50 protein-coding genes, 1 pseudogene and 1 riboswitch (2 of these 52 running past the window's edge) are annotated in these 57671 nt (G+C 35.7%); of the genes and pseudogenes, 36 read left to right on the top strand and 15 right to left on the bottom strand.

What is annotated here, in order from left to right:
* From BN1058_RS01585 to BN1058_RS01610, 6 genes are all read left to right on the top strand, one after another.
* Positions 1-562, top strand: partial view of a PspA/IM30 family protein gene (locus tag BN1058_RS01585; RefSeq protein ID WP_090851896.1) — the 3' portion only. 68 nt of this gene lie to the left of the window's left edge; only the last 562 of its 630 coding nucleotides appear in the window; its start codon lies beyond the left edge, outside the window; its stop codon occupies positions 560-562.
* Between the two features lie 97 nt (positions 563-659).
* Positions 660-1376 carry a cell wall-active antibiotics response protein LiaF gene (gene liaF / locus BN1058_RS01590; RefSeq protein WP_090851899.1) on the top strand — a complete coding sequence of 239 codons (717 nt, stop codon included), beginning with the start codon at positions 660-662 and terminating at the stop codon, positions 1374-1376.
* Positions 1373-2425, top strand: coding sequence for a sensor histidine kinase (locus tag BN1058_RS01595; protein ID WP_090851902.1), 1053 nt, complete (start codon positions 1373-1375; stop codon positions 2423-2425). Before liaF ends, BN1058_RS01595 begins: the two co-directional genes overlap by 4 nt.
* Positions 2418-3056, top strand: a complete 639-nt coding sequence (locus tag BN1058_RS01600) for a response regulator (RefSeq protein WP_090851906.1) — start codon at positions 2418-2420, stop codon at positions 3054-3056. The genes BN1058_RS01595 and BN1058_RS01600 overlap by 8 nt, the downstream gene beginning before the upstream one ends.
* A 2-nt stretch (positions 3057-3058) precedes the next feature.
* Positions 3059-3631 (top strand): DUF1700 domain-containing protein, encoded by a 573-nt coding sequence (locus BN1058_RS01605; protein WP_090851909.1) that lies wholly within the window; start codon positions 3059-3061, stop codon positions 3629-3631.
* Between the two features lie 5 nt (positions 3632-3636).
* Positions 3637-4488: a DUF4097 family beta strand repeat-containing protein gene (locus BN1058_RS01610; RefSeq protein WP_090851912.1), complete on the top strand. Its 852-nt coding sequence runs from the start codon at positions 3637-3639 to the stop codon at positions 4486-4488.
* A 441-nt stretch (positions 4489-4929) separates the two neighbouring features.
* On the opposite strand, the gene BN1058_RS01615 is transcribed toward BN1058_RS01610, so the two are convergent.
* From BN1058_RS01615 to BN1058_RS01625, 3 genes are all read right to left on the bottom strand, one after another.
* A complete protein-coding gene (locus tag BN1058_RS01615) occupies positions 4930-5523 on the bottom strand; it encodes a YpmS family protein (RefSeq protein ID WP_255306945.1) in 594 nt (197 codons plus the stop codon).
* Between the two features lie 43 nt (positions 5524-5566).
* Entirely contained in the window at positions 5567-6493 is a 927-nt protein-coding gene (locus tag BN1058_RS01620) for an SGNH/GDSL hydrolase family protein (RefSeq protein WP_090851916.1), read from the bottom strand.
* Positions 6494-6713: 220 nt separating this feature from the next.
* Entirely contained in the window at positions 6714-8363 is a 1650-nt protein-coding gene (locus BN1058_RS01625) for an O-acetylhomoserine aminocarboxypropyltransferase/cysteine synthase family protein (RefSeq protein ID WP_090851919.1), read from the bottom strand.
* Between the two features lie 107 nt (positions 8364-8470).
* A riboswitch (SAM riboswitch) is annotated at positions 8471-8577 on the bottom strand.
* A 227-nt stretch (positions 8578-8804) separates the two neighbouring features.
* On the opposite strand from BN1058_RS01625, the gene BN1058_RS01630 reads away from it, so the two are divergent.
* Positions 8805-9269 (top strand): Hsp20/alpha crystallin family protein, encoded by a 465-nt coding sequence (locus tag BN1058_RS01630; protein WP_176694414.1) that lies wholly within the window; start codon positions 8805-8807, stop codon positions 9267-9269.
* A 68-nt stretch (positions 9270-9337) separates the two neighbouring features.
* On the opposite strand, the pseudogene BN1058_RS01635 reads toward BN1058_RS01630, so the two are convergent.
* Positions 9338-9583 (bottom strand): annotated as a pseudogene (locus tag BN1058_RS01635) (EamA family transporter); the annotation flags it as partial.
* A gap of 268 nt (positions 9584-9851) precedes the next feature.
* Between BN1058_RS01635 and cls (BN1058_RS01640) the strand changes: the two are divergent.
* From cls (BN1058_RS01640) to BN1058_RS01655, 4 genes are all read left to right on the top strand, one after another.
* Positions 9852-11291 carry a cardiolipin synthase gene (gene cls, locus BN1058_RS01640; protein ID WP_090851925.1) on the top strand — a complete coding sequence of 480 codons (1440 nt, stop codon included), beginning with the start codon at positions 9852-9854 and terminating at the stop codon, positions 11289-11291.
* A 19-nt stretch (positions 11292-11310) separates the two neighbouring features.
* On the top strand, positions 11311-11841 hold the full coding sequence (locus BN1058_RS01645) for an acyl-CoA thioesterase (protein WP_090851928.1): 531 nt from the start codon (positions 11311-11313) through the stop codon (positions 11839-11841).
* 133 nt (positions 11842-11974) lie between these two features.
* Positions 11975-13861 carry an ABC-F family ATP-binding cassette domain-containing protein gene (locus BN1058_RS01650; protein WP_090851931.1) on the top strand — a complete coding sequence of 629 codons (1887 nt, stop codon included), beginning with the start codon at positions 11975-11977 and terminating at the stop codon, positions 13859-13861.
* A gap of 85 nt (positions 13862-13946) precedes the next feature.
* Complete coding sequence (locus BN1058_RS01655) at positions 13947-15176, top strand: aminopeptidase (RefSeq protein WP_090851935.1); 1230 nt, start codon at positions 13947-13949, stop codon at positions 15174-15176.
* A gap of 252 nt (positions 15177-15428) precedes the next feature.
* Here BN1058_RS01655 and recQ read toward each other — a convergent pair whose 3' ends face one another.
* A complete protein-coding gene (recQ, locus tag BN1058_RS01660; protein WP_090851938.1) occupies positions 15429-17525 on the bottom strand; it encodes a DNA helicase RecQ in 2097 nt (698 codons plus the stop codon).
* A 188-nt stretch (positions 17526-17713) separates the two neighbouring features.
* Here recQ and BN1058_RS01665 point away from each other — a divergent pair, with 188 nt between their 5' ends.
* The 4 genes from BN1058_RS01665 to BN1058_RS01680 all read left to right on the top strand — a co-directional run bounded on the left by BN1058_RS01665 (position 17714) and on the right by BN1058_RS01680 (position 23110).
* A complete protein-coding gene (locus tag BN1058_RS01665; RefSeq protein WP_090851941.1) occupies positions 17714-19567 on the top strand; it encodes a cation:proton antiporter in 1854 nt (617 codons plus the stop codon).
* 499 nt (positions 19568-20066) lie between these two features.
* The gene (locus BN1058_RS01670) at positions 20067-20633 is read left to right on the top strand and encodes a TRAP transporter small permease (protein WP_090851944.1); all 567 of its coding nucleotides are present in this window, start codon (positions 20067-20069) and stop codon (positions 20631-20633) included.
* Positions 20634-20712: 79 nt separating this feature from the next.
* Positions 20713-21993, top strand: coding sequence for a TRAP transporter large permease (locus tag BN1058_RS01675; protein WP_090851947.1), 1281 nt, complete (start codon positions 20713-20715; stop codon positions 21991-21993).
* 76 nt (positions 21994-22069) lie between these two features.
* On the top strand, positions 22070-23110 hold the full coding sequence (locus tag BN1058_RS01680; RefSeq protein WP_369688248.1) for a DctP family TRAP transporter solute-binding subunit: 1041 nt from the start codon (positions 22070-22072) through the stop codon (positions 23108-23110).
* A gap of 163 nt (positions 23111-23273) precedes the next feature.
* Here the strand turns inward: BN1058_RS01680 and BN1058_RS01685 are convergent, their stop codons facing one another.
* A complete protein-coding gene (locus BN1058_RS01685) occupies positions 23274-24356 on the bottom strand; it encodes an AI-2E family transporter (protein WP_090851953.1) in 1083 nt (360 codons plus the stop codon).
* 453 nt (positions 24357-24809) lie between these two features.
* Between BN1058_RS01685 and BN1058_RS01690 the strand changes: the two genes are divergently transcribed.
* From BN1058_RS01690 to BN1058_RS01700, 3 genes are all read left to right on the top strand, one after another.
* Complete coding sequence (locus BN1058_RS01690; RefSeq protein WP_090851956.1) at positions 24810-25577, top strand: TerC family protein; 768 nt, start codon at positions 24810-24812, stop codon at positions 25575-25577.
* Positions 25578-25731: 154 nt separating this feature from the next.
* Entirely contained in the window at positions 25732-26178 is a 447-nt protein-coding gene (locus BN1058_RS01695; protein WP_090851959.1) for an OsmC family protein, read from the top strand.
* Positions 26179-26363: 185 nt separating this feature from the next.
* The gene (locus BN1058_RS01700) at positions 26364-27758 is read left to right on the top strand and encodes an L-cystine transporter (RefSeq protein ID WP_090851962.1); all 1395 of its coding nucleotides are present in this window, start codon (positions 26364-26366) and stop codon (positions 27756-27758) included.
* 59 nt (positions 27759-27817) lie between these two features.
* On the opposite strand, the gene BN1058_RS01705 is transcribed toward BN1058_RS01700, so the two are convergent.
* Positions 27818-30889 (bottom strand): efflux RND transporter permease subunit, encoded by a 3072-nt coding sequence (locus BN1058_RS01705; protein ID WP_090851965.1) that lies wholly within the window; start codon positions 30887-30889, stop codon positions 27818-27820.
* Positions 30890-31032: 143 nt separating this feature from the next.
* Here BN1058_RS01705 and BN1058_RS01710 point away from each other — a divergent pair, with 143 nt between their 5' ends.
* Positions 31033-32283, top strand: a complete 1251-nt coding sequence (locus BN1058_RS01710; RefSeq protein ID WP_090851968.1) for an aminopeptidase — start codon at positions 31033-31035, stop codon at positions 32281-32283.
* A gap of 219 nt (positions 32284-32502) precedes the next feature.
* Entirely contained in the window at positions 32503-33519 is a 1017-nt protein-coding gene (locus BN1058_RS01715; RefSeq protein WP_090851972.1) for an acyltransferase family protein, read from the top strand.
* A 52-nt stretch (positions 33520-33571) separates the two neighbouring features.
* Here BN1058_RS01715 and BN1058_RS01720 read toward each other — a convergent pair whose 3' ends face one another.
* Positions 33572-34441 (bottom strand): fructosamine kinase family protein, encoded by an 870-nt coding sequence (locus BN1058_RS01720; RefSeq protein ID WP_255306946.1) that lies wholly within the window; start codon positions 34439-34441, stop codon positions 33572-33574.
* A 228-nt stretch (positions 34442-34669) separates the two neighbouring features.
* Here BN1058_RS01720 and BN1058_RS01725 point away from each other — a divergent pair, with 228 nt between their 5' ends.
* Positions 34670-34969, top strand: coding sequence for a YwdI family protein (locus BN1058_RS01725; protein ID WP_090851975.1), 300 nt, complete (start codon positions 34670-34672; stop codon positions 34967-34969).
* Positions 34970-34996: 27 nt separating this feature from the next.
* Positions 34997-35365 carry a DUF423 domain-containing protein gene (locus BN1058_RS01730; RefSeq protein ID WP_090851978.1) on the top strand — a complete coding sequence of 123 codons (369 nt, stop codon included), beginning with the start codon at positions 34997-34999 and terminating at the stop codon, positions 35363-35365.
* Here BN1058_RS01730 and BN1058_RS01735 read toward each other — a convergent pair.
* The 4 genes from BN1058_RS01735 to hemQ all read right to left on the bottom strand — a co-directional run bounded on the left by BN1058_RS01735 (position 35358) and on the right by hemQ (position 37529).
* The gene (locus BN1058_RS01735; RefSeq protein WP_090851981.1) at positions 35358-35606 is read right to left on the bottom strand and encodes a hypothetical protein; all 249 of its coding nucleotides are present in this window, start codon (positions 35604-35606) and stop codon (positions 35358-35360) included. The two genes, BN1058_RS01730 and BN1058_RS01735, sit on opposite strands and share 8 nt — an antisense overlap.
* Before the next feature lie 65 nt (positions 35607-35671).
* Positions 35672-36157: a spore coat protein GerQ gene (gene gerQ / locus BN1058_RS01740; RefSeq protein ID WP_255306947.1), complete on the bottom strand. Its 486-nt coding sequence runs from the start codon at positions 36155-36157 to the stop codon at positions 35672-35674.
* 18 nt (positions 36158-36175) lie between these two features.
* Complete coding sequence (locus BN1058_RS01745; protein ID WP_090855883.1) at positions 36176-36595, bottom strand: cell wall hydrolase; 420 nt, start codon at positions 36593-36595, stop codon at positions 36176-36178.
* A 187-nt stretch (positions 36596-36782) separates the two neighbouring features.
* Positions 36783-37529: a hydrogen peroxide-dependent heme synthase gene (gene hemQ / locus BN1058_RS01750; RefSeq protein ID WP_090851984.1), complete on the bottom strand. Its 747-nt coding sequence runs from the start codon at positions 37527-37529 to the stop codon at positions 36783-36785.
* A gap of 367 nt (positions 37530-37896) precedes the next feature.
* Between hemQ and pta the strand changes: the two genes are divergently transcribed.
* Positions 37897-38868 (top strand): phosphate acetyltransferase, encoded by a 972-nt coding sequence (gene pta, locus BN1058_RS01755; protein WP_090851988.1) that lies wholly within the window; start codon positions 37897-37899, stop codon positions 38866-38868.
* A 381-nt stretch (positions 38869-39249) separates the two neighbouring features.
* A complete protein-coding gene (menC, locus tag BN1058_RS01760) occupies positions 39250-40374 on the top strand; it encodes an o-succinylbenzoate synthase (protein ID WP_369688239.1) in 1125 nt (374 codons plus the stop codon).
* A gap of 10 nt (positions 40375-40384) precedes the next feature.
* On the opposite strand, the gene BN1058_RS01765 is transcribed toward menC, so the two are convergent.
* Complete coding sequence (locus BN1058_RS01765) at positions 40385-41227, bottom strand: lipoate--protein ligase family protein (RefSeq protein ID WP_090851991.1); 843 nt, start codon at positions 41225-41227, stop codon at positions 40385-40387.
* A 158-nt stretch (positions 41228-41385) separates the two neighbouring features.
* Here BN1058_RS01765 and BN1058_RS01770 point away from each other — a divergent pair, with 158 nt between their 5' ends.
* The 4 genes from BN1058_RS01770 to BN1058_RS01785 all read left to right on the top strand — a co-directional run bounded on the left by BN1058_RS01770 (position 41386) and on the right by BN1058_RS01785 (position 45903).
* A complete protein-coding gene (locus tag BN1058_RS01770) occupies positions 41386-42690 on the top strand; it encodes an HD domain-containing protein (RefSeq protein WP_090851994.1) in 1305 nt (434 codons plus the stop codon).
* Positions 42691-42726: 36 nt separating this feature from the next.
* Positions 42727-43218, top strand: a complete 492-nt coding sequence (locus tag BN1058_RS01775) for a YwgA family protein (RefSeq protein ID WP_090851997.1) — start codon at positions 42727-42729, stop codon at positions 43216-43218.
* A gap of 47 nt (positions 43219-43265) precedes the next feature.
* The gene (locus BN1058_RS01780; protein ID WP_176694416.1) at positions 43266-45275 is read left to right on the top strand and encodes an ABC transporter permease subunit; all 2010 of its coding nucleotides are present in this window, start codon (positions 43266-43268) and stop codon (positions 45273-45275) included.
* A gap of 118 nt (positions 45276-45393) precedes the next feature.
* On the top strand, positions 45394-45903 hold the full coding sequence (locus BN1058_RS01785; protein WP_090852002.1) for a YwhD family protein: 510 nt from the start codon (positions 45394-45396) through the stop codon (positions 45901-45903).
* An 86-nt stretch (positions 45904-45989) separates the two neighbouring features.
* Here BN1058_RS01785 and BN1058_RS01790 read toward each other — a convergent pair whose 3' ends face one another.
* Positions 45990-47981, bottom strand: coding sequence for a transglycosylase domain-containing protein (locus tag BN1058_RS01790; protein WP_090852005.1), 1992 nt, complete (start codon positions 47979-47981; stop codon positions 45990-45992).
* A gap of 192 nt (positions 47982-48173) precedes the next feature.
* Here BN1058_RS01790 and speE point away from each other — a divergent pair, with 192 nt between their 5' ends.
* From speE to BN1058_RS01815, 5 genes are all read left to right on the top strand, one after another.
* The gene (gene speE, locus BN1058_RS01795) at positions 48174-49010 is read left to right on the top strand and encodes a polyamine aminopropyltransferase (protein WP_090852007.1); all 837 of its coding nucleotides are present in this window, start codon (positions 48174-48176) and stop codon (positions 49008-49010) included.
* A gap of 1 nt (position 49011) precedes the next feature.
* Positions 49012-49884, top strand: a complete 873-nt coding sequence (gene speB, locus BN1058_RS01800; RefSeq protein WP_090852010.1) for an agmatinase — start codon at positions 49012-49014, stop codon at positions 49882-49884.
* 246 nt (positions 49885-50130) lie between these two features.
* On the top strand, positions 50131-50568 hold the full coding sequence (locus tag BN1058_RS01805; protein ID WP_090852013.1) for a YwiB family protein: 438 nt from the start codon (positions 50131-50133) through the stop codon (positions 50566-50568).
* Complete coding sequence (gene argS / locus BN1058_RS01810; protein WP_090852016.1) at positions 50565-52235, top strand: arginine--tRNA ligase; 1671 nt, start codon at positions 50565-50567, stop codon at positions 52233-52235. The genes BN1058_RS01805 and argS overlap by 4 nt, the downstream gene beginning before the upstream one ends.
* A 171-nt stretch (positions 52236-52406) precedes the next feature.
* On the top strand, positions 52407-53189 hold the full coding sequence (locus BN1058_RS01815) for a GNAT family N-acetyltransferase (RefSeq protein WP_090852018.1): 783 nt from the start codon (positions 52407-52409) through the stop codon (positions 53187-53189).
* Between the two features lie 2 nt (positions 53190-53191).
* On the opposite strand, the gene cls (BN1058_RS01820) is transcribed toward BN1058_RS01815, so the two are convergent.
* A complete protein-coding gene (gene cls, locus BN1058_RS01820; protein ID WP_176694417.1) occupies positions 53192-54376 on the bottom strand; it encodes a cardiolipin synthase in 1185 nt (394 codons plus the stop codon).
* Positions 54377-54581: 205 nt separating this feature from the next.
* Here cls (BN1058_RS01820) and BN1058_RS01825 point away from each other — a divergent pair, with 205 nt between their 5' ends.
* The 3 genes from BN1058_RS01825 to BN1058_RS01835 form a co-directional block, all read left to right on the top strand.
* Positions 54582-55172 carry a P-loop nucleotide/nucleoside kinase family protein gene (locus BN1058_RS01825; RefSeq protein WP_090852025.1) on the top strand — a complete coding sequence of 197 codons (591 nt, stop codon included), beginning with the start codon at positions 54582-54584 and terminating at the stop codon, positions 55170-55172.
* Positions 55173-55311: 139 nt separating this feature from the next.
* Positions 55312-55848 carry a DNA-directed RNA polymerase subunit delta gene (rpoE, locus tag BN1058_RS01830; RefSeq protein ID WP_090852027.1) on the top strand — a complete coding sequence of 179 codons (537 nt, stop codon included), beginning with the start codon at positions 55312-55314 and terminating at the stop codon, positions 55846-55848.
* 277 nt (positions 55849-56125) lie between these two features.
* On the top strand, positions 56126-57671 hold the 5' portion of the coding sequence (locus tag BN1058_RS01835) for a CTP synthase (RefSeq protein WP_090852030.1). 56 nt of this gene lie beyond the right edge of the window; the window shows 1546 of its 1602 coding nt (coding positions 1-1546); its start codon is at positions 56126-56128; its stop codon lies beyond the right edge, outside the window.

Consider the following 57671-nt stretch of genomic DNA (forward strand, 5'->3'; position numbering starts at 1 on the left):
AGAAGAGAAGCACCCAATGTCACATCTCAACCAATATATTCGAAAAGCAGAAGAAGAGGTAAAGCGGCTAAAAAAATTGATTGAGAGGCAATATGCAATTAAGCAAGAATACCAAAATGAATGGCAAAAAGCGCAATCGATGGTTGGAAAAAGAAAATCGCAACAAGCATTAGCTGAAGAGATGGGAGAAGAAGAATTAAAGCATGAAGCGGCAGAAGAATTGGAAAGATATCAAAGAAGAGCAGATCAACTAGCAGAAATGCTTAAGCAGAATAGCCAACAGCTTGATCAAGTGGAAACGAAATATGTACAAATGAAGCACAAGTTAAAAGACTTATATGTCAAACGTTTGGAATTAAAAGGGAGAGAAAATATAGCCCGCGTTCATAAAGGGATGAATAAGGTGCTTTATACCGAGTTAGTAGAAAAAAGCGAGTCGAAGTTTCAAGAGGTAGAAAACTATATTAAACGTTTAGAACAACAGGTGACATCAGATTATCGACTGCATACATTAGATGCAAGGTTTGCTGAATTAGAAAAAAAGGTTTCTACTTCTAAATAAGTTCATGGTACGCTATAACTAGAAGGATTAGGTATCGAAGTTCACTTTGATCCCTAATCCAACTAAATTGTGTATCATAAGAAATTGAGGGAAGCCCATGTTTAATTTGAAGAATATGCATGTGATGGATTATGTATTACTAAGCATTATTATTTTTTTAATCTTTGAAGCAATCTTCGTTCATACGGAATCATTGATCTGGATGGTTATTTGGCTTGTCATTATCTATCTGGCGCGTCAGCATTATTATCGTCCTTCGGGTCGAATGTTTTTTTGGATTGGTGTGATTGCGTTTGGAATTACTGTGATTAATACCATTACTTTTCAGATTGTACTATTTGCCGCACTAGTTATGTTCGTTTTACATTGGTATCAAAAAAATCAACGCACGAATTATCATCAAGTTCAATTCCCAATAGATCCACAGTTGAAACAAAAGAAAGTCTTATTTACAAACAAATGGTTTGGTAGACAACAAACACAAGGCCCGGCTTATGAATGGAATGATATTAACATGCAAGCGATTGCTGGTGAAACAATCATTGATTTAACTTACACTGTGTTACCAAAAGGAGAACCACTTATTATTGCCCGTCATCTTTTTGGCACAGTAAAAATTATTGTTCCATTTGATGTAGAAGTGTCGATTCACCACTCTGTACTTTTTGGAGCAGTAGATATTTTAAATCACCGTGATGAGGCTATTACAAATCGGGTGATTCACTTACAAACAGAGGCATATCAAGAAGCAAACCAGAAGGTGAAAATAGTCACATCAATGATTGCTGGAAAAATTGAGGTGACTCGTGAATGAAGACGATGATTACCCGTTCGATCATTATGGGAATGTTTCTTTCTGTTTTATTGGCCATTTTATTACTTATTATTTTTTTTCTGACTTTTCCGATCCAAAATTGGTTGGAGATTTGGGAGTACACATTTTGGAAAATTCCGTTTATACTATTTGTTTTATTAATTAGTTTGATTTTTGGCGCAAGTGTTGGCTTCATGATCGGTGTGTTTGGAAAAAATCAATTAGAAGCAATTGAAAAAGGAATAAATGATTTAGAAGGGGCAAACACAGATGTGATGATCAGATATGATGGCCCACTAGAAGATGTTGACCATATCATGACACGTATAAAAAAGGTGCAATTATATATTCAAGAACAAACGAAACGAACACAAAAATTAATCAGTGAGAGAGTAGAAAATCAACAAGAAAAAATCGAGGAAGTGATTACGCAAGAGAGAAACCGCTTAGCAAGGGAATTACATGACTCGGTTAGTCAGGAACTTTTTGCAGCCTCTATGCTTGTCTCTGCTATTAATGAAATGTCTATTTCAAAAACGGAAGAACTAAGAAACCCATTGCAACAGGTAGAGGCCATGATTCAACAAGCACAATTAGAAATGCGTGCATTACTGTTACATTTGAGACCAATCGCTTTAAAGGATAATTCTTTAAAGGAAGGTATGGATCAACTATTACAAGAGCTCGATCAAAAGATTCCCATGGAAATGCATTGGCAAGTGGAAGATGTATCTTTGAGCTCAGGGGTGGAAGACCATTTGTTTCGAATGCTACAGGAATCTGTATCGAACACATTACGACATGCGAAAGCTACAGTGATTGATATACTATTAATTAAACGTGAAAATGCTGTTATTTTACGTGTGTTAGATGATGGTATTGGTTTTAATGTAGAAGAAAAACAATCTAGCTCATACGGTTTAGCTAATATTTCAGAACGAGCAGCAGAAATTGGTGGTAAACTGCGTATCGTTAGTGTGCCAAATAAAGGAACACGAATAGAAGTAAGAGTTCCGATTATGGAAGTAGAAGGTGATGGAAATGATTAAGGTATTATTTGTAGATGATCATGAAATGGTGCGAATTGGTGTAAGTGCATACCTAGCTACACAGTCAGATATTGAGGTGATAGCAGAAGCTGATAATGGAAAAAAAGCTGTAGAGCTTGCACTTGAGCTTAGACCAGATGTGATCTTAATGGATATTGTCATGGATGAAATGGATGGTATTCAAGCCACAAAAGAAATTATTAAAGCATGGCCAGAAGCGAAAATCCTGATGGTTACCAGCTTTATTGATGATGATAAAGTCTATCCAGCCTTAGAAGCTGGAGCTACTAGTTATGTATTGAAAACCTCTAAAGCTAGTGAAATTGCAAAAGCAATTCGCAACACAAAGCGAGGGGAATCAGTCTTTGAAGCTGAGGTGACGAATAAAGTATTAACAAGGATGCGCACACAGAGAGAAACGGAACGCCATGATACATTAACAGCACGTGAACGAGAAATTTTACTTTTAATTGCTCAGGGGAAAACAAACCAAGAGATTGCGGATCAACTATTTATTGCACTGAAAACCACCAAAGTGCACGTCAGTAATATTCTAAGTAAATTAGATGTGCAAGACAGAACACAAGCAGCAATCTATGCCTATCAACATAAATTGATAGAGGGGGAATAGTCGTGGATAAGAAAAGTTTTATGAATGAATTAGCCTATCATTTAAGAGAATTATCAAGCCATGACCGGAATGATATTTTACAAGATTATGAAGATCAGTTTAAGATCGCTGAGATAGAAGGGAAAGATGAACAGTCCATTATTCTGGAACTTGGCACACCACGTGTAATCGCACAAAAACGATTGGCTGATCTTAATATTAGCCATTTTGATCAGGAAAATAGGTATCCTGCCGAACCTTCTTCAAACCCATCACGTAGTCCAATACGCTCGTTTGTTTTTGCACTTATTCTTATTGTATTTAATATAGTAATTGTACTCGGTCCAGCTGTGGCTCTAGTTGCTGTATGGATTAGTGTATGGGCAGTAGCAATGGCTTTTTCTTTGTCACCAATTGGATGGGTACTTTCCCTATTCTGGCGTCCTATATCGTCGATACTACCAGAGTTTTTTATTGTACTTACCCTGACCAGTATAGGAGTTTTACTTGCTATTGTTATGATTTATGTAACCAAAATATTATTTTTCGCCGTTAAAGGCTACTTAAAATGGAATATAGATGTTATTAGGGGGTGAATCAATTGAAAAAAATCGCAGGAATTGCACTTATAACAGGTTTGATTGGTTTAATTGGTATATTTATTTTTAGAAATGAGATTTTCTCTTATGATAATGGGGAGCAATTAATGGAGTTTACTGATTTTGATAAAGCGTCTATTAATCAATTAGATATTAATGTGGATGTGGTTGACCTTCAGATTGAGAAAAGTCCAGATCAATCGATACACGTTTCATTAACTGGACATGTGAGTAGACATTTAAAAGAACAAATGGATTATCAAGTTTATCAGGAAAATAATAAATTATTTATTAAATTAGATCAACGCAATAAGCCTTGGTTTTCCTTTCCGATACTCCCTTTTGGTGATAGCATGCAGTTGGATTTAGTGTTACAAGTACCAGACAAGCATTTTGAAAAGCTAACATTAGATTCAAACGTCGCAGACCTCTCGATAACCTATGGTGATTTTTCATCCATTAATATAACAAGTGATATAGGCGATATAGAAATGAAAAATACGAAGACAGCTCAAGTCGATGTAGAAACAAATATAGGTGATATTACTATCTATGATGGAATTGGTAGGTGGGATGTTGTTAGTGATGTAGGAGAAATATCACTTGAATTGTTGGAATGGAAGAAAGATATCATGATTCAATCCGATATTGGTGATATCGAAGTCTTTATTCAACAGATGCCTAAAGCGTTTCAAATGAATTTAGCCAGTGATGTAGGGGATGTTCATACAACAGGCGTAAGACAAGGCCGGACCCAAAATGAAAATGGAAATCTTTATATAGAAGTGGGAACAGATGGACCATTGATGGATGTTAGAAGTGATATAGGAGAAGTTGAAGTAGTAAGTGACTAAAGGTCTAAGCAAGAACTTATTTAGGTGTCTTAAAAGTATAAAAATCTAACCATAGCTCCAGCGACGGAAATACACTACTAGATGGATCTTTGGTTTGTGCTGTTCCTCAAGGATTCTCTGTGTATTTCCTTCGCCTGTATTCACCTTTTTGTATTAAAGACAGTTTATTGTTTAGGTAATAATATTTTTCTATTCAATAAGCAGAAGGTTGGATGACTCATTAAACACTTTAGCGCTCAACAAGCGAAGGCAACAAATGGACGACACTCTAGCAGGAAGCACGGGCTGAAGATCAAGTTATTCAAGCGGTCTTTGCTTGAATAACTTAGCTGAAGCCGTGCCTGCAGAAAGGGAGTCCCTTTGTTTCCGTAGCGAGATTCGAACCCTTCGTATCATGTTTTAAGGACCGAGCCACTTTTTGTCTAGTTTTTCTTAGACCACTTAAAAACCTAATGTTTCATTAGGAACTTTAATACGAAATGATAATTGATTATTTTCTAAATCAAATTGTTGAATCCGAACATTAAAGTTACTCTTTATATCCATCTGCGTTACAGCGACATGAATTTGTTCATTTTTAGGGTCAATCACAACCCAATCGGGGAGATCTACTTGTTTATTTACGTATTCTAAAATCTTATTTTTTGGTAGTAATAATAGGCCTAAGGACATCTCTTTCTGCTGTAAAATTAGATCTCCATTTTTTTGTACAATTGGTTCCATACGAATAGAAACGGGAATATCCGTATTAAACGCTCGAACCGAACCATGAAACTGTACGTCTTCTTCAAACTGAACGGTGTATTTTCCCTTTGTATCATGTAACGCTTTATCTAAATACGTATTGACCAATTGACTCAAATTTTGTTTACTTGAACGCACGGTGAACGCTGCTCCAGCCTTTTCCTCTGTCACTTGCTCAGGTATAGTTGGTGTATCTGCTGTAGGAGAAAAGAGTAAGATAAATAATAAAATAACAATAAATAAATTTATACTTAATAAACCAATAAATAACCTTTTCCAATTGCGTTGCATCGTTTGCCTCATTGTCTATATTTAACACCTTTCTAATTCTAAGTTATTCTTGTGTAATGGCATTTTGATGTTCTGTTTCTTCTTGTGCAGTCTCAATAGTAGGCCGGATATAAGTAAGGACACGCTCTCCAATCAATGTATAGCCCGTTGTATTAGGATGAAAATTGTCATCCGCTAATAAATCAACATCTCTAAGTTGAAAGAGATCATTTGTAGGAATGTAATGCAATTGAGGATGATTTAGGGTGAGTTGTCTCCCTGTTTGGTTCCAGTTATTAAGTATATTATCCAATTCCTCAATATCCTCAAAGTAACCTTCAAATGGATTGAAAAATCCAATTAAATAAATATCTGCTTCAGGACTGAGCGCTAACATCTTATCAAAAATTTTTTGTAGACGTTGTTTGTAAGCTTTTCTTTCTTGCTCGAATGGCTCTTCTTGGAGATTCATAAAATTTGTTTTAACGACTTTCATGATGTCATTTGCACCAATAGTAAGTAAAATCATATCGGCTTTTTTAATAGAGGCTTGAATTTTATCTTCTTCTAATCTTTTTAGCAACTGATCAGATCGATTTCCGCGCTTCCCATAATTTTCAATAGTGACTGCGTGTTCGTTATCAGACAGATTATCCTCAATTACACCAACATACCCACCATTGTTTGACAAGTCACCAACACCTTGAGTTAGTGAATCACCAATAGCCACAATTTTGTAATTGTTACGGACGAACAAACTAATCGTACTTTCTACAGCATTTTTTAGACTAGATGAAAAGTTATTTTCTTCCTGCGTCATTTCTTCATCTTTTTCTTGTACTTGTTCAATCACTTCTTCGATATTTTCTTCCGATTCAATAGTTGCTGTTTCATTTGATTGATCGCTTTTAAACCAAAAAAATAGAACAGTAATTATGCATAAAGTGAGTGTTACACCACCAAAAATGATCCAATTCTTTTTTCTATTCATTATGCTCACACCTATTTTTAAAAAATCAATGTTGGCCTATTCCCGTTTGCTTTATTGTATAAACTAGTGATGTAGAATCATGTGTAAATTAGCTTCATTATTTTATTATATGGTAGTGATTAATCATTTAGCAATAGTTAGGTCTATTTCCGTTCACATAAAAAAGCAGACATACCTAAGTAAGATATGTCTGTTTGATATAACGATGTCAGTAGAGTAATCAATGATTACGGCGAATATGATCAGCTTCTATAAATGGGCAACGATTTTCAATGATAGATGTATTATCACTGGTTGAGATCGTGGAAGCTTTTCTAAACCAAACAACAGAAGTGTCAGTAGGAATTTCTTTAATGGAACTACCTTCTGGTACATATAATACATCTATTGGTTGATCATTTTCAGATAAAGGTACGAGTTGGTAACCTAACTGTTGTAGTTTTGTTAGTTCCTCATCACCTTCAATTTGTCCAGCAACTACAATATTTTTCAATCGCAAACCAGCTTCTTCTCTAGCAAATGGTGAGGTGAATGCCCAGCGGATAATGTCATCTTCCGTAAGTTGAATAGTTGGTTCTGTATTCGTTGCCTTTGCTATTGCTTGATCTAAATCTTGTAAGATATCATCAATCGATTCCAAGCCAACAGAAAGGCGGATTAATTCTTCCGTAACGCCACTTGTTTTCAATTCTTCTTCGTTTAATTGTTGGTGTGTTGTTGATGCAGGGTGAATAATAAGTGATTTTGCATCCCCAACGTTAGCAACATGAGACCAAAGTTGAATGTTATCAATCACTTTTCTACCAGTATCTCGCCCTCCTTTAATGCCAAAGGTAATGACAGAACCATATGTTCCTGAAAGATATTTATGAGCCAATTCATGTGAAGGGTGTGACGCCAACCCTGGATAACTAACCCATTCTACTTGAGGGTGTGCTTCTAAATATGCCGCTACTTTTTTAGTATTTTCCGTGTGTTTATTAATACGTAAGTTTAATGTTTCTAGCCCTTGCAAGAAGTAAAATGCATTTTGAGGGCTTAAAGCAGGACCAATGTCGCGTAATAATTGTACACGTAATTTGATCGCAAATGCTGGTGGTCCAATATCTATACCAAAACGTATCCCATTGTAACTTTGATCAGGTTCTGTGAATCCTGGGAATTTGTCTTGGTTCCAGTTAAAACGTCCACCATCAACGACAACACCACCTATTGTAGTCCCATGTCCACCAATCCATTTTGTTGCAGAATGAACAACAATGTCAGCCCCCCAAGTAATTGGCTTGCAACCATAGGGACTAGCGAATGTATTATCAATAATTAATGGAAGGTTATTTTCATGAGCGACAGCGGCTACGGCTTCAATATCAAATACATTTAATGATGGATTAGTAATGATTTCACCAAAAATTGCTTTCGTTTTATCTGTAATTGCGGCACGGAAGTTTTCTGGATCTGTTCCATCAACAAATTTCACATGGATACCATATTTCGGTAACGTGTTTGAAAATAAATTATACGTCCCACCATACAAATTGCTATCTGTAATAATTTCGTCACCAGCTTGTGCAAGATTCAATATCGCTAATGTAATAGCAGAAGCACCTGATGCGGTTGCTACAGCAGCAACACCATCTTCAAGTAAAGCAATTCGCTGTTCAAAAGCATCTACTGTAGGATTCATGATTCTGGAGTAAATATTCCCTGGTTCAGCTAAAGCAAATAAGTTTTGAGCATGTTCTGTATCACGAAATACATAGGATGTTGTTTGATAGATTGGTACTGCTCGTGATCCAGTTGTAGGATCTACTTGCTGCCCACCATGTAATAAAGTTGTTTCTGTTCCTTGTGTCTGAAAACGTTTTGTCATTTTGAATACCTCCTAAAAATGAAATGGAACATACTCTTATGGAGCTAGGGAAGAAGAAATAAAAAAACCTCTTCTGTTAAGAAGAGGGCAATACGTGCGATTTCCTCCTCTTATCTATCAGGTATAACACCTGTAGGATTTGGCACCTTTTCAATAAAAATTGATGGTTGCCGGGCTTCGTTGGGCCTATTCCCTCTGCCACTCTTGATAAGAGATATGTACATGTTAGTAAGGATTATAAGTGAATAAATGAATGAAGTCAATAGACTTTTTTGAAAAGTCTGGCTTTTTCGTTAATTTTTTTATAAAAATGTTGAGAAAGTTTTTTATCGCGTCTTAACAGCGTAAAATTAGCTGCGAATGAGAGATCATTTTTTAATAGCAAATGAAAAATCTGTGCATATATTAACGATAGATAAGAAAAGGGAAGGTGAAAAACAGATGGATGAGCATGAGAAACGATCAGAGTTAGTAGAGGCAGGGCAGGACTTCGTTCGGAAAATGGATGAATTATTTTATAATCGGCCAAAGAATAACATTTTGAATGCGATCGATTCTTTTTTTCAGCAAAGCGGCTTACCATCACGCTTGGCTATTGATGTATTTGAGACAGAAACAGAGTGGGTTGCACAAGTGGACTTACCAGGTGTAAAAAAAGAAAATATTCATGTTGATATTATCGGAGATCGTTTGAAAATAATGGTAGATTATAATGAGGAAACAAATAAGAGCAATGAAAATAAAGATTACTATCATAGAGAAAGAAAACATCAACATGCAGAACGAATGGTGCAACTCCCTTATGTAGTAGATAAAAAAACAACAAAAGCGTCATTTCGAAACGGTGTGTTAGAAGTACGTGGACCTAAAAAAAAGAAGCCAAACAATTATCTCGAAATTGATTAGGGCGGATATTAGGACATGAAAGGTGGAGGGTGGATTCTCCACCTTTCATTAATGGTATTGCAGGAATTCTATCGCACCATTACTTGTCTTCTTAAACGGTGCAACAAAACGAAACGTACGGTCGTATAAATCGCTAGTGCGGTCCAAATACATACAAAAGCAATCATATGCGCAGATGTAAAAACCTCTTGATAGAGAAATACACCAATAAGAAGCATGAAAGTCGGAGCAATATATTGTAGAAATCCTACCATAGATAGCGAAATGCGTTTTGCACCAATAGCAAAAAGTAATAAGGGTACAGCTGTTATTGGCAAGAACCCCCAAAGTATATAAGCGAATGTGGCAGAAAATATGCCATTTTTGGTATGTGTTCCCCCCATGTTATCCCTCCTAACGATACCTGTTAGTTTACCTGTGCCGATAATGAAATACAATAACAAAATGATATCTAAAAAAATAGAGAACCTCTCTATAGGGCCTCGATTAAAAACAACGCAAAAATTGTTGAGTCTTAAAAGTAAAGATAAATTGACCACAATGGTATAATGAGATAACGGGAAGGAGAAAGGAGGAGTTACATTGGATGTAACTACAGTCACCTTATGGTTTATTCTTGTTTTTAATATGTTTTTGGCATTTGCCATTGTTTTCTTAGAACGTAAAAACGCAACCTCTACATGGGCGTGGCTTATGGTTCTTTTGTTCATTCCAGTGATTGGCTTTTTTCTTTATTTAATCTTTGGAAGAAAATTAAGTAATAAGAAAATGTTTATCTGGGATAACAAAAGTAGGCTCGGTGTACAACAAGCAGTAAAAGTACAATTAGAGTTACTAGAAGAGGGAAGTTTTCCAATTCCGGAAAATATGAAGGGGTATGAAGATTTATTTTATCTCCATCTTCGAAATGATGATGCGATTTTCACACATGATAATGAAGTGGAGATATTTACAGATGGAAAAAAGAAGTTTGATGCGCTTATTGCTGATATGGAACAAGCAACAGATCACATTCACCTTATCTATTATATTGTTCGAAATGATACATTAGGTGAACGCATTGCAGATACATTAATTCGAAAAGCACGAGAAGGGGTACAAGTACGTTTTTTATACGATGATATGGGCTCGAGGGGACTTAAGCAAAAATATATTAGAAGATTAAAAGACGCAGGAGTAGAAGTTGAATCTTTCTTTCCGCCACTTATCCCAAAAGTTAATTTTAAGATCAATCATCGAAATCATCGTAAATTAGCCATCATTGACGGTAAAATTGGATATATTGGTGGATTTAATATTGGAGATGAATACTTAGGTGCTAGTAAAAAGTTTGGTTATTGGCGCGACACCCATTTAAGGATTGTTGGTGAGTCAGTACGTAATATGCAAACGCGCTATATTCTAGATTGGAATCAAGCATCACACCATGATATTTTATATGAGGAAAGATATTTTAAATCAGAACCTAGAGGGAATGTTGGAATACAAATTGTTTCTAGTGGACCTGATTCTGAATGGGAACAAATTAAAAATGGCTATATAAAAATGATCATGGAAGCAAAAGAATTTGTATACATTCAAACACCCTATTTTATCCCAGATGAAAGCTTAGCTGATGCAATTCGTATTGCTGTGTTATCTGGTGTGGATGTGCGAATTATGATTCCGAATAAACCGGATCATCCGTTTGTCTATTGGGCAACCTATTCTTATATCGGTGAGCTACTAAAAGCAGGAGCTAAAATCTATATATATCAACGTGGTTTCTTACATGCAAAGACCATTGTCGTTGATGGAAAAATCGCATCAGTTGGTACAGCAAATATAGATGTTCGTAGCTTCCGTTTGAATTTTGAAGTGAATGCTTTTCTATATAGTGAAGAAATAGCAATACAACTAGTGAATGAATATCACAAAGATATCGCTTACTCATCAGAGCTCACACTTTCGTTATATCAAAAACGATCGTTATGGATTCGCTTTAAAGAATCTGTTTCTAGATTAATATCACCAATTCTTTAGAACGAAAAGAGGAATAAATATGGAATCAAAACCTTCTGTTGCATCATTAAGTGTAAAAAATTCTCATGTGCTACCTTCAGATACGAATGGACACGGGACATTATTTGGCGGACAATTAATGGCATATATTGATGATGTTGCAGCAATTAGTGCGACACGCCATGCGAGAAGGCTTGTTGTCACAGCATCAATTGATTCCGTTGATTTTTTGCATCCAGTTAAAGAAGGCGATACCATTTGTTTAGAAGCGTTTGTCACCTATACGCATCGGACATCTATGGAAGTGTTTGTTAAAGCTGTGACAGAAAACTTACTTACAGGAGATCGAAAAGTTTGTGCAAATGCTTTTCTTACCATGGTAGCAATTAACGAAAATAATCAACCGACTGAGGTCCCGGAAGTGTATCCAGAGTCTGACGAAGAGAAATGGTTACACCGTGAAGCAGAAAAAAGAGCGCAAATACGTAAGGATAGAAGGAAAATAGCGAAGGAAATGTCGGAACGTTTTGGGACTTCCTTTCCTTGGAATGAAACAAGTCGATTCGGCTAACATTCTTCTAGGTGTAACAGGGAATAAAATATAAGGAAGAGAACAGGAGTTGTCATAAACGATAGCTCCTTTCCTTGTATTATTCTTACTATAATACTGAACAAACGTTTGAGCAGTGTGAAAGGTGATTAATATGGAAATTTTAGCAGTCGAGAATGTAGTAAAAACATACGGAGATAAACAATTGTTTGATTATGTGTCATTTTCTATTTCGCAGAAGGAACGTATCGGACTAATTGGTGTAAATGGAACAGGTAAATCAACATTAATGAAAGTAATAGCTGGACTGGAAGATATGGATCAAGGTACTATTCACCATGCAAAAGACTTTCGCATCACATATTTAAATCAGGATCCAGAGTTAAACGAAACAAGCACTGTCTTAGAAGAAGTTTTTGCAGGAGAAGCAACAGTCATGGTATTAATGAGACAGTACGAACAAGTCCTGATAGAACTAGAAGAGCAGCCTAATAATCAAGCATTGCAAAATCAATTGATGCAATTGCAACAGCAAATGGATCGATTAGAAGCTTGGGATGCCAATACAACTGCAAAAATGATTTTAACTAAATTAGGAATAACCTCCTTTAACCAACCGGTACATCAATTGTCAGGTGGTCAAAAAAAACGTGTAGCGATGGCTAAAGCACTTATTCAGCCAGCTGATTTATTATTGTTAGATGAACCGACCAACCATTTAGACAATCAATCTATTGAATGGCTAGAATCTTATTTAAGTCAATATCAAGGTTCCATTATGTTAATTACTCATGACCGTTATTTTCTTAATCGAATTACCAATCGAATCATGGAATTGGATAAAGGGCAAATGTATCATTACATAGGTAATTACGAGACTTTTTTAGAAAAAAAAGCAGAACGTGAAGCATTAGAGAGGCAGAATGAACAGAAACATGCTAATACATTAAAGCGTGAGTTAGCATGGCTGAAACGTGGAGCAAAAGCTCGTTCAACAAAACAAAAAGCCAGAATTAATCGAGTAGAAGAAATGAAGCAGGAGACGTTTAATACGTCGGAATCTTCTTTGGATTTTCAAGTTGGTTCTAAACGTTTAGGGAAAAAAGTGTTGGAGTTACATGATGTATGTAAATCTTATGATAGTACAAATTACATTAATCACTTAAATTTACTTGTTACCCCAAAAGATCGAATAGGGATTATTGGTGCGAATGGTAGCGGTAAGACTACCTTATTGCAATTAATTGCGAATCGTATAGAACCTGATAGCGGGGAACTGGAGATCGGTAGCACTGTAAACATAGGTTACTACACACAAGATCATAGTGAAATGGACGAAAATTTACGCATCATTGATTACATTCGAAAAGTAGCAGAAGTGATTCATACAAAAGATGGAGAAACGATCACGGCAGAGCAGATGTTGGAACGCTTTTTATTTCCTCGTTCGCAACAATGGACATATATCCGCCGTTTATCTGGTGGGGAACGTAGACGACTCTATTTATTGCAAGTACTTATGCAGGAACCAAATGTACTTTTATTAGATGAACCTACAAACGACTTAGATGTACAGACATTAAGTGTACTAGAGGATTATCTAGACCATTTTCCTGGTGTTGTTATTACCGTTTCACATGATCGATATTTTCTTGACCGCGTAGCGAATCAATTGATTGTATTTACTGCACCAGGTGAAACAAGCTTGTTTTATGGTAATTATTCAGAATATATGGCAGATCTTGAGGAAAAACAGGCGAGTAAAACAGAGAATAGAGTAAAAAAAGACACCCAACATACAAAGCCTAAACGCAAAAAACTATCATATAATGATCAACGCAAATGGGAAACAATAGAGGATGAGATTGTAACGCTTGAAGAACAAATAAGTGAAGTACAAGAAGAAATTATTCATGCTGGAAGTGATTCAGAAAAAGTTCAGGCTTTATATGAAAAACAAACAGAGCTAGAAACGAAGTTAGAGGACAAAATGGAACGCTGGGAAGAACTATCTTTGTTAGTGGAAGAAACCGAGAAGTAAACATAATTTTCAAACAAATATTTCACTAATCGAAATAAATATGAAATAATATGGATATGAAATTAAAAATTGGAGGGAAGTAAAAATGGCAGACAAACAAATGCAAGAAAAATATGCAGAACTTGCTTTGCGAACAGGTGTTAATTTACAAAGAGGACAAGCACTAATGATTAACTCTTCTATTGAAGGAGCAGATTTCACACGAATAGTAGTGCGTAAAGCGTACGAATTAGGTGCGAAAGATGTATTAGTGAATTGGCAAGATGACACCATTACATTATTAAAATATCAGCATGCCCCAGAAGAAGTATTAACGGATATTCCAGAATGGCAAATCGAAAAACATTTATCATTCGCTAAAGATGGTGGAGCGTTGTTATCGATTCGCTCAACGAACCCAGATTTACTGAAAGATGTAGACCCTGCAAAGGTAGCTAAAGCACAAAAAGCGTCAAGTGAAGCAATGAAAGAATTTCGTAAATATACAATGAATGACCGAATTGCTTGGTCAATCATTTCTATTCCAACAGGCGATTGGTCGCAAAAGATCTTCCCAGGTAAATCAAAGGAAGACGCTAAAGAGGCTTTATGGGAACAAATTTTCAAAATTGTACGTGTAGATCAAGACGATCCAATTGCTGCTTGGGAAGAGCATAATCAAAATTTGAAAGATGCGCGTGAAGTATTAAATAAAAAACAATATCAAGCACTTCTATTTAAGGCACCTGGTACAGATATTCGCTTTGATTTACCAGCAGGACATGTCTGGAAAGGTGGCGCGGCGAAAACAACCGATGGTAATGCATTTAATCCGAATATGCCAACAGAAGAAGTATTTACCTTGCCACATAAATATGGTGTGAATGGTACTGTCACAAGTACGAAACCACTGATTTATGGTGGTAATATGATCGATAACTTTTCTTTAACTTTTAAAGATGGGAAAGTCGTTGATTTTAAAGCAGAACAGGGTTATGAAACATTAAAACATCTCTTAGAAACAGATGAAGGCGCTAGCCGATTGGGAGAACTTGCATTAGTACCACATGCATCACCTATTTCTCAATCTGGATTGATTTTCTATAATACCTTGTTTGATGAAAATGCTTCTTGCCATATTGCACTTGGAAAAGCATATCCAACGAATATACAAGGCGGATCAGATATGAATGAGGAAGAATTAGATAAACATGGTGTGAATGATAGCTTAACACATGTCGATTTCATGATTGGTTCAGGAGAACTAGATATTGATGGAGTAACAGCTGATGGAAACACAGAAGCAGTATTCCGCAAAGGCGCCTGGGCGTTTTAGTGAAAATTACTAGCTCCTAAAAGATGCGTCTAGTCATGAAAAGATAGATCATCGACAGCTTTGCTGGAGATGATCGCATGCTTTTCCGGCGAACGCGCCAATAATTCGGCGAACGCGCCAATAATTCGGCGAACGCGCCAATAATTCGGCGAACGCGCCAATAATCCGGCGAACGTGCAAACTCCATGCTACCTTACTTCTGTTTAAAATAGCTACTTATCATTAGTAAGATTAATGATAAGTAGCTAAAAATTAAGACAGCAATTTGTTTTTTATTAATACACCACGGATTATCGGATAACTGTAATCCTCACCCAGCTTTTCCTTTAGTTCTTTAAGTTTGGGTTCAGTTAACGTTGTTTGTGCATCCAACACTTCTTTTTCTTCCGCTTCAGAGAAGAATTTACTCCACTCGATCGTATACCCTTCTTGAACGCATTGAAATAAATGATTCATGATGGTTTGTTCTTTTATCTCTCTCATTTGTGCAATTTCTTCGATCGTATATCCTGCTTGATCTAAGTCGTAACTAATTAAATGACTTGGCTTTTTATCATCTGCATTTGTCTCATTAGCTGTTGTCCAAGTGATAATTTCATTGATAAAAGCTTCTCCATATTGTTGGTATTTTTTCTCGCCTACACCTTTTATTTTTAACATCGCTTGCTCTGTTTTTGGATAATAGGTACTCATCTCTTTTAAGGCAACATCCGAGAATAAAATATAGGGTGGAACACCTTGTTGATCGGCCATTTTCTTGCGTAATATTCGTAGTGCTTCAAATAATCCTTTATCATAATCACTAGCATCTTGCTGTTGAACGCTAGTCTGTATCATCCATATTTGTTGTTTCCCTTTTAAAACTGATTCTGCATGCTTGGTTAATTGTAAAGTGGGATAACGTTGATCACCTGTCGATAAATAGCCTTCCGCCACTAAGTAATGAATAAAATTAGTAATTGCTTTTTCTGTTTGTTTAGCCATTAATCCATAGGTGGATAACTTTTCAAAGCCAAACTGTTTTATCTTTTTATCTTTCGATCCTTTGAGTACTTTTGCAGTTAAACCTGCACCAAATCGTTCTCCCATTCGTTTCACACAGGATAGTACCATTTGTGCTTCTCTTGTTGTATCCGTCTGTTCTCCTTTTTGTTGACAATTACTACAATTTTCACAGCCATTTTTTAATGAATAATCATGGAAATATTCCAACATAAACTGTTGTAGACAACTGTCTGTATGACAATAATTAATCATGGACTGTAATTTTTTGTATTCATTCGCTTTTTTATCCGTATCCATCAACGATTGTTCAATAAGAAATTTCTGCAAATGTATATCTTGACCAGAAAATAGTAAGATGCAATCACTTGGCTCTCCATCGCGACCTGCACGGCCGGCTTCTTGATAATAGGATTCGATATTCATTGGTAACGCATAATGAATAACGTAACGAACATTGGATTTATCAATCCCCATGCCAAAAGCATTTGTTGCGACCATAATGCTAGCCTCTTCTTGGATGAAACGATTCTGTTCTAGCTGTCGTGTCTGTTCACTTAGTCCGGCATGATAACTAGCTACGGCATATCCTTTTTGCTTAAGTTGAGATGATAAGGAATCGACTTGTTTCCGTGTTGGAGCATAGATGATTCCGGATTCATGGGTGTGCTCAGCTAAATAGTTCTTTAGAAAAGTCTGCTTATCTTGTCCTTTAATTACATGAAAGGAGAGGTTTTTTCTGGCGAAACCTGTATTTACAACAGCGTGATCTTTAACATTTAGTAATGCTTGAATATCCTTTATTACTTCTTTCGTAGCAGTTGCGGTTAACCCCATTACAAAAGGGAGGTTTGGCAACGTGGCAATCGTGGAAACAATCGATCGATAACTTGGACGAAAGTCATGACCCCATTGTGAAATACAATGCGCTTCATCAAAGGCAAGAAAAGCTAGCTTAATCTGTTTGATTATTGCTAAAAATTGGTGATGATCAAACCGTTCTGGTGCAACATAGATAAATTGATAAGCACCATTTCGAAGAGAGATAAGGCGTTCTTGTTGTTCAGCACTAGATAATGAACTATTAATATACGTAGCGCTTATTCCTAGGTTCTCTAATGCATCTACTTGATCTTTCATTAAAGAGATTAATGGAGAAACAATAATAGCTGTGCCTTCTAAAATTAAGCCCGGAATCTGATAACATATAGATTTCCCTCCACCTGTTGGCATGATGCCTAAGGTGTTTTCTTGATGCAATATATGTGAAATAACTTCTTCTTGACCAGGTCGAAACGAATCAAAACCGTAATATTCTTTTAACACACTTTTTGCTTGGTCTAACATAAACATTCATTCCTTTTTCAGTGCATACTATCCTTTTTAATCATAACGCATCGCTCCACATGTCGAAAGGATTGTTTTTAATTTTACAAAAAGAATAAGTCTTCTTCATTTACATGAGAAGAAACAATCAGTAAACTAACGTTATACTATTTTTCCGAATACTAACAGGTCGAAAGGGGGAGGTAACATTGATAGATTCATTCTTACTAGAATTTATGATCATTGGTTTACTCGGTGTAGGATCCCAATGGATTGCCTGGCGTTTTCGTTTACCAGCGATTGTTGTTATGTCCATTATTGGATTATTAGCAGGTCCTATTTTTCATTTAATACATCCAGAACAAGATTTTGGTGATTTATATAGCCCGTTTATTTCCGTTGCAGTAGCAATTATTTTATTTGAGGGAAGTTTAAACTTAAATTTTAAAGAGGTAGTAGGCTTAGGAAAGCCTGTCTTTCGAATTGTAACATGGGGAGCATTTATTAGTTGGATGCTTGGTTCGTTAACTGCTCATTATGTTGCTGGTTTATCATGGGAAGTCTCTTTTGTTATTGGTGCTATCTTTATTGTGACAGGTCCTACTGTTATATTGCCACTGCTACGTCAATCAAAATTGAAACCAAGACCTGCAAAGATATTGAAGTGGGAAGGAATCATTGTTGACCCCTTTGGTGCATTACTTGCTGTATTTGCATTTGAAATCATTGTATTTTTCACAGGTGAAACATCAACCATTTATTCATTACTATATTTCATTCTAGCATCTATATTTGCTGTTATCTTAGGTGTTGTGTTTGGTAAATTTATTGGAAAGTATTTTGAAGAGGGACGTGTACCTGAATATTTAAAATCATCTGCTGTGTTAATAGCAGTCATTGCCTGCTTTACCATTGCAGATGAAATAGCCCATGAAACAGGTTTACTTGCTGTAACCGCAATGGGGATCACATTAGCGAATATGGGGATTGCCTCTATTAGGCAGATGCGTCACTTTAAAGAAGATATCTCTATTTTACTTGTTTCTGCAATATTTATTATGCTTACAGCCTCTTTGACAAGAGAAACATTGATGCAAGTATTTCAACCAGAAATTATTGGTTATGTGTTACTTATGTTGTTTCTTGTACGTCCCTTATCGATTTTCTTATCAACGATTCGTACCGATTTAAAGATTCAAGAAAAAATATTAATCGGTTGGATTGCTCCGCGTGGAATTGTAGCTCTTACGGTAGCTAGTTACTTTGCTTCCGTCTTAATGGAGGGTGGATTTGAAGGTGCAGAAATCGTTACATCACTAACATTTGCTCTTGTGTTTTTTACTGTTTGTGCACATGGTTTTTCTATTGGCTGGCTTGCGAAGAGACTCCATTTGTCCTCCAATGGGAAACCAGGTGTGCTAATGGTAGGGAGTAATCAATTTTCTGTTGCGTTTGCGAATGTAATGAAAAAATTAAATATTCCCATCCTTATTACCGATTCTTCATGGGAAAGATTGCACAAAGCACGCCAAGCTGGTATACCTTTTCACCATGGTGATATTTTGTCAGAGCAAACAGAATATACGATAGATATGACGCCATATGATTATTTAGTCGCAGCAACAGAATATGATGCTTATAATGCACTTGTTTCCTCTACGTTTGTTCCAGAGTTTGGAAGAAAAGATGTTTACCGGTTATCGATTCAACGTAATAGTGGAGATTTAGAAGACATGGATCATACAATTGGAGGTAGGGTGTTGTTTGATGAGAAGTTTGCCTTCGATGATTTAACACACAAAGTGGAGATTGGCTATGTATTTCGAAAAACAACACTTACACAACAATATACGTTTGATAACTATGTCAATAATTGTGAATCAACTACGGTGTTATTGTTCTTATTAAAACAGAACGGTGTTATCCGTTTCTTTACAGAAGATGCATCCGTAACACCTGAAAGAGGAGATGTGGTTGTTAGTTTAACACCTCCAAGTAAGGAATTTAATAAGATAAAAGATAAAATAGAAGAACAACGCAAACAAAAAAATAATAGGATTTAAAATTGAAAATCCGGACATTTAGTAATTTAGTTCATAATTTCGTAGATGTTCGGATTTTTTTCTATAGTACGGCCCGAATGAAAATTAAATAATGCCAATCACTTTTTCGTTAACAAATTAAAAAATTACAAGTTTTATATAATAAAAATCGGGTATGTAAAACTATAAAGTTTGAAATGAAAAGTCTTACAACATGTTCAATAATGCACATTATATTTTTTAGTCTAAATGGTAAGGTCAAGTTATATGATAATGATAAAGGTGGTGATCATAAATCATAGCTTAAAAATGGAAATCATTTTTAGAGGATTTGTAAAGAAAAGAGAGTATTTTAGCCAATACTTACATAAAGCCGAATCATTTTTATCAAAGGCGGAAATTTGTGGTAATGTTACAAATAATGCGTTTTCAATCCGTTTGTTAACAAATTTGGATTAATTTATAATTGGGTTAGTGTGAAAATTTTGAGCTAGCTTTTAAAAGAGGAGGACATGATTCGTTGAAAATTATCAAAGCAATAGATAATTTCTTTTTAAAGTTAGAAGAGATTATCTTAAGCTACTCCGTTATTTTAATAGCAATAATGGTAGTAGGAAATGTACTTAGTAGATCAATCACTGGATCTAGTTGGGTATTTGCCAATGAAATAAGTTTATTTGCTGTTATTATTGCTACATTCATGGGGATTAGTTACGCAGCAAGGAAAGGGCGCCATATTAGTATGTCAGCTTTTTATGACCTAGCCCCATATCGCGTTCGAAAAACTTTAGCTATACTTATTCCTTTTGTTACTGCAATTGTGCTATTTGTAGTAGCATACTATTCTTACTTATATGTTGTTTCTGTACACGAAAGTGGGACAGTAACCTCCGCATTACAATTACCAGTAACATACATGTTAATTTTCATCCCCATCGGCCTAGTTCTAGGCGGTATTCAATACTTGCGAAATGTTTGGGTTAATATAGTAAACAAAGAAGTCTACTTGGGGACAGATGTGAAAGATTATAACGATGAAGATAAAGAGAGTAAAAAGGATGATATGGAAGATCAAATTCGTGTCTGAGAGGTGTGTAAGAAACAAAGCTAAAGGCATCCGTGCAAAAACATAAGATAAAGAAAATCGTTATAGAAAGGATTACATTATGTTAACGACACTATTGACTATTATGGTCGTATTATTATTATTAAACTTTCCTATGATGATTCCTTTAATTGCTGCCCCATTAGTGGTTATGTTGATTTTTTTTCCAATGATGGATCCAATGCTGATGATGCAACAATTAAAAACAGGAATCGAATCATATGTATTATTAGCGGTACCGTTATTTATTTTCGCTGCCGATATTATGACAACAGGAAAAACCTCAAATCGATTATTAGATTTCATCGGTTCGTTTGTTGGGCATATTAGAGGGGGCTATGCAATTACGACTTCAGCTGCTTGTACATTATTCGGCGCTATTTCAGGATCAACACAAGCTACAGTAGTTGCAATAGGAACACCGATGCGTCAACGTCTGCTAAAAGCAGGATATAAAGATTCCAGTGCCATCGCGCTAATTATTAATTCGTCTGATATTGCTTTACTTGTTCCACCAAGTATAGGCATGATTATGTATGCATTGGTATCTGGAACTTCTGTTGGGGATCTTTTCTTAGCGGGTATTATTCCTGGTACACTCGTATTTCTATGCTTTGCTATCTATAGTTATCTTCACGCACGAGTACATAATATCCCACTTGCGGATAAGAAAACATGGGCAGAGCGTTGGAAATACACAAAAAAGGCATTATTACCTTTAGGCTTCCCTATCATTGTTATTGGTGGACTGTATTCAGGTTTATTTGGTCCAACGGAAGCAGCAGGTATTTCTGTATTTTATGCATTCATTTTGGAAGTGGTTATCTTTCGTTCTATTAAACTAAAAGACTTACCTAATGTTGCTTTATCTACTGGTCTAGTAACTTCAGCAGTATTTGTTTTAGTTGCAGGTGGGCAAGCATTTACTTGGTTAATTTCATTTGCCAGAATACCGCAGCAAATTACTGAAACAGTATTAGGTACAGATCCAAGCCAATTATATGTCCTGCTTATGGTTTCATTATTTTTCTTTGTTGGTTGTATGTTTGTTGATCCGATTGTTGTTATTTTAATATTAACACCAATCTTTATGCCTTCGGCTCAGGCTGCTGGAATTGACCCAGTACATTTAGGAATTATTGTGACATTCCAAGCTGCACTAGGATCTGCCACACCCCCGTTTGGAGTGGATATTTTTACAGCTAGTGCCGTATATCAAAAATCCTATTTAGATGTTATTCGGGGTACACCTCCGTTTATCATTATGCTACTGGCAATAGGTATTTTATTAATCTTAGTTCCAGATATCTCACTCGCTTATCGTTGGTTCCTACCATCATAAGCAGTGATATCATATATTAAAAAATCAGGAGGTAATCAACATTTTTAACAAAAAATATCTGTTTCGTTTACTTACAATAGTAACATTTAGCTTTGTATTAGTTGCTTGTGGTGGAGATGAAGGCAATACTACAAATGATAGTCAGAGTGATTCAGGATATAGCCAAGCTACATGGCGATTTGTAACAGAAGAGTTAGAGGGACAGGTGCAATACGAATACGCTGAAGAATTCGCAGAGCGTATTAAAGAGAAAACGGATGGTGCCATTACGGTGGAGCCATATGAATATGATGGTGGTTTAGGTAGTGAAAGTGATCAAGTGGAGTTGTTACAAAATGGTGGCGTTCAAATGGCTGTTATGTCACCAGGTTTTACAGGCGGTATGGTGAAAGAAGGCCAGATGTTTGCACTACAATTCTTATTTCCTGATAGTGTAGAAAAAACACAAGAAATTCTAACAAATAGTGAAGCTTTGAATGAAGACCTTCGTAAACGGTATGAAGAATTTAATATCTCTCCACTTGCCTTTTGGACAGAAGGTGCGATGCAATGGACTAGTTCTACTCCCATTGAAGAGCCAGGAGATTTTGAGAACTTTAAAATGCGTACACAAGACTCGCCTTTAATTTTAGAATCTTATAAAGCCTATGGTGCTGATCCAACACCGATGAGCTGGAGTGAATTATACATCGCACTTGATAATGGTACCGTTCAAGGTCAAGAAAATCCAATCTTCTTTATCGGAGATGCTTCGTTTCATGAAGTGCAAGATTATATGACACTTTCAAATCATAACAATTATGTTGCGATGACAACTGTAAATACTGATTGGTATGAAGGATTAGGGCAAGATGAACAACAATTAATTGATGAAACAGTAGAAGAAATGCAATCATGGGTGTTTGAAGAACAAAAACGTGAAAACGATGAATTCTTAGAACAAATTAAAAATGATACAAAACACTCAACAGAAATAATTGAATTAACTGAAGAACAACGTCAAGCATTCAAAGATTTAGCTGTACCTGTACGTGACTTTTATCGTGAAGAAGTTTCAACAGTAAATGGTAAGATCCTTGATAAGTTAGTTAAAGAAATCGAAGAGGCACAAGAATGATAAAAAAAATCGAGCCGATTATGGCTCGATTTTTTGTTTTGTTGTTTTTTGATGTTTTTATCGAACACAGGAGCAAGGAAATAAAGCGTGCGTGTACGAAAAGTAAAATTTATCGCCCATTCAGGCATTGAACTAAAGCATGAATGGACGAACCCTATTTCTATTAAATAATCTCTTTTTCATCAGCAGGTTGACGTTCTCTCCATTCGTGATAGAAGTGTGAGATGATTGTTTTGATCACAGCATACATTGGTATAATAAACAACAAACCAAGGAACCCAGCGATACCGCCAGCAGCTAATATTAAAGTAATTACAGTTAGAGGATGAATCTTTAATACTTTCCCCATTACATTAGGTGAAATGAAATTACTTTCGACTTGTTGCGCAATAATCATTACTACTGCAGCCCAGATACCTAACATTGGCTCTTGGAAAAAACCTACAATAACTGCAGGAATGGCGGATAGAAAAGGACCTACAAATGGAATTAAATTCATTACAACACCGAATAATGCGAGTGTTAACGAATAAGGTAAATCAATAATGATGTATCCGATATATAACATGATCCCAACACACAAACTGACAATAAATTGCCCTTGTATAAAAGAAGCTAACGTATGGTTAATATTACTAGCTAATTTTTTTAAGCTTGCTGATTTACCATCGCTGAGAAACTGTGTAATAAATGGGATGAATTTGTCCCCATCTTTTAACATAAAGAACAAGAAAAATGGGATTAAAAAGAAAGAAAAAACAAAACTAAAAATTTGTCCAATTGCATCTACTAAAGATCCCGTAATATTCTCCACATATGTACTCAAGTTGTTGGTTATATTTTGAATCGTTGATTCTAACTGTTTTGGAAAATAGCTTTGACGATTTTTCCATAAATTGATTAAATCTTCTGCAGCCTCGACCATATTAGGAAGACTCTTTTCTAATTTAATAAATTGCTGTTGTACAATTGGTGCAACAAAATTAATGCCAAAAAAGACTAAACCTAATATTAAAAGAAAGACAATTATAATACCAAGAATACGAGGTACTTTATATTTCTCTAGTAAGTTAACAAGTGGATTAGTTATGTAAAAAATTAATCCTGCTCCAATGATAGGGACTGCTATTGCAGCAAGATAAGCCGCTACAGGAGCAAAAATAAAGTTTGTAATGGAAATTAGATAAATTAATAAAAATATTAAAATTGTTGTAACAAGTATCCGGGTACTCTTCTTTTGTAACAAGCAAGTCAACACCTTTCTTTTTATACTGGTAGTATTAGAATAGCATAATTTATTCGGAATAGCATACTTTTACAAATGCTAATTATATGAATCTAGTTTACCCTATTTAAACAATTAATAGACCATTTTTGTTTTTTAATACCATAATTATGGTATTAAAATAACAATGGTTCATAGTATGTAAGCTTAAAAGGTTCTATATAACGAGGATGTATCCTATACCTTTTGGTTGACAAAAAGTGAGTTCCCTTCTATGATACTTAATAGTGATATAAAGGGGAGTAGCTATTATTATTATGTCGTCATTCCGAGAGAAATCTCCGGCATAATAGGCAACGGGCGTTGTAAGCAAGACCTTTACCAACTGCATGCAGTGGTAGAGGTCTATATTTTTGCCTAAAATCATTGTGTGAAAAGGATAAGCACTAGTCAAGGGGAAAAGGAGAAGCGTGTATGGATGTTCAATTACTAATAGAGTACGGTTGGGTACTTATTGTTCTTGTAGGATTGGAAGGTATATTAGCAGCTGATAATGCATTAGTACTTGCGATCATGGTTAAACATTTACCGGATGAGAAGAGGAAAAAGGCTTTATTTTACGGGCTTGCAGGTGCCTTTGTATTACGTTTTGCTTCACTGTTTGTTATTTCATTTTTAGTAGATGTCTGGCAAGTACAAGCAATAGGGGCTTTATATCTATTGTTTATCTCAGGTAAACATTTATATGATCGTTTTAAGAAAAAGCCAGATCAAAGTGATGAGAATTCAGATGAAGAGAAAACAGGTAGTAGTTTTTGGATGACTGTTTTAAAAGTTGAATTTGCCGATCTAGCATTTGCCGTAGATTCAATATTAGCAGCGGTTGCTTTAGCTGTAGCATTACCAGAAACAAGTCTTCCATCGATCGGTAGTCTCGATGCTGCACAGTTTATGGTTGTATTTGCTGGTGGAATGATTGGAATCATTATTATGCGATTTGCCGCGAACGTGTTTGTGCGTTTACTGCATGAACGTCCCGGTTTAGAAGTGGCCGCTTTTGTTATTGTAGGTTGGGTTGGTATTAAGTTAGTTATCAGTGTACTAGCACATGATGCTATTCATATCTTACCGCATGACTTTGCCCATTCCTTAGCTTGGAAACTCATTTTCTACATTGTACTTGTCGGAATTGCGGTAGTAGGGTGGTTCTCTTCAAGTAAAAAAGAAACCGAATCAGCATAGTGAGGTTTAATATACTCCTTTTAAGGTGAACAGATTAAAAATGAAACACTGTTTATACTTAAAAGGAGTTTTTTTGCGTTAAGAAAGCATTGTGTTTTGTTCGAATCATTAAGAACGGTATAATAACAAATAAGTAAGAAGAAAGGAAGGTTTTATGACTATTCATCAATTCCATTTAAAAGCAAACTGGCCTGGTCGGAGAAATAGTGTTGGGAGCATTCAATCAGGTAATCTCCAAACAAAAATATCAATTCCTACTGAAATGGATGGTCCAGGAATAGGCACTAATCCGGATGAAATGTTACTTGGCGCTGCATCTACTTGTTATATAATTACATTAGCAGCAATGATCGAGCGTGCTGACTTACCTTTGGCTCATATGGAGCTTGAATCAATCGGGGATGTCGATGTAACGAAAGGCGTTTTTACCTATAAAAAAATAACGCATTATCCAATGGTAAGATTAAAATCGGATGCGACTGCAAAACAACTTTCCCAATTACATGATCTAGTACAGAAAGCAGAAAAAACGTGTATGATCTCTAAAGCAATTCAAGGTAATGTCGAGTTGGCGGTGATTTCTGATTTATCAAAAGCGTAATGCTTTTTACTAATAACTACAGGTTAGCTACGGGTAGTTAATTAAAATCAATTTTATTTTAATTGAAAAAACTTGACATCATTTTACCTTTCTTTTAGTATAATACAGTAAAACCATCGGAATTAAATGTATTATACGTTAGTTTTAATTCCGACTAATTTTATCAACATACAAGGAGGATTTACGTGGATACTTTATTTATTGTGTTAAATATCGTGATTATGCTCGCAATTATCGGTTTATTATTTTATATGCAGAAGAAGCATGTATCATTCAGTAAACGTGTTTTTACTGGGTTAGGTCTAGGTATTGTACTTGGTGCTTTTCTGCAAATAGTTTATTCGGCAGATTCTGAGGTTGTTAGTGTGACAACAGATTGGTATAACATTGCAGGTAGAGGGTATGTATCACTTTTAATGATGATCGTTATTCCTCTTGTTATGGTTTCTATTATTCAATCTATCATTAATTTAGAAAAATCAGCAGATTTAGGTAAGATGTCTGCATGGATACTTGTGTTTTTAGTAGGTACGGCAATGATCGCAGCATTGGTAGGTATTACGAGTGCGGCAATTTTTGATCTGAATGCAGATCAAATTGAAATTGGTCAGGCCGAGCAAGATCGAGGGATAGCATTAGAAGAACGATTAGGTGATGTGCAAGATTTATCAACACCTGAAAAGATATTAAGCTTTATTCCATCTAATCCATTTTTAGATATGACGGGACAGCGTGCAACATCAACGATTGCTGTGGTTATTTTCTCCATCTTTATTGGTATTGCTGCATTAGGTGTTCGGCGTAAAAAACCAGAGGAAGCAAAACGGTTTATTAATGGTGTTAACGCTATTTATGCTGTTGTTATGCGAATGGTTACACTCATTTTACGTTTAACACCATATGGTATTTTAGGTTTAATGGCCAATACAGTTGCCCGTACAGATATTGCAGGGATTTTAGAATTAGGTAAGTTTGTTGGTGCATCCTATGTTGCCTTACTCGCTATGTTTGTTATTCATTTACTTTTCATTGCAGGATTTGGTTTGAATCCTTTCACCTATCTTAAAAAAGTATTACCAGTATTAGGTTTCGCTTTTACATCTCGTTCAAGTGCAGGTACGATTCCATTAAATATTCAAGCGCAAAGAAACAGTTTAGGTGTGCATAATGGAATTGCCAATATGTCTGCTTCGTTTGGAGCAACAATTGGTCAAAATGGTTGTGCAGGAATTTATCCAGCGATGCTAGCTGTGATGATTGCTCCTTCACAAGGAATCGATCCATTAGCGCCAGGATTTATTATTCAGCTTGTTTTGATTATTGGTATCAGTTCATTTGGTGTAGCTGGAGTTGGTGGTGGTGCAACCTTCGCTGCTTTAATCGTACTATCATCGATGAACTTACCGGTTGCATTAGCTGGTTTACTTATTTCCGTAGAACCATTAATTGATATGGGGCGTACAGCACTTAACGTTAATGACGCGATGCTTTCAGGGACATTAACATCGAAAGTAATGAAAAAGTTGAATATCAAGCGTTTTAATGATCCAGATGCAATTGAAAAAGATGTAAGCTTATAAAAAGGAAAAAAGAATAAGAAAAGCGTGGATTTATCAAGAAATCCACGCTTTTTACGTTGTTATTTTTTTATTTTGTCCATTGTAATATAGAATGCAGGTAGTAACACTAACGTTAAGATCGTAGAGAACAACAATCCATATACAATAGAAACTGCTAGAGGTCTAAAAAGTACATCTCCTGTGAAAATGATAGGAACAAGCGCTGCAATAGATGTCAAGGTTGTTAAAATAATCGGTCTAACTCTTGCACGGCCTGCTTCTATAATTGCCTGTAGTACGGAATCATAAATATTTCGATTTTGTTCAATAAACTCAATGAGTAAGATTGAATTTCGAACAACAATTCCTGACAAGGAAACAATACCTAATACTGCTAGGAAGCTTAATGGTTCACCAGAAATAAACAGCCCTACAATGGCACCAGTTATCGCAAGAAATACGGTACTTGTAATTAATAAAGGTGTTAATAGCGAATTAAACTGGATAGCAATAGTTAAATAGATAAGAAATAGCACAATAAAGAATAGTTTTGCTACTTCAACGAAAAAGGCTGTTTCTGCAGAAGCAGCACCTTCTTCTATAATTTGATAATCATCTGGTAAGTCTTCAGACAGAGAAGCAATGACTTTGTCTGCTTCTTCCGTAAATGTCTGTTCCTCACCGTCTACTTCATAACCTTCAATCGTAATGGTTCGATTTCCATTATAATGTGGAATTGCTCCGATCTGATTACTTGCTTCTTTTGTTATAAAGGAATCATAAGATAATATTTTTGGTGGTGAAGTATTATCACTACTTGGTACCGCCAAGTTTAGTTCTGTTAGGTCTATCCCTTCTGCATTTCCATCATCTAATGACAATTGGATAGGTAATCGTTCTTCCCCATTGTCAAAGTTACCTAAAGGTATACCAATATTGGCAAGTTGAAGTGTCCCAATAACTTGATTAGGATCTATTCCTTCACTAGCCAAAAATTCACGATCTAATTGATAAGTAATATAATTTTGTTCTTTGCTAGTATTTGATGTCACAATTTTGGCACTATCTAAATCTGCTAATTGCTGTTTTAAATCGTCTGCAATCGAAACAAGTTGCTCCACTTCAGGTCCTTGAACCTTTACTTCTACACTTGGAGAGGGAGGCGGCCCAGATACAATGGTTTCTAAGAAGATTTCCACATTAGGAAAAGCCTCTCGTAATGGTGATTCCCATTCATCAATAAAATTAGATGCACTTGTTGTCTCTCGATCAACCCGTACAACGAGTTGGCCTGTATTTTCACCAGTTCGTGTCATGCTAGAATTGAAAATACCAGGGAGTCCACTTCCTGCATAGGCAACGGTTTCCGTGATCTTATCTGATTGCTCAAGCAAATAGTTTTCCATCTCTTCTAATGTTTGATTGGTATCTTCTATTGTAGTGCCTTGACTTAACCTTGCTGAAATAGTTACCTCCGCTCGATCAGCAGCAGGGAAAAATTCGAATGGAACTTTAAATGCTAATAACACTAATAACAAACAAAGTACAACCCCTAAACTTACTGTTAACCAAGGTTTTTTCAATGTTGTCGGAATAATAGAATCAGCATAAAGCTTTTCGATCTTATCAAACAAGTGACCAAGTACCCCAACCCGTTTTTTCTTCCTTCTCTTATGTTTTTGTTTGTCTGTATTCTTTTGCTTCGTATATTGTACGGTTGGAATAAGTGTTAGAGCTAATACTGTAGATGCAAGAACCGTACAGATAAGTGCTAATGGTAATGCTCGAATAAAATCCCCGTTACTTCCAGAGAGAAAGGTTAAAGGGAAGAAACTGAAAACAATCATTAAAGTAGATGTAATAATAGAAACACCGACTTCACGTACGCCATTAATGGTTCCTTTTAGTGCAGGATCGCCTAATTGGAAACGACGTTGAATGTTATCATTGACCACAATTGCATCGTCAACAAGAATGCCAATAGCTACAATCATACCAATAATCGATATTTGATTTAAGTCTACTCCTGCATATGGTAAAGGAATTAAACCAACAATAATGGAAATTGGTATAGCTAATGCAACTAATATAGCTGAAGAAATAGGTAAACCAAGTAGCATGATAACTAATACAGCAATTAATGAGATAACGAAAGAAGAAATCAGACTAGAATAGACTTCATTAATAACCGTACTTTGTGTATAAAATTGATCTACTGTAATAGCCTCAGGTAATTCAGCAGTTAACGTATCAACTTTATCTGTAATATTCGCCTGGATTTGTTCAATATTAACGCCTTCTTCGGCTTGGACAGTAATAGAGAGTGCATAGTTGTCGTCGTAACGAATAATATCTGAAGCTGGCTTGTTGATTTGTTCTATAGAAGCAACATCATGTAAATAAATCGCTTTGCCTGAAGCTGGACTGTTTGCAAGATAAATATCTTTTAAATCTTCTAGGTTTTCATTTGAATTAATCGTTAATTGGTAAAGTGTGTTGCCTTCTTGTTCAGAACCAAGTGCCTTTGGAGAAGTAGCATTTGTGATTGCTGTTATCACTTGATTCGGTTGAATTTGGTTTTTGCCTAATGCTTCCGGGTCGATTGAAATAGACAATTGTTCATCGGGAAGTCCTTTTATTAAAAGACCTTCCACCCCATTAATAGAGGTGAGTTCTTCTTTCCAATGTTCTAACTGATCACGGAAGCTATACAATGATTGCTGATCTTCTGCTAACAGATGATAGGTAGCGACGTTAGATTTAACTAAATCTGTCGAAACACTGGGCGTTTGTACTTCACTTGGAAATGATTTAGATGTTTCAGAAACGGTTTGTCTTATCGAACTATACACATTATTTGCATCTATACCACTATCTAAAGATAATGTAATAGTAGAAAAACCGGTAGTTGAAGCGGAAGACATTTCTGAGATGCCATCAACATCTTCTAAGGCATCCTCCATTGGATTTGTAACCGTCTGTTCCATTTCTTTAGGTGTTGCTCCAGGATATACTGTAGAGATAGAAGCAATATTTTGATTGATTTCTGGAATATCTCGTTTAGGTAATTGGATATATGTAAAAATCCCAGTGAAAATTAATAGTATAATAAATACCCAAACAATTTTTCGATATCGCAGTAAATGCTTCATGATAAACCCCCTTTATTTTAGTTTGTAAAGTGATATTAGTATACCAGATAATACCCCACTCCATCACTTTTAAAACGCTACTCATACATAAAAAAGTATGAAATAATAAAGAGGAACATGTTAAAAAGGAGGAAGAAATAATTATGTCTCAAACATTAAATATGGAAAAATATGCACGATTAATCTTAGAAACTGGGGTGAACCTTCAGTTGAAACAAGGATTAATTATTAATGCACCGATTGAAGCTGCTCCATTTGTTCGATTACTCGTGAAGAAAGCGTATGATTTAGGAGCTAAGAATGTACATATTGAATGGAATGATGGAGAACTTACTTATTTAAAGATGAAACATGCTCCTATGCATGTATTAGAGACATTTCCAAAGTGGAAAGCAGATGGCTTGCTAGAAATGGTTAGAGATGGATATTCGTTATTAACCATTTATGGCCCAGATCCAGACTTGTTAAATGGAATAGATGCAGAACGAATTACAGCAGTAAATAAAGCAAGTGCTCAAGCATTAACAACCTATCGGGATTATGTCATGAATGATCGTGTCACTTGGTCCGTTGTAGGCTATCCAACCAAAGCCTGGGCAAAGAAGGTTTTTCCGGATCTATCTGTTGTGGAAGCGCAAGAAAAGTTATGGGATCAAATTTTCTCTATTACACGGGTTGATCAAGATGATCCATTACAAGCATGGCAACAGCATAATCAGCTATTAGAGAAGGCTAGAGAGTATTTAAATAAAAAACAATATTGTAAATTAATTTACAAAGCGGAAGGGACAGATTTGATTATTGAGTTACCAGATGGTCACATTTGGCATGGTGGTTCTGGTCGATCAGAGAATGGTATACCATTTAATGCAAATATTCCAACAGAAGAAGTGTTTACTATGCCACATAAATATGGCGTGCATGGAACAGTAAGGAGCACCAAGCCTTTAAGCTATGGTGGGAATATTATTGACGATTTTTCTTTAACCTTTAAAGAGGGTAAAGTGGTTAATTTCACTGCCGGAAAAGGAGAAGAAGCATTAAAACATTTATTAGAAACCGATCAAGGTGGGGCAAAACGATTAGGAGAAGTGGCATTAGTTCCTCATCAGTCGCCCATCTCTCAATCAGGGTTGATTTTTTATAATACTTTATTTGATGAGAATGCATCCTGTCACCTTGCCCTTGGAAAAGCATATCCAAATACCATAAAGAACGGTTCAGCGATGACAGAAGAAGAAATGGACCAGTTTGGTGTGAATAATAGCTTAATCCATGAAGATTTTATGATTGGTTCAGCCCATATGGATATTGACGGGGTAACAAGTGATGGTGAGACCGAGCCAATCTTTCGAAAAGGAAATTGGGCAATTGATTTTAACAACCTAAAGTAGAATAAAATAATACGATTGAATGGAAACAAACTAATGGAATGCACAAGACTTTTATTTTAAGGTCGGTTGCATTCCATTTTTATTACATTTGTTTAACAACTCACTTACAATCCCATTAAATTAGCTTTAATAGAACGAATCTTTTATTATATCGGGTATAGTTTAGAGACTGATAACTACAATAGAAAAGATATAGATGTTTTTTTAGGGGTGAACCATATGAAACGTGAGGCTTTCTTTGATAATGCAAAATTTATTCTAATATTTCTTGTTGTGTTTGGCCATATGATTCAGCCATTTACAGATAATCAAGTAATCGAAGTATTATATTATTTTATTTATATCTTTCATATGCCAGCTTTTATTTTACTTAGTGGTTTTTTTGCAAAAGGGGTTGGAGATTTAGGATATATTTGGAGTTTGTGCAGAAAATTGATTATGCCTTACCTTATCTTTCAACTATTATATTCTGGCTATTATTACATGATTGGAGATACTGGTTGGCAAACAGCATGGTATAAACCTCATTGGGCTCTGTGGTTCTTATTAAGTTTGTTTTGTTGGCATATCTTGTTGATTGTGTTTAAAAAAATACCGTCTATATTCAGTATAATCATTGCTGTTGAGATAGGCATTATTGTTGGGTATATCGATGTCATTGGACATGCACTTAGTCTTTCTAGAACCTTTGTTTTCTTTCCTTTCTTTTTGATCGGCTATTGGTTGTCTAAAGAGCAGTTAATAAAATTATCCCACCCTTTAGTGAAAGGGACTACTTTACTTGTATTTAGTGTAGTAATGATAGCTTTAACTGTAACACCATCTTTTTCTTCGAGTTGGTTATTAGGCTCTTTTTCTTATAGTGAGATGGGACAGCCGATTTGGGGTGGCGTTATTCGATTTGGAGTATATTTATTGGCAATAATAATAACTTGCGGTGTCTTTGCTTGGATTCCGTGGAAAACATATAGCTGGACAAAGTTTGGTAAACAGACGTTATATGTCTATTTATTACATGGGTTGTTTATTCAATTTTTTAGAGAAGCTGGCTGGTTTAAAGTCGGTCGAATGTTAGATGTAGTAGGATTGGCGATGCTATCTATGTTTATTGTATTATTACTTTCTAGTAGAGTAGTGTTTGTTTCGTTTCAACCATTCATTGAAGGAAAAATAACACAGTTAAGACGATGGATAGATAAACGAAAAGAACGGAAGAATAGAGAATTATTGCAGTAGGCAAAAGCTGATGGAAAGAAAATTTTTCATCAGCTTTTATTTTTTTCTATTATCAATGAATGTAATACGCTAAGACACGATCGACCGCAGCGCCATATCCTTCACCAAACAGAATAAGGTGGACGAGTAAATAATAAAGTTGGTAGATTTGTTTTACATCTTCATAATACGGTTCGATTGGAAATACTTCTTGATATGCATCATAGAAGGTTTGTGGAAAGCCACCAAAAAGTTCTGTGAATGCTAGTTCAAATAAGTGATCACCGTAAAAAACAGCAGGGTCAATCAGATAGGGGTTCCCATTAGGGCCAACAAGCCAATTTCCACCCCATAGATCTCCATGTAGAAGGGATGCTTTTGGAGAATGTGGTAACCAATTCGTAAGATTATCAATCAATTTCTCTAATTTTTCTCTCCTGTATTTTGGTAAAAGATTGTGTTTAGTAGCTCTTTCTAACAAAGGGATCAGCCGATATTGTTGAAGATAAGTCACCCAGTTTGATGTGAATTGATTAGGCTGGTCAATTAAACCAATAAAACCATGCTGATCTAAACCGAAATAATTAGACGTATCTTGGTGCATGTTTGCAAGGTGGTAACCTAATGTTGCGGTGGTTTCACTGTTTACATCTCCTTCAATCCAATCCATAATGATGATGGCTTGTTCAGATCCAATTGGTTCGTTGTAATAGTAAACATGCGGTACAGCAATCGTATTCGTTTGCTCAATTAGTGATAACCCTTTCGCCTCGAAATAGAAGAAATGTGAAGGAACACCATCGTTTTGCTTAACAAAATAGTTATGCTGGTTGGTTTGGACATGGTATGCTTGATTAATATCACCACCGGTCACAGGGGTGATGGTTTGAATTAGTGAATCATCACCCATCTGTTTTAGCGCATATTTTAATTGTTGTTTCACACGATCACATCCTTTATAGCTATGATACGTGCTATATGCAAACGAATCAAGCAGACCACTAGATGTTTAAAGTTAGATGTAATGAATAAAGCTAGGGTTTGGATTTTACATTTCTGATCATGTAAAATAATGATGACAGTTTTATTTTTAAAACAGTTATTTTAGCTTTAATAATGAATAAGCTTTGAATGATTATTTTGGTGGTAGTAAACAACAGGAGGGATGAAAATGATTCGTAATGAACAAGTATTGCAAAAAATGTTACAAGAAGTGAAAGAGGCGCTTGAGATAAGTAATCAGTCATTGGAAGTAAAAGCACACGCAAAATCAATTCGTCTATTATGTGATTTATTAATAGATACAGAAGAAGAGCTATCAAATCCTAATGCTGCTTCTTCATCAAAACATCCTACTTCAAATGAGTTGGAATTACAAAAAATGATGGGAGATATGCAGAGTCAAACGATAAATCAACCAAAAAAATTAGAAGAAAAAGAGGCTAATGGGGATTCCATTTTTGATTTCTAATTTCTAGTCGGAAAGGAAGAATAAACAATGAAACTCTTTATGCTATTCGGCGTCATTAATGGCTTTTTAGCAGTTGCTTTAGGGGCCTTTGGTGCCCATGGATTAGAAGGGAAACTTACAGAAAAAGCGCTAAATACTTGGGAAAAGGCAGTTCAATATCAGATGTTCCATACTGGTGCACTCCTAGTTACTGCCCTTCTTTTAGCCAAATACCAACTATCCACAATCTCAATGGCAGGTTGGTTTTTTCTTATAGGTATTATTATATTTTCTGGAAGTCTATATGTTTACGCAACAACATCCCTTAAGGCATTTGCAATGATTACACCAATCGGTGGATTCGCATTTTTAATTGGCTGGGTCTTACTTGGTTATGCAGCAATCAAATTCATGTGATATATAAATAACTAATAAAAATAATAAGAAGAATGGCTCGAATCATCTGATGACCAGCTTGTGTGATATATCCCTTCTTAAGTTCAATATATCCTTCAATAAAGAAGCTGCTTATTACAGCGATACAAGCAAAAAATGAAAAAAACAAGGTTGCAGTCCACATCATCATAAAACCAGCGAAGATAGCGAGAATCAATAAAATCAGTTGTAGTTGAATCAATTTTTCAAATGGTTGTCTCACTGTAGCCCTCCTTTCCAAAAAGAAAAGCCCTTGCCTTTTGAAAGAGCAAGGGATATTCTTTATGCTTATCGCCCTTTATAGGAATGATTAGCTCTTTGAGATCTTGGATAATCGTAATTGATTTCTTCATCAAATGTAATGTAGTCCAAGTAAATCGTTAATAATAGATAGCGTTTATTTGTTTCCGGGTCACTTAAGATAATATGATCTCTTCCGGCCGCTTCAATTATTCCCTTGAATATTTTCGCATTCCATCGATCGTTATTTTCAAAGGTCATATAAATCGTTGCGATTTTCCCTTTGTTCAAACGAAGAATATTTTCAATGTAAGATTCTTCCAAAGGCAACATTCCTGGCAGTTGACTCATACTTGGTTGGTCTTGTGGTGGACTCTGTGTTTGATAGGGTGGATAACCATAAGATGGATAATATACCGGTTGCTGTTGTGTGTAACCTGGCTGATACATCATTCCTGGATAATACGAACCGCCTTGCATTTGCTGTTGATACATACTTTGTTGTTTGTTACGCTGTTTGTTTTCATCACTCATTTACATAACACTCCTCTCTTATACGTTCGGGCACTCAGAAGCTAAAGGTGCAAAAAAACAATGTGATTTATATCTGCCAGAATTCCATTGGCCAAACCATTGTGATGGACAACTTCCTTCTGGTCTAAAAAACCATAATGAACGTGTGGCTGGGTGAAATCGTTCTCCTTTAATGACGCGCCTTGCTAGTTCGCGATCTGCTTCTCTGGCACGCTGATGAAAATATCCCTTTTGTGTAGCTTCAAATCCACCAGGGCTTTGAAAGACCATATTGTTAATGGATCTGATATTTTTAAAGTCTAAACAATCCGCTCGCACACGATTGATTCCGGTATTTCCAACCATTAGCATACCTAGTCGACCATCACCTTCTGCTTCAGCTCGCATTAATCGGGCAAGTAAATCCACATCTTTGCTTGTGTTTTGAACTACAGCCATCGCTTCACCTCGCTTTTGTACCAATCGTCCCACTACATATACCTATGCAGCAGAAAATAAAATGATGAAAGAATTTTTATTTTGTTATTAGATTTGTTCTTGGTATAAATGATGACACACCGTTTTTAACGTATAAAAAAAGATCTCACTATATATAGCGAGATCTTATTCGTGTGATAAAAAATAATTATACTTGTAAAAAGCTCGGCACTTCATCTTTTGGAAGAATATTACCTATATAAAAAGAACCGAATTCACCAAAACGAGCGCTGACTTCATCAAAACGCATTTCATATACTAACTTTTTAATATCTAATGCATCTTTAGCAAATAGAGTAACACTCCATTCCCAATCATCGAATCCCATGGAACCAGTAATGATTTGACGAATTTTCCCAGCGTACTTTCTCCCGGTCATTCCATGTTCATACATTAAACGGCGACGCTCATCCATGGGTAACACATACCAATTATCCTCACCTTGACGTCTTTTATCCATTGGATAGAAGCAAAGATGCTCCCATTTTGGTAAGCGAGGACGCAACCTTGCTTGTGTTCCAGGATGTTCTTCAGGCTTTTCTCCTTCCTTTGCCATGTACTTCGACAATTCTACAATTGAAACATAGGAATAGGTTTGCTTTGTAAAGGAAGCTAATGCTGTTTTATTAAATGACAACTCGACCTCTTGTAATTCTTTTAGTGTAGGGCGGAGAACCATGAGGATTAGATCCGCCTTATGTCCTAAAATGGAATAGACAGCGTGACTGCCGTTTTTTTCCTCATCTATTACATCCCATTTTGTTAGCAGTTCTTGAAATTCAGTGATTGCTGCATCCCTTTGTGACGCTGTGGCTTGTTTCCAAGCTTGCCAATCTATTTTTCTTAAGTCATGTAAGCAATACCAACCATCCATTGTTTCTACAGCTTCTGCCATAGTAACCGCTCCTTACTTTATAATAATTTCTATTTGATATTTCCTATCAGCTTTTAATATACCATAAAACGGGTATAGTAAACATGCAGAATGCTTACTTTATAAAGGAATAAATGGCTACGAACAGGTGTCATTACATGTTAGTAATAATGAATGATTAAATTGTCATGATTTAGACAAAAATCAAACAGGAAATGGTAGCTGGGAAAAAAGCAAATTAACTGCTTGATTTCAATGTTTTATCGGTCTTTAGAGAGAATGTTTTTTGCAAACTTATTCATGTAATAAAAAAAGTCAAAGCTAATACTTTCATTCAAACACAAAAAGGCGTATTATATATAACAGAAATGATTTTGGAGGGTGACACATGAGTAATTTATTTGATACGTTGAAAAACAGATTATCAGGAAATAGCAGAAAAATTGTATTCCCAGAGGGATCTGATCAAAGAATTTTAACTGCAGCTAGTAAGTTAGCAGTAGATGGTTTAGTTCAACCTGTACTAGTCGGGAATCGTGAAAAATTAGAACAGAAAGCAAAAGAATTAGAAGTTGTACTTGATCAAGTAGAAATAATTGATCCAACTAATTACGATCAATTTGATGATATGGTTGCTAGCTTTGTCGAACGTCGAAAAGGAAAAGCGACAGAAGAAGATGCTCGTAAGATTCTATTAGATGAGAATTACTTTGGAACCATGCTTGTATATATGGATAAAGCAGATGGATTAGTTAGTGGTGCTGCTCATTCTACAGCAGACACTGTTCGCCCGGCTTTACAAATTATAAAAACCAAAGCAGGTATTAAGAAAACATCTGGCGTATTTATCATGGTTCGTGATGATGAAAAATATGTATTTGCAGACTGTGCCATTAACATTGCACCAGATAGTCAAGATTTAGCTGAGATTGCCTTAGCAAGTGCAGAAACAGCTCAACTTTTTGATATGGACCCTCGTGTTGCGATGCTTAGCTTCTCAACGAAAGGATCTGCTAAATCAGAGGAAACAGAAAAGGTTTCAGAAGCAGTAAAAATTGCTAAAGAACAACGACCAGATTTAACACTAGATGGTGAATTCCAATTTGATGCAGCCTTTGTACCTAGTGTAGCAGAGAAAAAAGCACCAGATGCCGATATAAAAGGAAACGCAAATGTTTTCGTATTCCCAGGATTAGAAGCTGGTAACATCGGATATAAGATTGCACAACGTTTAGGTAATTTTGATGCTGTAGGTCCAATCTTGCAAGGGTTAAACAAACCGGTAAATGATCTATCTCGTGGCTGTGACACAGATGATGTCTATAAATTAGCCATTATTACAGCGGCTCAATCACTATAAAAAGCAGTTATTTTTTCTAGAACAGAGTTATTCTTCGTGATAACTCTGTTTTTTTGACAAGAGTAATAGTATTTTTCTATTCAATAAGCAAAATGTTGGATGATCCAGCAAACACTTTTGCACTACATGAGCGAAGGCAACAAATGGGCGACACTCTAGGAACAGCACGGGCTGAAGATCCAGTTATTCAAGTGGTCTTTGCTTGAATAACTTAGCTGAAGCCGTACCTGCAGAAAGGGAGCCCATTTGTTTCCGTAGCGGAATTGGAGTGCTTCGTATGATATTTTAAAAGACCGGGTGAGTTGCCCGGTTTTTCTTGATACACTATATTAAATACAAAGTTTCACGTTGAGAATTTTATTTAAAATAAGCGAAAGCGTGGTGACTACGTTGGAACTCAATCAAGTAATTCTTCATCATTTGTTAATGGATTACAAACACCCATTTGTTACAAGCCACGGAAAAGTAGAGAAGAAGGACTTCTATATTATAGAAATAATTGATGATCAAGGAAATGCAGGGTTTGGTGAAACAGAAGCATTCACTACTCCGTGGTATACGGAAGAAACGACAGAAACTACTAGGATAATGTTAGAAAATCATCTGATTCCTATGTTATTACAAACGCCTGTCAAACACCCGAATGAGCTAGGGAAGCTGTTCCACTCGATTCGTCGCAATCAGATGGCGAAAGCAGCGATTGAAGGCGCGTTATGGGATCTTTACGCGAAAAAATTAGGAAAACCATTATTTCAAGTAATTGGTGGGGAGAAACCAAGCATCGATGTTGGGGTTAGCATCGGAATAAAGCCAACAGATCAAGAGTTACTTGAAACAATTGAAGAAAAATGTTTGCAAGGATATCAACGAGTAAAGTTAAAAGTCAAAAAAGGGGAAGAACTACGCGTATTAGAAAAAGTAAGAACGGCATTTCCCTCGCTTTCCTTAATGATTGATGCCAACGGTGCTTATTCTTGGGCAGATCAAGAGCGATTGCTTGCATTAGATCAGTTTGACTTATTAATGATTGAACAGCCTTTTGCGCAAGATGATTTTGTGGAACATGCAAAGTTACAAGCTTTATTACAAACACCCATTTGTTTAGATGAAAGTATTCATACATTTAATGACTTAAAAACAGCTATTGCCTTACAAAGCTGTCAAATTGTCAATATTAAACTTAGTCGAGTAGGTGGTATCCAAAATGCTAAGGATATGCATGATTATGCCAAGCGACGCGATATGCCATTGTGGTGTGGTGGGATGCTTGAAGCTGGGATTGGTAGGGCACATAGTTTAGCGATAGCTACTTTACCTCAATTCACGCTACCAGCAGACACGGCAGGCTCAGCACATTATTGGGAAAGAGATATTATTTACCCGGAGATAAAGACTGAAAAGGGAAAGATTCATTTATCTCAAGATCCAGGTATAGGATATGCTGTAGATTATGAAGCATTAGCGTATTATCGAATGGAAAAACGTATTCATACTAGAAAAAAGTAGGCACTCGGACTTATACTAAGTTACCGAGTGCTTTTTTATTTCGATCTTCCATTTGCTGTTTGCGTTTATCATAATTAGCTTGTTCCTCTTCGGTTAATGCGGATTTAGTCCATTCTAATGAATGATTGGTTAAAGAATCAGTGATTTTTTGTTTCATCTCATCAACCGTAATTGGCTTATTTAATAACTCACTTAATGAACGCATGGTGTCAGGTTGAACGGTAGGGTAGTCGAATTTACCTTGTTGACCTTGTAAGCCTTGTGTATAGAATTCCTGAATCAGCTTTGCTCTTTCTTGTCCACTTCCTTCTACAGCAATATAAATTTGTACAGCAACACCATTACGCACGCGCCGTTGGGAAATACCAGCAAACTTCTTTCCATTAATACTTAAATCATAATCGCCAGGACAGTAAGAACCTACTATCTCGTATGCTTCAATTGCATCTGTTTCAGCGTATAGGATATCTCTAATGAAAGATACCATGACCTCATACCCTTGATGAATGCCAATTTTGTTTCCATTTGGAAGTAATAGAGATAAATTTAAAACCCCTTTATCCAACACGACAGCTAATCCACCTGAATTACGTACAATCGTTTGGAATCCATGCTGCTGTAAGAAGCTAACCGCCTCTTCTTTATGAGGAATACGTGTATCAGGGATCCCGAGAACAATTGTTTTATCATGTGTCCATAATCGAATCACTGGTGGAGATATTTGTTTACTAACCGATAATGCTAGTGCATCGTCAATTGCAAATTCGTCCATCGTTGTTTTATTTATGGTTAGTTGATAATCATCAATTAAACGAATCTGTGTATTTGTAAAAAAATCTTTCCAATTAGTCATGTGTGCTTGCTCCTTTTTTGTGCCTTGATTTAACGATTGAAATGCTTTGAAATTTATCTTTATCCTCTTTTGAACATCCTCTTTTAGATTACCCAAAACTATTATATAATGAATCAATACATAATGCAGAAAAAAATGTCGGCAGAAAGGGTTAATATATGTACAAAGACGAGCAATTAGAAGAAGAAAAAGTATTTAAAGACCCAGTACACCGGTATATTCATGTGAAAGATCGTGTGATATGGGATTTGATTGGCACGGCAGAATTTCAACGACTCCGACGAATTAAACAGCTTGGCACATCATTTCTAACTTTTCATGGTGCAGAACACAGTAGATTTAATCACTCGTTAGGTGTCTATGAAATTGTTCGCCGTATTTTGTTTAATTTTAATGGACGAAGACATTGGAATAAAGATGAACGATTACTCTGTCTATGTGCGGCGTTACTTCATGATCTAGGGCATGGACCGTTTTCACACTCTTTTGAGAAGGTGTTTAAATTAGATCATGAGGCATTCACAAGGCAAATTGTACTTGGAGATACCGAAATTAATCATGTTTTGCGTCGAGTAGAAAAAGATTTTCCGCAAAAAGTTGCAGATGTTATTAACAAAACATATGAAGATAAATTAGTGGTTAGCTTAATATCCAGTCAAATAGATGCTGATAGAATGGATTATTTACAACGTGATGCTTACTTTACAGGAGTAAGTTATGGTCACTTTGATATGGAACGAATTTTGCGTGTCATGCGTCCATTAGAAGACCAGGTAGTTATAAAACAAACTGGGATGCATGCTGTAGAAGATTATATTATGAGCAGATATCAAATGTACTGGCAAGTTTATTTTCATCCAGTCAGTAGAAGTGCAGAGGTTATTTTATCAAAAATTCTTCATCGTGCAAAACATCTCTATGAACAAGGGTATCAATTTTCATTAAAGCCAACACATTTCTTATCTTTCTTTTCAGGTGATGTTTCATTAGATGACTATTTGCGCTTAGATGAGTCTGTCGTATTATATTATTTTCAAATGTGGATAGATGAATCAGATGAAATATTGAGTGATCTATGTGTAAGGTTTACGAATCGGAAACTATTAAAATACATAGAATTTAATCCGAATTCGCAGATGAATGAATGGATGGAACTCTATCAATTGTTTAAGCAAATAGGGATTGATCCTGAATATTATTTAGTCGTAGATTCTTCTTCTGATTTACCATACGATTTTTATCGCCCGGGTGAAGAGGGCGAACGTTTGCCCATTTATTTATTGATGCCAAATCAAGAGTTAAAGGAATTATCTAGGGAATCGGATATTGTTGAATCCATCTCAGGGAAAAAAAGAACAGATCATAAGCTTTATTTTCCGATGGATTTTATTGAGGCATTATCGGATGATCAACCGGAAAAAAATAAAATTAAGACAATCTTAGGATTGACCACTATAGAATAGATTGTGCAACTAAGCTTGGAATAGGGGTTGTTTTAAATGTTAGCAAATCATGCAAAGCTAATGAAGTTTTTCATGAATGCAGGAGAAATTGTAGGACGTAAAAAACTACAAAAAATGATATATATTCTAAAAAAATGTGATATTCCTTTTGAAGAAAAGTATGAATTTCATTTTTATGGACCGTATTCTGAAGAATTAACACTTCGAATAGAAGAGTTATGTAACCTAGGATTTATATCAGAGCAAAAAGAACAAAAGAGCAATTATTATCAATATCGATATACGGTTACAACGGCTGGAGAAGATTTTCTGGAACATTCTATGGTAGAGTTCCCCTCTTGCAATGATAAAATAGAAAAAATGAAAGAAAAGAGCTCAAGGTTTCTTGAATTAGTATCTACCATGCTGTATTTTGACCATTTAACAAAAGAAGAAGTCGAAGAAAAAGTACAAGTCGTAAAGAAAAGCTCTAATTATACCCATGCGGATCTACAAGCAGGATGGCAATTTATCACAGAATTAAAATAAATGGGACAAGGGGTCAGCCCCTTGTCCCATTTATAAGGAGACTTGATATGCAGAAGCTGATACGCTTTACCTTATATTATATCTTAGGTATTATCGGAATCTTGTTTATTAGCGCAACACCTGCTTTATTTCAATCCACACACCTCATCGACATCTCTTTTTACGTTGAACAACTGATAGAACTAATGAAATCAATTGTTCAACCAGAGAATTGGACCTACTATTATTTAGATCGAGAACTTTCTGTTATTTCCTTTTTGTGGGATCCGTATGTTTATTCAACAAGCCTTTTTATTGGTGCGCTATTTTTAGGTTTTGGGCTTGCGTTTTTACTTGCTATTTTTACAATGTTTCTTCCTTCATCCGTCAAACAAATAGTTAAACGTGTGTTAGGTTTTTTAGAATCTATTCCAGATTTGATGGTGGCATTTCTAATTCAATTATTAGTGGTGTTCATTTATCAACATACAGATATACTACTTATGAAATTTGTAACACTTGGTGAAGAAAGGATTTATTTAGCGCCAATCGTTGTACTGTCCTTTTTACCAATGGTTTCTATGTATCGGGTGTTAAGCTTACTATTGGATGAAGAAATGACGAAGCCTTATGTAGAATTGGCACGCAGTAAAGGATTACGAGAGCATTTTATTATTGTAAGACATGTCTTGCAAAATAGTATGAAAAGTGTTTTTTATCAATCAAAAATAATTGTTTGGACAACCTTATCTAGTCTTTTTGTTGTTGAATACATATTTAATATTAATGGGCTTTCTAACTTTATTCTATCGGATTTCCGACCATTGGTTTTAACGATTGGACTTACCATGATCTTCACCCCACTGTTTCTTATCTATCAAGGGGTAGAGGTTTTTGTTTTTAAAGAAGCTTATCATTCCACTACGGTCCATTTAAAAAAGAAAAATAATGTAAAGCAAAAGCAATTAAAAATAGAGAAGACGCAAAAGGTTAATCCAAAGCTATCGTTCACTGCAATAAAAAAATATGTTATTCGTTTACTAAAAAGTTTTGTTCAATATATGAAAAATTTTAAATTTATAACAGGATTCACTGTTATCTTTGGCTTAGTTATTATTAGCTTCGTACACACGATCAGTCATGATAATCCGGTCCAACAATACGTTTTGGTTTATGATGATGCAGGAAATTTAGTAAGTAACAAGCCGCATCCGCCATCAAATTATGTCCCAATGGGTAGTGATTATCTAGGCTATAGTATAAAAGACCAGTTATTAACAGGAGCAAAATATACGATTTTATTTGCTGCTTCAATCAGTTTGTTACGCATTTTCTTTGGTTTTTTATTAGCGATTCCATATGCTTTTTTTATAAAAGATAAATGGCAGCGCTGGATCAGAAAATGTGTCGATGGATTTCATTATTTGCCATTGACGGTTATTTCAGTTGTTCTTCTAAGTTCCTTATTAATGGGTGGGGTTACAGGGTTTTCTAATAGTTTGACTGAACGGATTCTTGTACAAGGTTTAATCCTGACTATTTTAGTTGTACCATTAGTAACGGTGTTAATTGGAAATGAGATGAACATGCTTTTGAAAAAAGAGTTTATCACAGGAGCGAGAGTGCTTGGGGCTTCTCGAAAACAGTTGATAAGCAAGCATATCATGCCGCATTTAGGGTCGAAATTGGGGATTCTTTTTGGTCAACAATTTATTCAAGTACTACTGTTGATGATTCATTTAGGATTGTTTCAATTATTTTTAGGTGGAACAAGTGTGATGTATGATCAATTTTACAAAGCCCCAAAGCATTCGGTAACTTTTGAGTGGTCAGGTTTAATTAGTAACACAAGAGAAGCGTTGATGACTGGACATTACTGGATTGTTGTACCAGTACTTGTTGCATTTATGATTGTTATTATAGCAATGCAGTTAATGATTGAAGGTATACAAGAGGTACAGCAAGGACGAGTAGGTATCGGGCGCAAAAAAAATAGGTGGCGGAAGAAAAAAAGCTATACACAAGAAAACCCTGAGACAAGTCTCCCTGTAAAACCAGAGCAGTTTTATTTTCATTAGATTGGGACAGAGGGTCTGACCCCGTGTCCCGATTGTCTTCCTTTGTCCTGTAATATGATTGTGCTACAATACATGTAAATAGAAGGATTTAGTTAGGTATTGGAGGTTTTAGTTTATCATGGAAAACAAGAAAAATAACGCTTTTACGATAATGAAAGATGACTCGACAGATGGCCATGGCGGCTATGGAGTAGGAGCGATAAGTTTAGAAAATATTTCTCCAGTCATTGTTGATCCGAATGAAAATCGAGCGTTTGTTGATATGGGAGCAATGCATGCACGTAGTGAAGTAGAACGTCGAGTGAAATTTATCCCTAATAAAGATGAAGTGCCTAATGGAAAATTGTATTGGATTGTTTGGGTAACGGTTGAACGAGGAGAAAATGGTCCATATTATCATGGAGTGGCAGGAAGTGAAATACGTGTTGACCGTTCCATTAAGCGTGCCTATAAATCAATGCCAGAGCATGTGACACATATGGAGAAATCTATGAAGGGGCATGTGATTGTAAAACATATGGACGATACTTCAAAAAAACTACTAGCTCAATTTCTAAGAGAATTCAACCAAGAGATGTGGAAAAACGCATCCGAAGAACTACACCAAGCATTACCTGAAGCTGATTAGTAAATCAACACGGACGAGAATATAAAACATATAAAGCGTATCCACTATGTTTAATAAAAAGGTTCTCCCAATCATAAGGAGAACCTTTAATCTTTTGGCCGATGAATCGAACAATACGATGTTGGCTCTGTACCTTCAACAAAATACATCAGACGACTTGTTTCACAATAAGCGCTAGATAATTCACCACTTGTAGGATCTACATAAGCAGCTACAATCCCAGGCGGTGCAATGAAACTACCTTTCGCATCCGCTTTACTTGCCTCCATAACAGAAGCCCAGATTTTTTTTGCGGCTTGTTTATCTACTGTTTTTCTCATTTTTCGATTATCATCATAGCCATTCCATACCCCTGCTACTAAATTGGGGCTATAGCCAATCATCCAACTATCTGACGTTGTTGTACCTGACTTACCGGCATAGGTTCTAGTAAGATTAGAAGCTATTGTTTCTCCGGTTACATGCATATATCCATTTAAGTTGGTATCAAACATACCTGTCATTAATTGAGTCAAAATAAAAGAAGCTTGTGGGTCGAGCTTTTGTTTTTGTTTTGATTCAATATGTTTATAAATAACATCTCCATTTGCCTTTTCTATCTTTTCTATGGTATAGGGTTTTAATGATTTGCCACCATTAGCAAGCATGCTATAAGCCGTAACCATCTCTTTTACACTAACTGAAGCTGTTCCAAGTGCCAAAGATGGAACGGGCTGTATGTTACTTTTGATACCAAATGATTTGGCAGTTTCAACAAGTCGCTCAGGTGTGAGAAACAAGTTTGTTTTTACAGCATAAACATTATCGCTTACGGCCAGTGCTTGTGCTAAAGTAACTTCTTTATCTGCATAATAGCCATTATAATTACTAGGTTGATAACTGGTTCCATCTTTTAACATAAAGGTAGTTGGCTGGCTCATCAAGGTGGTTGTAGCTGTATACCCATTTGTTAAAGCAGTATAGTATAAAAATGGTTTAAAAGTCGATCCTGCCATTCGCTTTGCTTGGGTTGCTCGATTAAAAGGGCTGTCTACATAATTTGTTCCACCAATTAAACCACGGATTGCTCCATTAGTAGGATCCATGACGATTGCGCCAATTTGTAATTCGCTATCCTTTGGCATGTAATCATTTGTTGCCGTTTGAAGTGCTTGTTGTTTCATTTTATCGAGTGTTGTGTACACCCGGTAACCACCTGTGCGAATCGCTTGTTCATCCTTTTTGATGATCGATTTCAATTCCTCCATGACGATGTCTTGAAAGTAAGGTGCCAAATCTTTATCTTGATTTTGATCTACTTGATTAACGGTAATATGCTCAAGTGAAGCAAGGAAACGCTTTGTTTGATTGATTTTCCCCTCTTTAAAAAGAGAGGTTAATATTTTTTCCTGTCTTTCTTTTGCGTGTTTCATGTGGTTTATGGGTGAATAGTAACTTGGGCGATTTGGAATACCCACAAGTAATGCTGTTTCTGCTAGGGTCAAATCGGTATTTTGTTTTTGAAAATAAAATTGACTAGCAGCTTCAATTCCGTATTTACCGTGTCCGTAATATATCGTGTTTAAATAGCCTTCTAATAACGTATCTTTATCATAAAATAACTCTAAACGAATCGTATAAAAAGCCTCACGTAATTTCCTGCTCCAGGTTTTTTCATGTGATAAATAAAGATTTCTTGCATATTGCTGGGTAATCGTACTAGCCCCTTCCTCTAATGATAAAGCTTTTAGATCAATCAATGCTGCAGCAAGAATTCGTTTAAAATCAAAGCCGTTATGTTCATAAAAACGTTTGTCTTCTGCTTGGATCGTAGCATCAATCACCTGCTGATCAATCTGTTCTAATTCGATCCAGTCTCTAGTTTCTATTGTTTTTTCTTGCCCGATTTTGGTTCCATCAGAACTAAGGTAAATGGTGTTTTGAGCAGTAGATAAAGATGGTGGACCAAGTACTAGAGCATAAGTATAAAGTCCAACGAAAAATAGACAAATTATACTTATGAAGGAGAGCAGAATAAATAAAATCCAAGCAAATGGTTTATGTTTAAATCGGTTAAATAATTTATTTTTGTCAATCATTGTAGTAATTACTCCTTTAGATCATCCTGTCATCGTAGTATCATTATGGCAATAATTGTCGATAATTAAACGCAACTTATGCCTAAGTTTTTTAAAAAAAGTATTGCTTTTTTTGTTAAATTCTCTAAAATTAATTTGTTTGAATCAGAAATAATAATTTGAAATAGATTGCGTAATAAAGGAGGCAGTAAAATGGACTTATGGTTTACAGAAAAGCAAACCGAGAATTATGGGATTACCGCTAAAGTAAAGCGGACTTTGCATACGGAACAAACAGATTTTCAAGCATTAGCCATGATAGAAACAGATGAATGGGGAAACATGTTGGTATTAGATGACATGGTTATGACAACACAAAAAGATGAATTTGTTTACCATGAAATGATGACACACGTTCCATTGTTTACCCATCCAAATCCCAAACATGTACTGGTTGTTGGCGGTGGTGATGGCGGTGTTATTCGTGAAATTCTAAAGCATCCATCAATTGAAAAAGCAGTTTTAGTCGAAATTGATGGCAAAGTAATTGAATACGCAAAAAAATATTTACCTGAAATAGCAGGGGAATTAGATGACCCACGTGTAGAAGTAAAAGTAGCAGATGGATTTAGCCATATTGCTGAGAGTGAAGCTGCTTATGATATCATTTTAGTAGATTCAACAGAGCCAGTTGGACCCGCGGTGAACTTATTTACAAAAGGCTTTTATGCTGGAATTGCTAAAGCACTAAAAGAGGATGGGATTTTTGTTGCACAATCGGATAATCCTTGGTTTAAAGCTGATCTGATTAAACAAGTGTATCAAGATGTGAAAGAGATTTTCCCAATTACTAAATTATATACTGCAAATATTCCTACCTATCCAAGCGGTTTATGGACGTTTACCATGGGAAGTAAAACCCATGATCCATTAAATGTGAACGCTGATCGTTTTCACAAAATACACACAAAGTATTACACAGAAGAGATACACCATGCATGTTTCGCATTGCCGAAATTCGTTAAGGACCTAACCGAAAAGGAGGGGTAGTATGCGTTTTGATGAAGCATATTCAGGTAAAGTATTTATTATGTCTAGGCCAACATTCGAAGAAGCAAACGCTGTGATCTATGGTATGCCAATGGATTGGACAGTTAGCTTTCGGCCTGGATCTCGTTTTGGACCAAATCGGATTCGGGAAGCATCTTTAGGTTTAGAAGAATACAGCCCTTATATGGACAAGCATCTGGAAGAGATCTCTTATTTTGATGCGGGTGATATCCCATTACCATTTGGAAATGCCAAACGAAGCATTGATCAAATTTATACTTATGTAAAATATTTATTAGATCAAGGTAAATTCCCGTTAGGATTAGGCGGAGAACACCTAGTATCCTGGCCTGTTTTTCAAGCAATGTATGAGACGTACCCAAATCTGAAAATCATTCATATCGATGCACACGCTGATTTGAGGGAAGAATACGAAGGGGAATCACTCTCTCACTCTACCCCTATTCGTAAAGCTTGTGAATTAATTGGTCCATCGAATGTGTACTCATTTGGTATTCGTTCAGGAATGAGAGAAGAATTTCAATACGCTGAAAACAATGATATGTTCATGGCGCGCTATGAGGTGGCAAAACCATTAGCAGAAATATTACCTCAACTAGCTGGGCAACCTGTCTATGTAACAATCGATATTGATGTACTAGATCCCGCCTTTGCACCCGGAACTGGAACAGCAGAGGCTGGTGGCATTAGCTCGAAAGAATTACTTGAAGCCATACAATTGATTGCAAAATCTGATCTGCACGTGGTAGGGGCTGATTTAGTAGAGGTAGCCCCAAATTATGATCCAACAGAACAGACCTCCATTGCTGCGAGTAAGTTTGTACGTGAAATGCTTTTAGGATGGGTGAAATAAAAATAGCTGTCCGAAACCGCGCTTCCGCTACATTAGTGGAAGCGTGTTCTCCATTATGCAAAGAAAAATATGGAAGGAAGTAATTATTACAATAGCTAAGCAATCATCTATTGTTAGCCACATTTCCTTAAGGTGAGAATTGTGATAAACTTTTACAACAAATCATAAAAAATCAACAGAATTACTTGTGTTTCATTACATTCATTCCTATACTAAAAGTTATGTAAATGAAAAAGGAGATGTAACATGGAGAGCCAACACATTCCTGTTTCCATTCGATTAGTCACAGAGATTAGGGAATTAGGGGAAAAAGCAGTTACGACCGTTGAAGAAACAGGCTCTTTTATTCAAAAAGGGAATATCGCAGTGCTTCGTTTTACGGAACATCAAGAGGAGCAGGAACCAATCGATTCGCTTATTACGATTTCTAATGATAAAGTAAGTATCAAACGTACAGGTGCAGTTGACATGCATCAGCAATTTAAAAAGAAACAGTATACGGAGAATGTTTATCGACATGCTTTTGGTACCATTCACATGGAAACACATACTGACCAAATTACTTACCAAGAGCCAAGAAATGATCATAATGGAAAGCTATTTATTAGCTATACGACAAAGTTAAATGGAGAAGGTAATCGTAGACATCGTTTAACACTAACTTTTAAGGAGGTCACACAATGAACAGTGTACAACAAATACAAGAAGCATTAAAAGCTGATATCAAGCAAGCAATTATACAAGCAGAACTAGCTACTGAAGCTGAATTACCAGCTATCGTACTAGAAAAACCAAAGGAAAAAGCCCATGGTGATTATGCTACTAACATTGCGATGCAACTGGCTCGAATTGCTAAAAAAGCACCTCGCCAGATTGCAGAGGATATCATTGCAAACCTTGATCAAGCGAAAGCTTCAGTCAATGAAATAGAAATAGCAGGTCCAGGATTCATTAATTTCTTTATGGATAACAGCTATTTGACGGATTTAATCCCCGTAATTTTAAAAGAACAAGATGCATATGGTAAAACGAATGCGGGTAATGGTCATAAAATGCAGGTGGAATTTGTATCTGCCAATCCGACTGGTGATTTACACTTAGGACATGCCCGTGGTGCAGCAGTTGGTGATTCATTGTGTAATATTCTAGATGCGGCTGGTTATAATGTTGAACGAGAATATTATATTAATGATGCAGGAAATCAAATCAATAATTTAGCTATTTCTGTTGAAGCGCGTTACATGCAAGCATTAGGCAGAGAATGGCCAATGCCAGAGGATGGGTATCACGGGAAGGACATTATTACTTTAGGTGAAGAGCTTGCTGCTAACTATAAAGATGAATGGGTGAATAAGCCAGAGGAAGAGAGATTAGCATTTTTCCGTTCATACGGTTTAAAATATGAGTTAAAAAAATTAGCAGCCGATTTAGAACAATTTCGTGTAACATTTGATCACTGGTTCTCTGAAACTTCTTTATATGAAGAAGGAAAGATTGAACCTGCATTAAACGTGTTAAAAGAAAAAGATTATACGTATGAAAAAGATGCTGCGACATGGTTTCGTACCACTGACTTCGGTGATGACAAAGATCGTGTCTTAATTAAAAATGATGGCTCTTACACCTACTTAACACCAGATATCGCTTACCACAAAAATAAACTAGACCGTGGTTTTGAAACACTCATTAATATTTGGGGTGCTGATCATCATGGTTATATTCCAAGAATGCGTGCCGCGATTCAAGCACTTGGTTATAAAGCAAATACGTTGGAAGTGGAAATTATTCAAATGGTGAACCTATTTGAAAATGGAGAAAAAGTTAAAATGAGTAAGCGTACCGGAAAAGCAGTTACCCTGCGCGAACTAATGGAAGAAGTTGGTATAGATGCAATGCGTTACTTCTTTGTTATGCGTTCAAGTGATGCTCATTTAGACTTTGACATGGATTTAGCAAAATCAGAGTCAAACGACAACCCAGTTTATTATGTGCAATATGCACATGCAAGAATTTGCACGATGCTACGTCAAGCAACAGAAAAAGGATTTTCTATCAATGAAGATTTTGATGCTAATTTGTTAGGTACTGAAAAAGAAGAGGATCTGTTAAAACAATTAGGAGCATTTCCTCAAGTTATTGTCGATGCTGCTCAAAACCGTACACCGCATCGGATGACACAGTATGTTTTTGACTTATCCTCTAATTTGCATAGTTTTTATAATGCAGAAAAAGTACTGGATGCCGAACATCCAGAACGTACAAAAGCGCGTCTTGCCTTAATGCAAGCAGTACGTATTACATTAGCAAACGCTCTAGACCTTATCGGAGTATCTGCCCCAGAAAGCATGTAATTAGAAGCACTTCTCTTTTGAGGAGTGCTTTTTTTTGTTGTGCTAGAAGGATCGTTTTAACAGATCGTTTTTGCGATTCATCCATTCTCGCTAAATATATCTTTCTATTTCAAAAAAAGGGTGATAAACTAATTTTCAATATACATGCCGCATTAGGGGAGGTTGCAAGCTGTGATTCGAAAGTTAACAATGGAAGATGACCAACAAGTGCAAACATTGATTCAACAGAAACCAGCGGAAAATTTGTTCATTATTGGTGATATTGAAGCATTTGGTTATGATCAAGATTTTCAGACAGTCTGGGGCGATTTTGATAATAACAACTTGCGGGCTATTTTATTAAAGTACGAAAAAAATTACATTCCTTTTGCTTTGGATACCTTTGATGCTAATGGATTTGCAAAAATTATAAACGAAGACCCTGACCAACCAATGTTGTCTGGACTAAAAGATATTACGGCACAGATCGAACCCTATTTAACCATTACCTATCAAAAAAAACGAGAAACACATTATGCGAAATTAACATCTAACACGCAGCTGCCATTAGTAAATACACATGCTGTTAAATTACTCACTAGTGAAGATGTTGATCGATTAGGTGCATTTTTAACAAATGTCCGAGAATTTGATAGCTTATTATTTAATGCCGAAAGCAAACGAAGAAACTTAGAAAAAGGTGTAACTAGAGGATATTATATAGAAAATAATGGACAAATTGTTTCAACCGCATCGACAACAGCAGAGAATACGAAATCAGCTATGGTGGTAGCTGTTGCCACAGCGGAAAGTTATCAGCAAAAAGGCTTAGCAACGCGTTGTTTAACCAAACTATGCAAGGACCTTGTCACAGAAGGAAAGCAATTGTGTCTATTTTACGATAATCCAAATGCTGGGAAATTGTACAAGCGAATTGGATTCGAGGATATTGGAATTTGGATGATGTATCGTTAACGCTATAAAAACGGCCGTAACAAGCGGCTGAGCACACGATTGATTTTTATAGTTATTGGCATTTGTTTAATGGCTTGTTCTGTCAGTAGAAAACTATCAGAGAGATCTTTTGAAATCGCATGTTTAATCGGTCTAATAAGGTTTTTATTGTTAACAATTAAATTAATTTCTTGATTATATAAAAAACTACGTTGATCGAAATTAGCGGTACCAATGTCACACCAATTATGGTCAATCAAAATTACTTTTGTATGATAAAAACCATTATTATAATAATAAACCGATCCACCATGTTTTAGAATTTTCTTAAAAAATGGAAGTGCTGCAGCTTTAACAAATGGATGATCCGCTTTTTTGGGTACAAGAATCGTAAGCTCAACTCCGCGCTCAAGTGCCGCCAGCAAACTTGAAAAAACACGCTTTGTTGGGATGAAATATGGTGAGCCGATCATAATAGAATCAGTCGCATGGTTGATCCATTCGATTATATTTAATTCTAATTGTCCGGCTTCAGTAATCGTTAGTGCACAATTACGATCGCTTGTATTTGTATAATAATTATTTGTAAGTCCTTGTCCCTCTCTTCTCCAATCATATGAAAAAATTTTTTCCATAGTGATCGCTAAAGAAGGGTGGGGCAATCGAATGTGGTAATCTTTCCAGTGTCCCAATTTTGGATCAGCACCTAAATATTCTTTACCAACATTGAATCCTCCTAAATAGGAGATTTGTCCATCAATAATTGCGATTTTTCGATGATTTCTTCGATTGAGTCGATAAAATAAAAAAGGTAACATTGGTTTGTTTCCTCTTTTTACTTTAACACCACATTTTTTTAGACGTTGAATATATTTCCTCTTGACTTTTAAAGAGCCCATCCAGTCCATTAATAAATAGACAGGAATACCTGATTGCGCTTTATCCTGTAAAATTCGAAAAAATTCTTGGCTAATTGCATCATTACCTACAATAAAAAAGCAGATACGAATAGATTTTTTTGCTTTATTAAGATCATTAAACAATAAATCAAAAAAGTCCTTTCCCTCAGTAATTAGTTCCATATCAGATAAGTTCGTTTCATAAGAAAAAACAGGTGCATTTTTTTTAAAATATTTACTTCCTAGCCAAAAATCTAACCAAATAAATAATATAATAATGCATGCAATTGCTATACTCCAAGTTATCATATTTGTGTTCTCCTCGTAGTAACATGATTGACGTATTAAAATCATACGAAAAATATTTTATCGTCACCTTGCCATCTATTACGTATAGCAAAACGGAATAATTGTAGTCTGTCCGATTTAAGAAAAAATATAAAGGAATACTTTTCTTTTATCACAAGAATGCGTTACTATAATACTAATCATTTAATGGGATGGGGTGTATTTCATGCAAAAGTTAGTATTTTTCGTAGGGGTAGCAGGGACAGGTAAGACGACAGTAGCAAGAGAAGTTGCTGCAAAGGTCCCTTGCGCATTTCTTGATCGTGATACAGTGGGTGGTCGATTTGTTGAACGTTTCTTAGAGAAAGAAGGACTAGATAAAGATGATCGAGATTCTAAATTTTATAAGGAGCATTTGCGAGATTTAGAATATGATACAACGAAGGACATTTGTATTGAAAATTTATCAGTAGGACAAAATGTATTTATGATTTCTCCTTTTACCTCGGAATTAAAAAGCAAACAATGGCTAGAAGAAGTGCTGGAACAAAGTGGGAGAACAAAAGAAAACACCGATGTAAAAGTTGTTATCGTTACTTTGAATGATATAGATAAACAAAAAAAACGAATAGAAGATCGTGGAACAGTCCGTGATACATGGAAATTGCAAAATTGGGATAGTTATGAAGATAGGGTGCATTTTATTCCAACAATTAATTGGGATATTCCGGCGAATAACAAGTATACATTTGATAATTCTGGTAAATTATCAAAAGAAAAGGTATCAACATTAGTTAATTTTATTCAATCATCCTAAACTGTTTGTCTAGCGAATATTGCATTTTACTATTCATACCAATATAATATATTGAGTAATATAATATTGACATGTATTAACTAAGTAACATGGTACATAAACTCGGATAAATAATAACAATAGAGGGAGTGCTTTGACGGTGAGCTTGAATAATTATAGCCGCGAAGAATTAAAAGATATTTCGATGATTGAGTTAGCACAGATGATCTTAAAAGAAGAGAAAAAGGCGATAACTTACCAAGAAATATATCAAAAAGTAATCGAATATAAGGAATTTAATGAGGTACAGCAACAAGAATATTTAGCACAATTCTATACAGATTTAAATATTGATGGTCGTTTCTTAAGTATAGGATCAGGACAATGGGGATTACGTGATTGGTATCCAGTTGAACAAATTGAGGAAGAAATTAGTTCTGCTCCAAAGAAAAAGAAAAAGAAGAAAAAAGCAGCTAAAAAACCGAAAAAAGAAAAGGTGTACGAGGATACAGAAGATGATATTACAGAAGAAAGCCTTGACTTTGATCAATCTGATTTTAGCGATGATGACGTTGATTTTGATGGTGTAGGTAATGACGAAGCAGAAGAAGAAAATTATGATGAAGATTATGATGCATTTGATGAAGAAACATTTGATGAAGATGAAAACGAAGAAGAGGGAGAAGAAGACAAATAAATTGTACTTGACTTTTTTTCATGGAATAAGTAATATTTAGTTTGGGCTCTATTGTTTAATTTTTAAATTAAATCTAACGTCCCCCTATATTTCTAGGGGGACGTTTTTTATTGTTGCTTAGTAGATCAAAAAAATCCTGCGATGCGATACAATTCTTTCATCAATAGTTATCTTACCATGGATATCGTAAATGGAGATTTTTGTTACACTGGGTATTTTTGTTTTGATGAAGTCATTGATATATACACATAATATTAACAAGAAAGAGGGATGCAAAGTGACTAAATATATTTTTGTAACAGGTGGAGTTGTATCATCAATTGGGAAAGGTATAATCGCAGCATCATTAGGACGTTTATTGAAAAATAGAGGTTTAAGTGTTACGATTCAAAAATTTGACCCCTATATTAACGTAGATCCAGGTACAATGAGTCCATATCAACATGGTGAAGTGTTCGTGACAGAAGATGGTGCTGAAACAGACTTAGACTTAGGCCATTACGAACGTTTTATTGATATCAATTTAACAAAATACAGTAACGTTACAACAGGTAAAATTTATTCAACCGTTATAAAAAAAGAGCGACGTGGAGACTATTTAGGCGGCACAGTACAGGTTATTCCACATATTACAAATGAAATTAAAGATAAAGTATTTCAAGCTGGTAAACAAACTAATGCGGATGTAGTTATTACGGAAATTGGTGGAACTGTAGGAGATATTGAATCATTACCATTTCTTGAAGCTATTCGCCAAATTAAAAGTGATATTGGAAAAGAAAATGTCATGTACATTCATACTACACTAGTTCCTTATATTAAAGCTGCGGGTGAATTAAAAACAAAACCGACACAGCATAGTGTAAAGGAATTGCGTTCATTAGGTATACAGCCTGATGTGATTGTGTTACGAACTGAAATGGATATTAGTCAAGAAATGAAAGAAAAAATTGCTTTATTCTGTGACATTAATGAACGAAATGTAATTGAGTCAGCAGATGCCGAGACACTATATCACGTGCCATTAGCTTTGCAAGCACAACAATTAGATCAAATTACTTGCGATCATTTTGGCTTGGATTGTCCTTCAGCTGATATGGTTGAGTGGATAGATTTAGCGGAAAGAGTGCAACATTTATCAAAAACAGTAACCATCGGTCTAGTAGGAAAGTATGTTGAATTACCTGATGCTTATATCTCTGTTGTAGAAGCATTAAAACATGCAGGTTATAGTTATGATTCAGAAGTAAGTGTTAAATGGGTAAATGCTGAGGGAATAACGGCAGATAATGTATCAGATGCATTAAAAGATGTTGATGGTATCCTTGTACCTGGTGGATTTGGTGACCGAGGTATTGAAGGGAAAATTGAAGCAATTCGTTATGCACGTGAATCAAAAATTCCATTCTTAGGTATATGTTTAGGGATGCAATTAGCAACAGTTGAATTTGCACGCAACGTCCTTGGACTAGCAGGAGCGCACTCAGCAGAAATTAATCCAGAAACACCATATCCAATTATCGATTTGCTTCCTGAACAGAAGGAAATTTCCGATATGGGTGGGACGCTTCGTCTAGGTGTGTATCCTTGTCGATTAAAAGAGGGGACAAAAACGCGTGAAGCCTACCAAGATGAAGATATTGTCTATGAACGTCATCGCCATCGTTTTGAGTTTAACAATCAGTATCGTGATCAAATGGAAGAAGCAGGATTTATTTTCTCTGGGACAAGTCCTGATGGCAAGTTAATTGAAACCATTGAATTAGAAGATCATCCATGGTTTATTGCATCACAGTTCCATCCGGAATTTAAGTCACGTCCAA

The organism is Paraliobacillus sp. PM-2, assembly GCF_001368815.1.
Lineage (GTDB): Bacteria > Bacillota > Bacilli > Bacillales > Amphibacillaceae > Paraliobacillus.

Coding starts and splice junctions, on each gene's coding strand:
- liaF (WP_090851899.1), top strand. CDS start 660: ATGTTTAATTTGAAGAATATGCATGTGATGGATTATGTATTACTAAGC.
- BN1058_RS01595 (WP_090851902.1), top strand. CDS start 1,373: ATGAAGACGATGATTACCCGTTCGATCATTATGGGAATGTTTCTTTCT.
- BN1058_RS01600 (WP_090851906.1), top strand. CDS start 2,418: ATGATTAAGGTATTATTTGTAGATGATCATGAAATGGTGCGAATTGGT.
- BN1058_RS01615 (WP_255306945.1), bottom strand. CDS start 5,523: ATGCAACGCAATTGGAAAAGGTTATTTATTGGTTTATTAAGTATAAAT.
- BN1058_RS01620 (WP_090851916.1), bottom strand. CDS start 6,493: ATGAATAGAAAAAAGAATTGGATCATTTTTGGTGGTGTAACACTCACT.
- BN1058_RS01625 (WP_090851919.1), bottom strand. CDS start 8,363: ATGACAAAACGTTTTCAGACACAAGGAACAGAAACAACTTTATTACAT.
- BN1058_RS01630 (WP_176694414.1), top strand. CDS start 8,805: ATGGATGAGCATGAGAAACGATCAGAGTTAGTAGAGGCAGGGCAGGAC.
- BN1058_RS01645 (WP_090851928.1), top strand. CDS start 11,311: ATGGAATCAAAACCTTCTGTTGCATCATTAAGTGTAAAAAATTCTCAT.
- BN1058_RS01650 (WP_090851931.1), top strand. CDS start 11,975: ATGGAAATTTTAGCAGTCGAGAATGTAGTAAAAACATACGGAGATAAA.
- BN1058_RS01655 (WP_090851935.1), top strand. CDS start 13,947: ATGGCAGACAAACAAATGCAAGAAAAATATGCAGAACTTGCTTTGCGA.
- recQ (WP_090851938.1), bottom strand. CDS start 17,525: ATGTTAGACCAAGCAAAAAGTGTGTTAAAAGAATATTACGGTTTTGAT.
- BN1058_RS01675 (WP_090851947.1), top strand. CDS start 20,713: ATGTTAACGACACTATTGACTATTATGGTCGTATTATTATTATTAAAC.
- BN1058_RS01690 (WP_090851956.1), top strand. CDS start 24,810: ATGGATGTTCAATTACTAATAGAGTACGGTTGGGTACTTATTGTTCTT.
- BN1058_RS01695 (WP_090851959.1), top strand. CDS start 25,732: ATGACTATTCATCAATTCCATTTAAAAGCAAACTGGCCTGGTCGGAGA.
- BN1058_RS01705 (WP_090851965.1), bottom strand. CDS start 30,889: ATGAAGCATTTACTGCGATATCGAAAAATTGTTTGGGTATTTATTATA.
- BN1058_RS01710 (WP_090851968.1), top strand. CDS start 31,033: ATGTCTCAAACATTAAATATGGAAAAATATGCACGATTAATCTTAGAA.
- BN1058_RS01715 (WP_090851972.1), top strand. CDS start 32,503: ATGAAACGTGAGGCTTTCTTTGATAATGCAAAATTTATTCTAATATTT.
- BN1058_RS01725 (WP_090851975.1), top strand. CDS start 34,670: ATGATTCGTAATGAACAAGTATTGCAAAAAATGTTACAAGAAGTGAAA.
- BN1058_RS01730 (WP_090851978.1), top strand. CDS start 34,997: ATGAAACTCTTTATGCTATTCGGCGTCATTAATGGCTTTTTAGCAGTT.
- gerQ (WP_255306947.1), bottom strand. CDS start 36,157: ATGAGTGATGAAAACAAACAGCGTAACAAACAACAAAGTATGTATCAA.
- BN1058_RS01745 (WP_090855883.1), bottom strand. CDS start 36,595: ATGGCTGTAGTTCAAAACACAAGCAAAGATGTGGATTTACTTGCCCGA.
- hemQ (WP_090851984.1), bottom strand. CDS start 37,529: ATGGCAGAAGCTGTAGAAACAATGGATGGTTGGTATTGCTTACATGAC.
- pta (WP_090851988.1), top strand. CDS start 37,897: ATGAGTAATTTATTTGATACGTTGAAAAACAGATTATCAGGAAATAGC.
- BN1058_RS01765 (WP_090851991.1), bottom strand. CDS start 41,227: ATGACTAATTGGAAAGATTTTTTTACAAATACACAGATTCGTTTAATT.
- BN1058_RS01770 (WP_090851994.1), top strand. CDS start 41,386: ATGTACAAAGACGAGCAATTAGAAGAAGAAAAAGTATTTAAAGACCCA.
- BN1058_RS01775 (WP_090851997.1), top strand. CDS start 42,727: ATGTTAGCAAATCATGCAAAGCTAATGAAGTTTTTCATGAATGCAGGA.
- BN1058_RS01780 (WP_176694416.1), top strand. CDS start 43,266: ATGCAGAAGCTGATACGCTTTACCTTATATTATATCTTAGGTATTATC.
- BN1058_RS01785 (WP_090852002.1), top strand. CDS start 45,394: ATGGAAAACAAGAAAAATAACGCTTTTACGATAATGAAAGATGACTCG.
- BN1058_RS01790 (WP_090852005.1), bottom strand. CDS start 47,981: ATGATTGACAAAAATAAATTATTTAACCGATTTAAACATAAACCATTT.
- speE (WP_090852007.1), top strand. CDS start 48,174: ATGGACTTATGGTTTACAGAAAAGCAAACCGAGAATTATGGGATTACC.
- speB (WP_090852010.1), top strand. CDS start 49,012: ATGCGTTTTGATGAAGCATATTCAGGTAAAGTATTTATTATGTCTAGG.
- BN1058_RS01805 (WP_090852013.1), top strand. CDS start 50,131: ATGGAGAGCCAACACATTCCTGTTTCCATTCGATTAGTCACAGAGATT.
- argS (WP_090852016.1), top strand. CDS start 50,565: ATGAACAGTGTACAACAAATACAAGAAGCATTAAAAGCTGATATCAAG.
- cls (WP_176694417.1), bottom strand. CDS start 54,376: ATGATAACTTGGAGTATAGCAATTGCATGCATTATTATATTATTTATT.
- BN1058_RS01825 (WP_090852025.1), top strand. CDS start 54,582: ATGCAAAAGTTAGTATTTTTCGTAGGGGTAGCAGGGACAGGTAAGACG.